At 33.8% G+C, this 51516-nt stretch carries 49 protein-coding genes and 1 pseudogene; 31 read left to right on the top strand and 19 right to left on the bottom strand.

Annotated elements, in window-relative coordinates; all coding sequences use genetic code 11:
• The 19 genes from ACJROP_RS12165 to ACJROP_RS12075 all read left to right on the top strand — a co-directional run.
• A partial coding sequence (locus ACJROP_RS12165) for an SGNH/GDSL hydrolase family protein (protein WP_406535730.1) occupies positions 1–1573 on the top strand: 1573 nt, incomplete at its 5' end.
• A 177-nt stretch (positions 1574–1750) separates the two neighbouring features.
• A complete protein-coding gene (locus ACJROP_RS12160) occupies positions 1751–3064 on the top strand; it encodes a Gfo/Idh/MocA family oxidoreductase (protein ID WP_406535729.1) in 1314 nt (437 codons plus the stop codon).
• 3 nt (positions 3065–3067) lie between these two features.
• Complete coding sequence (locus tag ACJROP_RS12155) at positions 3068–4138, top strand: pyridoxal-phosphate-dependent aminotransferase family protein (RefSeq protein ID WP_406535728.1); 1071 nt, start codon at positions 3068–3070, stop codon at positions 4136–4138.
• A 21-nt stretch (positions 4139–4159) separates the two neighbouring features.
• A complete protein-coding gene (locus tag ACJROP_RS12150) occupies positions 4160–5818 on the top strand; it encodes a phosphorylcholine transferase LicD (protein ID WP_406535731.1) in 1659 nt (552 codons plus the stop codon).
• Complete coding sequence (locus tag ACJROP_RS12145; RefSeq protein ID WP_406535727.1) at positions 5808–7010, top strand: hypothetical protein; 1203 nt, start codon at positions 5808–5810, stop codon at positions 7008–7010. The genes ACJROP_RS12150 and ACJROP_RS12145 overlap by 11 nt, the downstream gene beginning before the upstream one ends.
• Before the next feature lie 27 nt (positions 7011–7037).
• The gene (locus ACJROP_RS12140; RefSeq protein ID WP_406535726.1) at positions 7038–8690 is read left to right on the top strand and encodes a phosphorylcholine transferase LicD; all 1653 of its coding nucleotides are present in this window, start codon (positions 7038–7040) and stop codon (positions 8688–8690) included.
• A complete protein-coding gene (locus ACJROP_RS12135) occupies positions 8687–9826 on the top strand; it encodes a hypothetical protein (protein ID WP_406535725.1) in 1140 nt (379 codons plus the stop codon). Before ACJROP_RS12140 ends, ACJROP_RS12135 begins: the two co-directional genes overlap by 4 nt.
• A 28-nt stretch (positions 9827–9854) precedes the next feature.
• Positions 9855–11489, top strand: coding sequence for a LicD family protein (locus ACJROP_RS12130; RefSeq protein ID WP_406535724.1), 1635 nt, complete (start codon positions 9855–9857; stop codon positions 11487–11489).
• The gene (locus ACJROP_RS12125) at positions 11483–12655 is read left to right on the top strand and encodes a hypothetical protein (RefSeq protein ID WP_406535723.1); all 1173 of its coding nucleotides are present in this window, start codon (positions 11483–11485) and stop codon (positions 12653–12655) included. Before ACJROP_RS12130 ends, ACJROP_RS12125 begins: the two co-directional genes overlap by 7 nt.
• Positions 12656–12684: 29 nt before the next feature.
• Positions 12685–13476 carry a GNAT family N-acetyltransferase gene (locus tag ACJROP_RS12120; RefSeq protein WP_406535722.1) on the top strand — a complete coding sequence of 264 codons (792 nt, stop codon included), beginning with the start codon at positions 12685–12687 and terminating at the stop codon, positions 13474–13476.
• A gap of 38 nt (positions 13477–13514) precedes the next feature.
• Positions 13515–15914: a CDP-glycerol glycerophosphotransferase family protein gene (locus ACJROP_RS12115; RefSeq protein ID WP_406535721.1), complete on the top strand. Its 2400-nt coding sequence runs from the start codon at positions 13515–13517 to the stop codon at positions 15912–15914.
• A 46-nt stretch (positions 15915–15960) separates the two neighbouring features.
• Entirely contained in the window at positions 15961–16386 is a 426-nt protein-coding gene (locus tag ACJROP_RS12110) for a universal stress protein (RefSeq protein WP_406535720.1), read from the top strand.
• A gap of 21 nt (positions 16387–16407) precedes the next feature.
• On the top strand, positions 16408–16809 hold the full coding sequence (locus ACJROP_RS12105) for a hypothetical protein (protein WP_406535719.1): 402 nt from the start codon (positions 16408–16410) through the stop codon (positions 16807–16809).
• Positions 16810–17133: 324 nt separating this feature from the next.
• Positions 17134–18837 carry a CDP-glycerol glycerophosphotransferase family protein gene (locus ACJROP_RS12100; RefSeq protein WP_406535718.1) on the top strand — a complete coding sequence of 568 codons (1704 nt, stop codon included), beginning with the start codon at positions 17134–17136 and terminating at the stop codon, positions 18835–18837.
• A gap of 193 nt (positions 18838–19030) precedes the next feature.
• The gene (locus ACJROP_RS12095) at positions 19031–19864 is read left to right on the top strand and encodes an amino acid ABC transporter substrate-binding protein (RefSeq protein WP_406535717.1); all 834 of its coding nucleotides are present in this window, start codon (positions 19031–19033) and stop codon (positions 19862–19864) included.
• Between the two features lie 30 nt (positions 19865–19894).
• Positions 19895–20545 carry an amino acid ABC transporter permease gene (locus tag ACJROP_RS12090; protein ID WP_406535716.1) on the top strand — a complete coding sequence of 217 codons (651 nt, stop codon included), beginning with the start codon at positions 19895–19897 and terminating at the stop codon, positions 20543–20545.
• Positions 20546–20557: 12 nt separating this feature from the next.
• On the top strand, positions 20558–21241 hold the full coding sequence (locus ACJROP_RS12085; RefSeq protein ID WP_406535715.1) for an amino acid ABC transporter ATP-binding protein: 684 nt from the start codon (positions 20558–20560) through the stop codon (positions 21239–21241).
• A gap of 90 nt (positions 21242–21331) precedes the next feature.
• On the top strand, positions 21332–22735 hold the full coding sequence (locus tag ACJROP_RS12080) for a hypothetical protein (RefSeq protein WP_406535714.1): 1404 nt from the start codon (positions 21332–21334) through the stop codon (positions 22733–22735).
• A gap of 32 nt (positions 22736–22767) precedes the next feature.
• Complete coding sequence (locus tag ACJROP_RS12075; RefSeq protein ID WP_406535713.1) at positions 22768–23754, top strand: glycosyltransferase family 2 protein; 987 nt, start codon at positions 22768–22770, stop codon at positions 23752–23754.
• Here the strand turns inward: ACJROP_RS12075 and ACJROP_RS12070 are convergent.
• Complete coding sequence (locus ACJROP_RS12070) at positions 23715–24593, bottom strand: hypothetical protein (protein ID WP_406535712.1); 879 nt, start codon at positions 24591–24593, stop codon at positions 23715–23717. The genes ACJROP_RS12075 and ACJROP_RS12070 overlap by 40 nt on opposite strands.
• An 80-nt stretch (positions 24594–24673) precedes the next feature.
• On the opposite strand from ACJROP_RS12070, the gene ACJROP_RS12065 reads away from it, so the two are divergent.
• From ACJROP_RS12065 to ACJROP_RS12050, 4 genes are all read left to right on the top strand, one after another.
• Positions 24674–25123 (top strand): flavodoxin family protein, encoded by a 450-nt coding sequence (locus tag ACJROP_RS12065; RefSeq protein ID WP_406535711.1) that lies wholly within the window; start codon positions 24674–24676, stop codon positions 25121–25123.
• 37 nt (positions 25124–25160) lie between these two features.
• Positions 25161–25604, top strand: coding sequence for a hypothetical protein (locus ACJROP_RS12060; RefSeq protein WP_406535710.1), 444 nt, complete (start codon positions 25161–25163; stop codon positions 25602–25604).
• A gap of 55 nt (positions 25605–25659) precedes the next feature.
• Positions 25660–26358, top strand: coding sequence for a zinc ribbon domain-containing protein (locus ACJROP_RS12055; RefSeq protein WP_406535709.1), 699 nt, complete (start codon positions 25660–25662; stop codon positions 26356–26358).
• A 93-nt stretch (positions 26359–26451) separates the two neighbouring features.
• Positions 26452–27774, top strand: a complete 1323-nt coding sequence (locus tag ACJROP_RS12050) for a UDP-glucose dehydrogenase family protein (protein ID WP_406535708.1) — start codon at positions 26452–26454, stop codon at positions 27772–27774.
• Here the strand turns inward: ACJROP_RS12050 and ACJROP_RS12045 are convergent.
• Entirely contained in the window at positions 27754–28806 is a 1053-nt protein-coding gene (locus ACJROP_RS12045) for an NADH-dependent flavin oxidoreductase (protein ID WP_406535707.1), read from the bottom strand. The genes ACJROP_RS12050 and ACJROP_RS12045 overlap by 21 nt on opposite strands.
• 68 nt (positions 28807–28874) lie before the next feature.
• Here ACJROP_RS12045 and ACJROP_RS12040 point away from each other — a divergent pair, with 68 nt between their 5' ends.
• Positions 28875–29429, top strand: a complete 555-nt coding sequence (locus ACJROP_RS12040) for a manganese efflux pump MntP family protein (protein WP_406535706.1) — start codon at positions 28875–28877, stop codon at positions 29427–29429.
• A 677-nt stretch (positions 29430–30106) separates the two neighbouring features.
• Here the strand turns inward: ACJROP_RS12040 and ACJROP_RS12035 are convergent.
• From ACJROP_RS12035 to ACJROP_RS12025, 3 genes are all read right to left on the bottom strand, one after another.
• Positions 30107–31099: a hypothetical protein gene (locus tag ACJROP_RS12035; RefSeq protein WP_406535705.1), complete on the bottom strand. Its 993-nt coding sequence runs from the start codon at positions 31097–31099 to the stop codon at positions 30107–30109.
• Between the two features lie 81 nt (positions 31100–31180).
• Positions 31181–32263 carry a tyrosine-type recombinase/integrase gene (locus ACJROP_RS12030; RefSeq protein ID WP_406535704.1) on the bottom strand — a complete coding sequence of 361 codons (1083 nt, stop codon included), beginning with the start codon at positions 32261–32263 and terminating at the stop codon, positions 31181–31183.
• Positions 32264–32711: 448 nt separating this feature from the next.
• Complete coding sequence (locus ACJROP_RS12025) at positions 32712–33551, bottom strand: Bro-N domain-containing protein (protein WP_406535703.1); 840 nt, start codon at positions 33549–33551, stop codon at positions 32712–32714.
• Between the two features lie 977 nt (positions 33552–34528).
• Here ACJROP_RS12025 and cas2 point away from each other — a divergent pair.
• From cas2 to ACJROP_RS12010, 3 genes are all read left to right on the top strand, one after another.
• Positions 34529–34804 (top strand): CRISPR-associated endonuclease Cas2, encoded by a 276-nt coding sequence (gene cas2 / locus ACJROP_RS12020; RefSeq protein WP_406535702.1) that lies wholly within the window; start codon positions 34529–34531, stop codon positions 34802–34804.
• 1 nt (position 34805) lies between these two features.
• Positions 34806–35801, top strand: coding sequence for a CRISPR-associated endonuclease Cas1 (cas1, locus tag ACJROP_RS12015; RefSeq protein ID WP_406535701.1), 996 nt, complete (start codon positions 34806–34808; stop codon positions 35799–35801).
• Between the two features lie 542 nt (positions 35802–36343).
• Positions 36344–37147 (top strand): DUF4013 domain-containing protein, encoded by an 804-nt coding sequence (locus tag ACJROP_RS12010; protein WP_406535700.1) that lies wholly within the window; start codon positions 36344–36346, stop codon positions 37145–37147.
• A 116-nt stretch (positions 37148–37263) separates the two neighbouring features.
• On the opposite strand, the gene ACJROP_RS12005 is transcribed toward ACJROP_RS12010, so the two are convergent.
• The 3 genes from ACJROP_RS12005 to surE (ACJROP_RS11995) all read right to left on the bottom strand — a co-directional run bounded on the left by ACJROP_RS12005 (position 37264) and on the right by surE (ACJROP_RS11995) (position 38957).
• Positions 37264–37434 (bottom strand): hypothetical protein, encoded by a 171-nt coding sequence (locus ACJROP_RS12005; RefSeq protein WP_406535699.1) that lies wholly within the window; start codon positions 37432–37434, stop codon positions 37264–37266.
• Complete coding sequence (locus ACJROP_RS12000) at positions 37431–37877, bottom strand: hypothetical protein (protein WP_406535698.1); 447 nt, start codon at positions 37875–37877, stop codon at positions 37431–37433. Before ACJROP_RS12000 ends, ACJROP_RS12005 begins: the two co-directional genes overlap by 4 nt.
• A gap of 579 nt (positions 37878–38456) precedes the next feature.
• The gene (surE, locus tag ACJROP_RS11995) at positions 38457–38957 is read right to left on the bottom strand and encodes a 5'/3'-nucleotidase SurE (protein WP_406535697.1); all 501 of its coding nucleotides are present in this window, start codon (positions 38955–38957) and stop codon (positions 38457–38459) included.
• Between the two features lie 188 nt (positions 38958–39145).
• Here surE (ACJROP_RS11995) and ACJROP_RS11990 point away from each other — a divergent pair, with 188 nt between their 5' ends.
• The gene (locus ACJROP_RS11990) at positions 39146–40534 is read left to right on the top strand and encodes an MFS transporter (RefSeq protein ID WP_406535696.1); all 1389 of its coding nucleotides are present in this window, start codon (positions 39146–39148) and stop codon (positions 40532–40534) included.
• A gap of 2 nt (positions 40535–40536) precedes the next feature.
• Here ACJROP_RS11990 and ACJROP_RS11985 read toward each other — a convergent pair whose 3' ends face one another.
• Genes ACJROP_RS11985 through ACJROP_RS11975 form a run of 3 tightly spaced genes read right to left on the bottom strand, consistent with a single transcriptional unit; the run spans position 40537 to position 42566 of the window.
• A complete protein-coding gene (locus ACJROP_RS11985; RefSeq protein ID WP_406535695.1) occupies positions 40537–40851 on the bottom strand; it encodes a TfoX/Sxy family protein in 315 nt (104 codons plus the stop codon).
• Positions 40852–40891: 40 nt separating this feature from the next.
• Positions 40892–41707 carry a 5'/3'-nucleotidase SurE gene (gene surE, locus ACJROP_RS11980; RefSeq protein ID WP_406535694.1) on the bottom strand — a complete coding sequence of 272 codons (816 nt, stop codon included), beginning with the start codon at positions 41705–41707 and terminating at the stop codon, positions 40892–40894.
• A 13-nt stretch (positions 41708–41720) separates the two neighbouring features.
• Entirely contained in the window at positions 41721–42566 is an 846-nt protein-coding gene (locus tag ACJROP_RS11975; protein WP_406535693.1) for a pyridoxamine kinase, read from the bottom strand.
• 259 nt (positions 42567–42825) lie between these two features.
• Here ACJROP_RS11975 and ACJROP_RS11970 point away from each other — a divergent pair.
• Positions 42826–44192, top strand: a pseudogene (locus tag ACJROP_RS11970) (MATE family efflux transporter).
• On the opposite strand, the gene ACJROP_RS11965 reads toward ACJROP_RS11970, so the two are convergent.
• From ACJROP_RS11965 to ACJROP_RS11950, 4 genes are all read right to left on the bottom strand, one after another.
• The gene (locus ACJROP_RS11965) at positions 44169–45269 is read right to left on the bottom strand and encodes a radical SAM protein (RefSeq protein WP_406535692.1); all 1101 of its coding nucleotides are present in this window, start codon (positions 45267–45269) and stop codon (positions 44169–44171) included. The pseudogene ACJROP_RS11970 and the gene ACJROP_RS11965 overlap by 24 nt on opposite strands.
• Entirely contained in the window at positions 45266–45895 is a 630-nt protein-coding gene (locus ACJROP_RS11960) for a TetR/AcrR family transcriptional regulator (protein ID WP_406535691.1), read from the bottom strand. Before ACJROP_RS11960 ends, ACJROP_RS11965 begins: the two co-directional genes overlap by 4 nt.
• A gap of 68 nt (positions 45896–45963) precedes the next feature.
• Positions 45964–46743 (bottom strand): hypothetical protein, encoded by a 780-nt coding sequence (locus ACJROP_RS11955; RefSeq protein ID WP_406535690.1) that lies wholly within the window; start codon positions 46741–46743, stop codon positions 45964–45966.
• A gap of 57 nt (positions 46744–46800) precedes the next feature.
• Complete coding sequence (locus ACJROP_RS11950) at positions 46801–47460, bottom strand: class I SAM-dependent methyltransferase (protein WP_406535689.1); 660 nt, start codon at positions 47458–47460, stop codon at positions 46801–46803.
• A gap of 61 nt (positions 47461–47521) precedes the next feature.
• On the opposite strand from ACJROP_RS11950, the gene ACJROP_RS11945 reads away from it, so the two are divergent.
• Both ACJROP_RS11945 and ACJROP_RS11940 read left to right on the top strand, forming a co-directional pair.
• Positions 47522–48010, top strand: coding sequence for a hypothetical protein (locus tag ACJROP_RS11945; protein ID WP_406535688.1), 489 nt, complete (start codon positions 47522–47524; stop codon positions 48008–48010).
• A 78-nt stretch (positions 48011–48088) separates the two neighbouring features.
• Entirely contained in the window at positions 48089–49048 is a 960-nt protein-coding gene (locus ACJROP_RS11940) for a PLP-dependent cysteine synthase family protein (protein ID WP_406535687.1), read from the top strand.
• A gap of 73 nt (positions 49049–49121) precedes the next feature.
• Here ACJROP_RS11940 and ACJROP_RS11935 read toward each other — a convergent pair whose 3' ends face one another.
• Genes ACJROP_RS11935 through ACJROP_RS11920 form a run of 4 tightly spaced genes read right to left on the bottom strand, consistent with a single transcriptional unit; the run spans position 49122 to position 51393 of the window.
• Complete coding sequence (locus ACJROP_RS11935; protein WP_406535686.1) at positions 49122–49280, bottom strand: hypothetical protein; 159 nt, start codon at positions 49278–49280, stop codon at positions 49122–49124.
• Complete coding sequence (locus tag ACJROP_RS11930; protein WP_406535685.1) at positions 49274–49567, bottom strand: GNAT family N-acetyltransferase; 294 nt, start codon at positions 49565–49567, stop codon at positions 49274–49276. Before ACJROP_RS11930 ends, ACJROP_RS11935 begins: the two co-directional genes overlap by 7 nt.
• A gap of 20 nt (positions 49568–49587) precedes the next feature.
• Positions 49588–49923, bottom strand: a complete 336-nt coding sequence (locus ACJROP_RS11925; protein WP_406535684.1) for a hypothetical protein — start codon at positions 49921–49923, stop codon at positions 49588–49590.
• Positions 49924–49938: 15 nt separating this feature from the next.
• Positions 49939–51393 carry a dihydrolipoyl dehydrogenase family protein gene (locus ACJROP_RS11920; protein ID WP_406535683.1) on the bottom strand — a complete coding sequence of 485 codons (1455 nt, stop codon included), beginning with the start codon at positions 51391–51393 and terminating at the stop codon, positions 49939–49941.
• Between the last annotated feature and the right edge of the window lie 123 nt (positions 51394–51516).

Below are 51516 nucleotides of genomic sequence, written 5' to 3'. Positions count from 1 at the left end.
TTTGCTTTCAACAGTCAAGGCCGATTCTACATTCACAACATTCACTGATCAGGTGGATAATGAAACTGCATACACTTATTCCGTTAGGGAAATAATGGTGAAAAATAAGGACAATGTATTGGGTCCATATGACAAGGCGGGTCTAAAATTACTGAAGTCCCCTAATGTCAGCGTAGATTTCCAGAATCTTAAAGCGAAAATCAGCTGGGATAAGGTAGAAGGCGCAACAAAGTACATAATATTCAGAAAGGTTGGCCGTGATGCCCAATTCAAATCAATCGCCAGTGTTAGCAGCAGTAAATTGAGTTATACTGATTTCTATTACAAGTCAGCAGACCAATTAAAAGATGTTCTCAATAGTAAAACTTTCGCAGATCCAAGTTTCAATTCCCTGTTTTATACAGTTCGCGCAAGCTTTGCAAAAACCGTTTATAGCGTGAATAAGATTAGTTATGGCTTGTACCAAATCGATGGAGATTTCCATTTGGAAGCTCCAAGCATTGTTTCCCTTAAGAATAATCAAATCAAATGGGGTAGAGTTCCGAATGCTGAAGGATATATGGTTCTGAAAAGGAATGCCACTGATGACGAGTGGGAAGTTATTGGCCAGGTGGGGCAGAAAGGTTCCACAGCCATTTCAATGAGCCTAAATAATATTGACAATAATTCCTATTATTCCGTAAAAGCATATTCCACTAAAAACGGAAAAGTGGTTTACAGTGATTTTGATAAAGGATTCAGCCTTATGAATTACTCAGCCGATAATTCAAAATACAGAATCTTATATTTCGGAGACAGTATTACATACGGTTCTCCTTATAAGTCAGATTCAAGCAGACATATCTTTTCCATTCCATATAGGGTGGGAGAGTTGCTAGGATGCGTTTACTATAACCCTTCAATTCCAGGTTCCACCTATCATGATTTGGGACAGAAAAATGGAAAGAACATTGAAAACACTAATTATTACAGATATCGTATTTGCAGGGAGGTCGTAGACCAAATAGCTATCGGTGAACTTCCAGGCAATTATAAGGATCTTGATACTGCTTATAATAGTGAACATGAATCAAATACAAACATTTCAGATTATAATATTGTCGTTTTGGCGGCAGGAACCAATGATTATCTTGACAACTCTAAATTAGGTTCTGAAAACAGTACTGACACCAAAACTTTCAATGGTGCATTCAACCATATTATGACTAAAATTGAAGAGGCAAGTAATGTACGTGTTGCTAGAGGCGATGACCCGATTAAGGTTGTCTTTGTCGATTTATACTATTCAGATCGTACATACAATTATAAAGAGTTGAATAATAGGGATGTAACACCAAATCAAATAGGTTATACATTGACAGATTATCAAAATGAAATTAATAAGCAGTACAAAAATTGGAGTTCCCACGAAAATTTAACATTATACAAATTCAATACAAGGGATTATAATATAGTTAATCAAGAGAACTGTCCATATACTGCATCTGATAATTTGCATTTCACCAAATATGCCTATGGACAATATGGTAATGCGTTTGCAGGTTTTCTTAATGAATATGTTTTCACAGATTAGCATTAAAAGATGATGTTTGCGATGTAGATTTTCTACATCATTTTTTATTTTTTTTAAATTAGTTTTAAATCATATCCTTAGCACTATTTTAAAAGATATCTTATTTTATGATAACTATTAATAGTTTAATAAATATACATTATATTATTATATACTATACATTCAATGGGGATAATGATGAAGAAGGTTATTACGTATGGAACATTTGATTTATTCCATAAAGGACATTTTAACATATTAAAAAGGGCTAAGATGTATGGTGATTACCTGATTGTGGGTGTCACCGGTGAAAATTATGATATTGGTCGTGGAAAATTGAATGTCCATGATTCACTTGCAACAAGAATCGAAAATGTTCAAAAGACTGGTTTTGCAGATGAAATAATTGTAGAGGAATATCTCGGACAAAAAATTGGAGACATAATTAAATATGATGTCGATTCTTTTGTAATTGGGGATGATTGGAAAGGGAAATTCGATCATTTATCCAGATATTGTAATATGATTTATCTTGAGAGGACCAAAGGCATCTCAAGCACTCAAATCCGCGAAGAAACGTTTGACCAATATGACATAGGTATCGTCTGTGATTTTGTCGATGATAATCAGATTGTCAAGGAATCAAAATTGGTCAATGGATTTGAAGTCAAAAGCGTTTATTGTGAAGATGAAAAGGTTAAACATGAATTCCAGGACAAATACCATTTGGAAAATTCATGTGATGAATATTCAGAATTATTGGAATCATCAGACATTATTTATGTCCGCTGCGATATCTCCAAAAGATTCAATTATATCTATAAGGCATTGAATGCAGGAAAACATGTTATCTACGATCCTCCAGCAACATTCAATTCAAATGAACTGGAAGAGTTAATGGAACTGGCTGAACAGAAAAATGTAATTTTGATGGAAAACATCAAGATGGTGCATATTTATGTATTCAATCAACTGTTATGGATGACACAAGGCGGATTGATTGGGGATATATTAAGCTTTAACTGTGCAATTTCCAAAATTGACATAACCCGCCCTAATCTGTTTTATGACTTGAGCGTTTACACATTGTTGCCTATGTTGAAAATTATGGGTCAGGATTATGAAAAATCAGATTTCATTGTTAAAAAAGATGGAGAGGATATTGAATTCGCATCCATGAACTTTGTTTATCCTAATGGAAGGTCAATCATTAATGTCGGAAATAAAATACGTGTTGATAATCAACTGGAAATCATCGGAACTGAAGGAACCATTAGAATGAAAGGTGAATGGTGGGGAAGCAGAAACTTTGAAATCCATTATCCGGATTCCAAAGAAGTGCAAATGTACAATACAAACTTTGAAGGAAACGGATTCAAGTATCTGTTGCGTGAATTGTCTACAATGTTGGACAATAATCGTATTGATACTAGAAGCATATTTAAGGATGAATCATTAAAAATCGTTGAGATTTTAGAAGAGGTTAAAAAAATTGAAAATAAGGGAGATTGAATTATGAGTCATTTATTTACTATCGGACCGGTTGAAATGTATCCGGAAACATTGGAAATCGGCGGAAAACAAGTACCCTATTTTAGAAACGATGAATTTTCTAACGTAGTATTCTCTGTTAATGAAGGATTAAAAAGATTATTGTTTAATGAAGATGGTGAAATTGTTTTGCTGACCTCATCAGGAACAGGCGCTATGGAAGCGACAATAATGAATTGCTTTACTAAAGAGGATAACCTGATTGTTATTGATGGGGGTTCATTCGGCCATCGCTTTACCCAAATATGTGATGTTCATGAAATCCCATATGAAGCCGTCAATGTTGCTTTTGGCGAAACATTGACTAGGGAAATGATTGAAGAAAAATTAGGCAATGATAAATTCACAGGTTTGCTTGTTAATTTGGACGAAACATCAAACGGCCAGTTATATGACATAAAGATGTTGTCTGATGTCTGTAAAGAGAATGATTTGATTTTCGTCGTTGATGCAATTAGTGCATTTTTAGCCGATGAGGTGAATATGGATAAATATGCCATTGATGCTGTCATTTTAAGTTCTCAAAAGGCTTTATCATTGGCTCCAGGATTGTCAATTGTGGCTTTAAGTGAAAGAATGCTAAAAAGAGTGGAAGTTATAGACTCCAAATCAATCTATTTCGATTTTAAAGATCATTTAAAAAATGCTGAACGTGGCCAGACCCCGTTCACTCCTGCCGTGAGAATCATTATTGAGCTTGAGGACATGGTTAAACGTCTTGAGGAAAAAGGCGTGGACAACATTATTAAAGAGACAAATGAGATTGCCACCTACTTTAGAAAAAGGGTTAAGGAAATAGGATTGGACTATCCGTCATATCCATTGTCCAATGCAGTTACACCAATAATTTTCCCGGATAACAATGCCGATGTGGTATATAAGGAATTGATAAAGGATTATGGTTTTGTAGTTAATCCAAGTGGTGGAGACTTTGCCAAATCAATGTTCCGTGTTTCCCATGTTGGAAATCAATCCATTGAATGTTGTGAAGCATTGATTCGTGCTATTTCAGAAACACTTAAAAAATTAGAATAGGGGAGAGGCTAATTGAGTAATATGAATTCCATACAGGAAAATTTATTTCAATTACTTGTTGAATTTGATGAAATCTGTAGAAGGTATGACATTGATTACCTTTTGGCAGCCGGCGCTTCATTAGGGGCTGTTAGAAATCGTTGCTTCATGCCATGGGATGATGATATAGATTTGTACATCACTAGGGATAATTGGAATAAATTGAGGCATGTTCTGGAAACGGAAAAAGATGTCCTTCCTGAAGGCCGTTCCTTTGTATATAAGGAAAATACTCCATATTATTCAAATCCTTTACCAAGATATATTGACGATACTACAACCACATTGTATAGGAATCAGGCGTTGGCCGGAAAGGCTTGCGGACAACATTTAGAGTTATTTATTTTTGATCCAATCCCTAGCGGCGAAAAGGAAAAACAGGAATACCTTGATTTGCTGCATGTCTATACTGAATTGCTTTCACCTTATTTTATAGTGCATAAGAATGCCACTTATGAAGATTGGGATAGGCATTACAGCCTATATAAAAAATATTGCGATAGGATTGATAAGGAAGGCGAAGAGAAGGTAATCAAGGAACTTGAGGATTGGCTTCAGCAATTCTCCATTGATGAATGCGATGAGTATTGCATGCGATGGGGAATAAAGGAATACATTTATGATAAGGAACTGTTCGAGTTAGGCCAAATGGGAATGTTTGAAGGTAAGGAATTCCCAATTGGAATACATCCCGAAGGCATCCTCAGAGTTGCTTATGGTGATAGCTGGATGTATGTTCCCGAATATGATGAACAGATTGTTCACGGCGGAATTAAGGATAGTGAAATCTCCTTTAAAGAATATACTGACAGATATCTTCCTAAAATTAATCGCGATTCTGCTTTTGAAAAGTTCAAGATTAACAAACGCAATAATGCAAGTTTATATGATGTACGTCAAAAGGTGCAGATGTTGATTGCAAAAGAGAAAGTTTTGGTCGGATGCATGCATTTCAAATATAATCTTGAAGAAAAAGAAGATGAATTGCGTTCACTGTTAGAGGACGGAAAATATATGGAATTGTCCGAAAAATTCAAAGAGTATTCCTCTCTTCAATCAATGGGAGAAGTACAAAAATTCAAGATTACAGTCCCTATTACTGATAGGAATCTTGCAACATTCTCATTAAATCTGCTAAGATTAGGGAAATATTATGATATCAATAAATTTTTAAATATTCGCAAATTGGATGATGCTCCGCTCACTGAAGAGTTAGAGGATATTGAAAGTGAAGTGGAGTTCTGTAGGGAGCTGTCCATAGCCAGATATGATGAAAAGGATTCGCAGTTAGTTCAAGAGATAGTTGATAAATATGATGGTATTTATCCGGATTTATTGGATATATATAGAGCAAAATTATGGATTAAAGAGCTTAATGCCAAATCCAGCGAAGATTATGAAGACATTGACAAGTTCTGTGATGAAATTTTAGATTCATATCCATTTGATGGGGAAGTGATGGCAATACAGGCAAAAGCCAAATCCGAATTGGGCCAAACTGAGCAATCTTTAGAGCTTTATGAAAAGGCTGTCGTGAATACAAGAAACGGATTGATATGGCAGAAGGTTGAAGATGAATGCGGCATTAGCCGTATTGAAATGGAACGTGAACTGATTGAGGGGGAAAATAATGAAATCTAAACATGATATCCAATTGGAATTGCTTCAAGAGATTGATGAAATCTGTTCTGAAAATGATTTGAAGTATATTTTTGTTGGAAATAATGCTTTCAACGCTTATGTTAACCATACAATAAGAAATAATTTTGCCCATGTTTCCGTTGCAATGACATTAGGGGATATCAACCGCTTCTGCGATATTGTTGAAAAGCAGAATGACCCTAACCGTTATGTTGAGGGAATGTTCAACAATCCGAAATATGTTCGATTATATGTATCTTATGGAAATGAAAATACAACAGATTATCACATGATTAGTTTAGATAACAATTTGCATCATGGAATCAACGTTCGTATTTATCCAATCATCAAATCCTTTGACCTTGATGGAAATAAAATTGAGGTAATGGATTCTAGGATATCCAAGGAATATAAGCTTCGTAAGTTTTTAAATAAAAAGGTCGTGAACAAAAAATACACACCAATAAGATTGGGCATTTCCCTGGCGGATACTGTTTATGATGTTTCAGGTTTTAGAAAGAAATATCCTGAAAAAATCTTTGATAATATATTCATTGATAAATGGGAAGATATTCAAAAATACTCAAAAGTGCAGATTGGTAAAAATATTATCAATACTCGATATTTCAAGGAGATCACCAAATGTCAAGTAGATAATTTGGAATTAAATTATCCTAAAGATACTAAAAACTATTTCAAGCAAATTTATGGTAGGGATATTGAGGATGTTAATGTTGTGCTTAAATCTGAACGTATAAATGCTATTGTCGATACTGAAATAAGCTATAAAACCATTCTTAGTGAAACAAAAGACTTATTGGATGAAATCAGGTCCACTCACGAAGAATTGGTTTGGGGCAGATTCAAGGTACGCAAAGAAAAGGAGTGTGTTGATAGAGTCTGGAATTTAGTTCAAATGACTAGCGCTCAAATATACTATATTGATTTCTTTGAAGAAAAAATTGATTACTTATTGAGTTTGGATTTAAATGATGAAGCTCAATTTGAAGAAATGGAAATTGTTTTAAATCCAGTCATTAGAAGATTAGAAATGTATGCTAATCGGGGCATGACATTTTCAATTGATGAAAAAACAGATTCATTGATTAGAAAATTCTTATTGTTGAACGGTAATGAAAATTTAATTGATAGAATGGATGAAATTAAAAAACATGAGTATTTCGTGGAGTAAATTTTATTTGGGATAATAGGTGAATTTATGAACTTTCGGCAAAAAAATCTATTGAATTTATTGAATGAATTTGATGAAATTAGTAAGAAATATGATATCGATTATTTTATTGCTGCAGGTACGGCATTAGGTGCAATAAGGCATGGCGGTTTCTTACCTTGGGACGATGACATGGACATATATCTCACTAGAGACAACTGGAATAAATTAAAAGAAGTAATTGAATCCGGTGAAATCGATATTCCGGAAATGCGCACCTTTGCTTATCATGAAAATACTAAATATTACCGAAATGCCATTCCACGTTACATTAATCAAGAAACATCAGCTCTTTTTAAATCACAGGCATTGGCCGGTAAATCTCTAGGCCAGCACCTTGAATTTTTGATTTTGGATCCGATGCCCGCAGGTGAGGATAAAGAAAAGGAATATATTGATTTATTTAGGGTATATGCTGAATTATTATCTCCATTTTTTACAATCTGCAGAGATTTGTCCATTGATGAATGGAACAAGCATTTTGAATTATACAACAAATATTTTGAGAAAGCCAATATTGTAGGGGATGAAGAGGTCCTTAAAGAATTAGGCGATGAACTTCAGAATTACCCGACAGAAGAATGTGAACGTTATTGCATGCGTTGGGGAGACTTAATCTACACTTATCCTAAAGAATACATTGAAAATCATAGGTTTTCAACATTTGAAGGTAAACAGATTCCGGTCAGCCAATATGTGGAGACAATGATGAGAATTGCATATGGCGATGACTGGATGTATGTGCCTGAAATTAAAAATCAAATCGATCACCCTCATCTTGAAGACTACACAACATCCTGTCTCGAATACTCCAAACGTTATATACCTAAAGTCAATAGGGAAGAGGTTTTAAAAAGGTACAGGCATCTCAAATACACTAATCTTTGCTCATTTGCTAAAACCAAAAGAATTGAAATGCTGAATGCAAAAATCAATGTTAATTCAAAATCCAAAATAATATCCAAATCATTGGAGGGTAAAGAAGAATATTTATCAGATTTATTGGAAACTAAGGATTATGAAGCAATTGTATCAGAATTTGATGAGTATATGGGACTGCAATTAAGATATGATGTTAAAAAATATGACATATTTGTTCCAATCTCTGATAGGAATCTTGAGATACTGTTAACATGCCTGGTTGAAAAAGGTGAATATTATAAGGTTGACAGGTATTTAAATATCCGCAAAAAGCATGATGAAAACTTATCCGACGGATTGGCTAATGTCGAGAATTTAGTAAAATGCTGTAGGGAGTTATCCATTGCACGCTACGATAAGAAAGATGAGAAATTGGTTCAATCCTTAATTGATAAGTATGACTCACGATACCCTGATTTACTGGATATCCATAGAGCAAAATTATGGATTAGGGAACTCAATGCAAAGTCCGGCGAAGATTACAAGGACATTGATAAATCATGCGATGAAATATTGAAAATGTATCCATTTGATGGAGAGATAATGGCAATACAAGCAAAAGCGAAAGCGGAATGCGGTGAAGAGACTGAATCCATAGACCTTTATAACAAAGCAATTAATAATACAAGAAATGGTTTAATATGGAGAAAAGTCGAAGAGGAAACTGGAATTAGCCGTTATAAAATGGAATATGATTTTATCGAGGAGGCTGAAGAATGATTAGTGAAAAGGATATTCAATTGGAATTATTGAAAGAGATAGATGATATCTGCATTAAAAATAATCTAGATTATATTCTATTGGGGACCAATGGATTAAATGCATTTGTTAATCATTCTATTAAAAACGGACCAATCTCCGTTTCAGTAGCTATGACCTCCGGAGATGTTGAGCGTTTTTGCGACATTGTTGAAAAGCAAAACAATCCAAACCGCTATGCGGAAAGAATTATTACTGAAAGAAAAAACAATCCTTGGTATATAAATTATGGAAATGAGAATACTGCTTATTTCAATATATTGGATTTGAATAGTAAAGATCATCATGGAATCAATGTTGAAGTGTATCCAATTAGAGGATTGAAACTCAACAAAAAAGCTAAAGACAAACCTGCAAAGCCTAAAGAAACGGGCAAACTCAACAAGCTTCTTAACAGGTTTTTAAAATCCAATAAGGAAAAAAACGAAGTTAAAAAAACACCAACCGACAAGACTTACATTGACAGGTGGCAAGACATTCAGGATTTCACAACAGTTAAAATTATTAATACAAAAATCAAGGCCAAGACATTAAAGGAAATTGGCAGATATGAAGTTGATAAATTGCAGTTGGCCCTTCCAAAAGATGCATCCAAATTTTTCAGGGAGATTTTTGGGGCTAATTTCAAGGACCGTAAGATTAAACCAACTAATATTGGGTACCGTTATATTCTGAATCCGGAAATGGGCTATCAACAGATAATTGAGGAATCTAAAGATTTGATTATGGAGTCCAATTCTCTAAATGAGGAAGTCAAATTAAAATCAGCCGAAGCCGATGATGATAGGGTGGTGCTTAATAATTTATGGAACTTGATTTTGATGACCAATAAGCAAATTGAGTTTACAAAGTACTTTGATGAAAATATAGAACGTTTATTATCTTTTGATTTATCTGACAAAAAGGAATTTGACTTGGTTTATAAGGAATTAAAACCTGTAATTTCGGCATTGCGAAAGTATGCGAAATTGGGAATGACATTTGATATTAATCCTGAAACCGATAGTCTTATTGAAAGGGTATTGATAATGAAAGGTAATGAGAAATTGGTTGATGAAATCAAAACTCTTAAGGATAAGGAATTTTTCATTGAATAAGGACATATTCATACGTACGGGGATAAATATGAATGAGATACAAAGGGGATTATTTGAGTTATTAGTGGAAATTGATGAAATATGTAAAGCGAATGATATTGAATATTATTTGGCAGGCGGTGCTGCTTTAGGCGCTTTAAGGTGTGGCGGTTTTTTGCCGTGGGATGATGATATTGATTTGTTCATCACCAGAAAGAATTGGCGCAAATTATATGACCTGATTAATGATAATGATGATATACTGCCGGATGATAGAGATTTGGTATGTATGGAAGATTCAGAGCTTTACAGAAACCCTATTGCCAGATATGTGGATACATCAACAACAGTCATTCATGCAGCACAATCAATTGCCAGTGAATCCTGCGGACAGCAAGTGGAATTTTTCATATTGGACCCCATCCCTAATGAAGAAAATGAACGTAAAGAGTATTTAAAGCATATGAAAGCATTTTTAGAGCTGGTTTCCCCTAATTTCCTTACATCTAAATTCATTCCTTTATCTAAATACGGCGATCATAGGGATTTGGTTTTAAGTTACTATAAGGAAATTGAGGAACAGGGATATTCCGCTGTCATAGACAGATTATATGAAAAATATTATAATTATCCTCAGGAAAAAGCTGACCTGTTTTACTTGTCATGGGGTGAGGATTACCTATTTTATAAAACTGAATGGTTTTCACAGGAACGCCTTATAGAGTTTGAAGGCAAAACATTTCCTGTCCCTAATGGACTGGAACATTTATACAGAGTCGAATTCGGTGATGACTGGGTATATGTTCCGGATAAAAGCAATCAAATGTTTCATAATCCATTAATTAAGGATTTGAATCGTTCATTTGAAGAATATTCTGACATATATCTTAATTTTATAAATCAAAGAAAAATGATTAAAATTTATGAAGAGATTAAAAAGATTTATTTAAACATCAGAATTCCCACATTAAAAAATTCTCTTGAAAGGTTTAAAATAAGAGGGGTTATAGCTACAGAGGAACTATACAAAAAAATTGAATTCAATAATTATGACCTTGAAAAACTGTTAAATGATGGTGAATATGAATTATTAGATGAACTATTTGACGATTACTATACCGTTCAATTAAAGAAGAACTGCAGATTATTCAATTTATTCATTGATCTTGATGAGGAAGTACTTAAGGTAGCTATTGTAAATAAGATTAAACAGGGCAGGTATTTCACTGCTTTGACAATTCTAAACATCATGGAAAATAATATGGATTTGGGTGAAGACTTCGGATTTTATAAGCAGGTCTGCGACTACTGTAAAGATTTGTCAGTTAATATTTATGATGAAAAGGATTTTGACAAGGCAGCAGATATATTAAATGGAGCTAACGATTATTGTAACTCTTTGATTGATACTTATAGGGCTAAATTATTGGTAAAATTGCATAATTCAAATTCTGATGAAGACTATAAACAGGTTATAGCTGAAGGCAATGACATGTTGATTGATTTTCCAGAGGACGGGGAGATTTTAGCCAGTATTGCAGAAGCATATTATCATTTAGGTGATGATAAAAAAGCTCATGATATCTATAGTGATGCAGTAAATCACACTCGAAATGGTTTTGTTTGGAGAGATGCAAAACAATATGTTGGTATTGATAAGATGATGGAGGAAAATCAATGTTAACTAGAAAAGAGATTCAAATGGATTTGCTCAATAAATTAAATGAGTTGTGTGATAAGGCTAATGTCAAGTATGCATTGCACAGTCAAGCTGCTTATTTAGCATATTTTGATGAGCCAATTGAGTTTATTGAATCATTTGAAGTCATTATGTGTCAGGGAGATGCTGAAAAGATTGCAGACATCTTGGATGATGATAAATATTATTTTGAAGATTTCAGAGTCAATCCAAAATTTGATAGGCATTACATGATGTTTGGATACAGGGATTCACTAGATTTGAAACTCACTGATATTAATTTTGAGACAGAAAGGCACATAGAAAACAATTGTGTAAGGATAACCATATACTTCATCGAACATCAGGTTCCAAAAGGGCATGCCAAAAAACTCAAATCCCGTAATGATTTATGGAAATTAAGACATATGAATGTCAATAGCTCTCAGCTATGGCGCAAGAAATATCAAAAGAAATTAATTAACCTGGCATGCTTTTTAATTGGAAACAAAAGGATAAATAAACGCAGATATGAATATAAAAAACTGAATTATGCAATAGATACTTGGGATAACATCAAAAATTACCCATTTGTGAGATTTTCCGGTAAAAAGTTAAAGTCCAGCTTGTTAAATGAGGTAGTTCCTACAAAATTAGAGGGCATTCCATCGTATATACTTAAAGATTTTGAACCATACTTCAAGATTTTCTATGGTGGTTCATGGAAAGACAAAAAATGGGGAATGTATGACGGATTTAAAAGCAGTACCCTTAGCTGGGAAGAATTCTCAAATAATCCTAAAATCAAGGAATGTCTAGATGAAATTCAAAGGAATAATGAGATTATGTATTTTGATAACATAAGATTAAAGAATTATCAGAAGACCACCAATAAAATCTCAAGACATGTGCTTCAAAGTGAAAATGTTGTAATTACACGTGAAAAATATGCAGAACTAAAGGATGAAATCATTAAGGCACATGAAGAAAATGATGTTGAAAAGTTAGGAATTTTATTGAATCCATTGATTGAATCAATGAAAGAGTCTCTCAATTTAAACTATTCCTATTCGGTTGATGAAGACATTGATAGAATATTGGATGAATACTTAAGGAAAAACAAGAATAAAAGATTAGCCAATAAAATTAAGAAGTTTAAAGCTGATATTTAATAAAATTAAATAAAATATGGAGTGATTAAATGATAGTGGAATGTACAAACGACAATATAGAAACTGTATTTGATTATATCGGGCAGGACTATGGTAAATGCCTATATATCTTCATTGATTTAAAGAAATATGGTTTGGATGACGAAAATTTTAATGTCTGGATTCAATATGATGATGATAAGATTTGCGCTATAATCAGCGAATATTATGGTGGAGTCCAGATTTACAGCAAATCTGAGGATTTAATCATTGAGGAAATTGTCGAATTCATTAAACAAAAAGATACAAAAGTGCTATTTTCAATCAAACCGATTATAGATAAAATAAAAGAATATCTTCCGGATTATGAACAAGAAACCGGAATTGTCGGTGAATTGGAAGAATTAATTTTTGAACCTGATCTCAAGGCATATTCAGCGCCCGTTGAAGAATTGGAAGAGATAGTCAGGATAGTCTCTGAAGATGAGGGCATCGGAAAGCCATATGGATTTGATTCACTGTACTCCCAATATTATGAAAGAAAAACCACTGATTTCGGACGTAATTTCGTATTGCGCGACGATGATAATGAAATCATCTGTCATGCCGGCACATATGCCGAACTTCCGGAATTAGCAGTTATCGGCGGTGTGATTACATCAATACCTTATAGGGGAAAAGGTTTTTCCAAAGGAACATTATCTGCTCTTTGCAGCCAGTTAAAATCTGAAAACAAACGTATCTTTTCATATTACTATATACCTTCTGCAACAAAAATGCACACATCTGTTGGATTTAAACAGATTGAAGAATGGTCAAAATTATCAAAAATAGAACAGTAACTGCTCATTTGAGTTTTTAATCAAAATAATCGATTATTATGTCGTTTAAACTAAAAATTAAAAATCGAATAGAAACTACAAAATATTCATTGATCAATAGCTTAATCTATTATAATTATTATCATAAGGATATTGATGAAAAATTGGTGTATGTCGAGTCCAGAAGCGGCAAGGATTTTACAGGAAATGTTTTTAAAATTGTAGAGGAATTGTCAACAGGAAAATATGGCGATTTCAAAATAGTCGTTTTTGCAAAAAAGAATATTCATTCTAAAATTAAAGAATTGCAAAAGAATTATTCCCTTAAGATTGATAGGATTATTTCAGACCGTACCAATGCCACAATGATTATGGAAAAATCGAAATATATCATTACTGATTCCGTTTTATACCATAAATATATCAAACGTCCGAATCAAATTGTTTTAAATACATGGCATGGAACTCCTCAAAAGGCAATTGGAGTCAATAGTTCAAATAAGCATATGATTGCAAGTGTTCAGCAAACTTTATTTGCATGCGATTATCTCCTGATGCCTAATGAATATGCAAAGGATAAGATATTATCTGCTTATATGATGGAAAAAACTTATTCTGGCAAAATTCTGTACGGAGGATATCCTAGAAATGGCGTTTTTTTCAATGAAGTGGAAAAAGAAAAATTAAAGGATAAGTTAGGTTTAAATAATAAGCAAATAATTGCATATATGCCTACCTATAAGAGATTATCATTGTTTAGAGACAAAAATCATAGAAAACAGGTTTTTGAAGAAATATTAAAAGAGATTGATGACAATTTGGATGATAATCAGTTAGTACTGGTTAAGCTGCACAATGCAAACAGTAATGTAAACATAGACTTTAATAGATTCAAGCGTGTTAAATCATTTCCTAAGGGATATGAAACATATGACGTTTTGAATCTGGCGGATATTTTAATCACAGATTATTCCAGCTTATTGTTTGATTTTGCAAATTCAAGGCGTAAAATTGTTTTATTCAATCATGATGAAGAGATATATTCAAGAAAAAATAAGATTTATATTCCGCTTTCACAGTTGCCGTTTCCAAAAGCGGGCAGTGTTTGCGATCTGATTTGCCAAATCAATTCGCCTAAGGATTATGACGATAGTGAATTTTTAGAAAAATTCTGTTACTTGGATAACATCAATGCCTGTGAGGATTTATGCAAGCATGTATTTAATGAGGAAAAGACATTAAAAGAGGAAATAATCGACAATCCTAAAAAGAATACCCTGATATTTGCAGGAGGATTGAGAAAGAACGGGATTACTTCATCATTGATTAATCTGTTGTCTTATGTTGATGCCCAAGAGCATGACTATTTCATATCATATAGGTCATGGAGTAGCTACATTAACAGGTATTTCTCAGACATTTTTAAGGCAATTCCCGAAGATGTCGAATTGGCACCATTAAGAACAAAAATCAACCCTACTTTTAGAGAACAGATTGCCCTTGAAAGGTATATCAATAGAGGTAATGATGCATCATGCCCTAAAATTGTTGAAAACTTATTTAAAAGGGAATTTAAAAGATTATATTCGGATTTTACATTTGATAACATAATACATTTCACAGGCTATGGCGTTAATGAGATATTGCTGTTTTCGGCCACAGATTCGAATAAGTCAATCTGGGCTCATGGAAACATGAACAAGGAAATAGAGATGGGCAAAAATAATGGGACCGTTTTAAAGAATGCTTATAATTCATATGACAATGTTGTTGTAGTTTCCGAGGAATCCGTTGACGATATCTATAAGATATCCGGCAGGAAAGACAACATCCGCCTGATACATAATTTTAACAATTACAAAAAGATCATTGAAGACTCCCAGGAGGATGTGGAGTTCCAGAATGAAACATTGGTTCTCTGCTCAAACCCTGATGGAATCAATGGAGTTTTAAATGGTCCGGGTAAAAAATTCATAACAATCGGCAGGTTTTCAGAAGAGAAAAATCATGATTTGCTGATTGACGCATTCAACGAATTCTGTTTGAAATATCCCGATACCCAACTTATCATCATCGGTGGGCATGGGCCGGAGTACTTCAAAACAAGACGTCGTGCTGAAAAAAGCGAATTTGGACATAACATTACAATTATCAGGTCCGTTTTCAATCCAATGCCAATATTGAAAAAATGCGATTTGTTCATATTGCCGTCTAAACGCGAAGGTTGGCCTATGACCCTTATGGAGGCAAATTCTCTTAAAGTTCCAATTATCGCAAGCGACATGCCAACAACCCAATGGCTAAAGAAATACGGAGCATACCTATTTGAAAATGATATTGATGGCATTGTAAAGGGAATGAACGAATATATGGATGGAAATGTCAAAGACATTCAGATAGATTATGATGAATATAACAATAATGCTTTAAAGGAATTCCTAGAAATTATTGATGACTAACATATTAATAAAGGAAATCATATAAATATAATTTAAAGGTGTTTACATGTATAAGAAAATTTTGCTCCCAACTGATGGATCCGGTTATGCGGACCAGGAAATTGACAGAGTAACTAAATTGATTGCTGAAGATGGAGAAATAATTATTCTATCCGTTGCAGGCAAATTGACTTCAAGCGCTTTTCAAAGCAGAACACAGGTTAGAAAGGTAAATAAGGGAATGTTGGAAGAGGCAAAGTCAATTGTTGCTGAAATGAAGGAAAAATTCCCAGAAGGATATAATATTAAGACTGTCGTTAAAACTGGTTTTCCTGCTGAAACAATTAATCAGGTTGCTGAAGAAGAAGGCGTCGAGTTAATTGTGATTTCATCTTCAGGTAAAAGCGGACTACACAAGTTCATCATTGGCAGTGTAGCTGAAAAAGTTTTAAAAACCGCCGAAATCGATGTGTTGTTGGTTCATAATAACTGATTATGAAGGGAGAGTGCTTTAATGGATATGGATATCAAAAAAATAGCCCTTATAGCTATTATTGCAATTATAGTTCTGGCCATTCTAGCTGTTGGATATATTTCCATGAATACTGCCAATACTAGAGTTTCAATTACCTGCAATGACACTATAAAAAACGGCGACTACATTTATGTCCAGCTCAAGGACGACTACAGAAACGTTATTCCCGACCAGGTAATCGACTTGAAAATCTTAGATGATTCCGGATGGGCACATAAATACAATATCACTACAGATGAATTGGGCCGTGGATATATTCAAGTTCTTGGATTGGAAAATGGAAATTACACCGTCCATGCCAATTTCAATGGAACATTGTTTTTAAAGGAATCACATAATAATTTAGCTTTCGCAGTAGATGATGGATATTCATATTATTAGATTATTCATCCTTTTTATCTAATCGTGCAAGAATACCATGACTTCTTTAAGTAGTGGATGAATTGCACAAAATGGAGGGCAGATTATTCTCAAATGCTCTCTGAAAATCTTTAAATAACAAACTAAATATATTAATAAATGGCAATAGAAAGTTTAATTCAAAATTTTTCAACGAAAACCAAGTTAAAAAAATAAATTAAACTATAAAAGCCTTAACCTTCGGGACGAGGGGGATAGCACGGTAATTCTACACTCAAAAGAGCGTACAGCCCGTGAAGTAAGAATCCTCAACTTCTATAAGTTGAGGTAGTTCAATGGGATATAATGGGCTTTAAGGATAAATTTAAGAATTTAAAGGAATGTAAGATTAATTCAACTATCTATGATGCATATTACAATCAGGACATAGATGATAAAATCATTTATGTCGAATCCAGAAACGGTTATGATTTTACAGGAAATATCTTCAGGATTGTTGAAGAACTCTCCACAGGATCCTATGGGGATTTTAAGATATATGTTTTTGCACATAGCCATGTAAAGCCTAAGATTCAAGAATTTAAGAAAAATTACAACTTAAATATATATAAAATCATTGATTCGCAAGACAAAGCCTGTGAAATATTGCATAAAGCAAAATATGTCTTTACAGATTCAGGAATTAGATACAAATACGTTAAAAAACCAGGGCAGATATTTGTAAATACATGGCATGGAACAATATTGAAGCTGATGGGTATTGATAATTCCTATGAAAGACTTTCAATGGGAATCATTCAGCGTTCACTTCTTTTTTCAGACTACCTTATTTTTCCAAGCGATTACTTAAGGGATAGACTGCTAAGTTCATTCATGCTTGAAAATGTTTATCCCGGAAAAATATTGCTTGAAGGATATCCTAGAAACAGTGTCTTTTTGGATGAGGGAAAAAGAGATGAATTCAAGCAGAAATTTAACTTGGAAAATCATGAAATCTTCATTTATATGCCGACTTTTAAGGGTTTAGTGGATAACAGAAAAGATGAAAAGCAAAAGAATGATGTAAATAGATTCTTAAAGGAAATTGATGAAAACTTAAAGGATAATCAAATCCTGTTTGCCAAACTGCATCCATATAATACTCAGGAAATCGATTTTTCCAAATTCGTCCATATCAAAGCATTCCCTAATGGCTTTGAGATATATGACATTGTTAATATGGCGGATTGTTTAATTACTGATTATTCAAGCGTATTCTTTGATTTTGCAAATACAAAACGCAAAATCATCATCTTCAACTACGATGAGGAAGAGTATTTGGCAGACCGTGGATTTTATTTCCCTCTATCCGAGTTGCCTTTTCCTAAAGTTCAAACAGTAAAAGACCTGATTATCGAAATGAACGCACTTAAGGATTATGATGATGAAGAATTCATTGAGAAATTCTGCCAATATGAACGCATTGATGCAGTTAAATATATATGTGAGACTATTTTTAAAGGCAAAGACTGCTGCAGATATGAAATTATTGAAAATAAGAAGCCTAATATCCTGCTTTATGCAGGTGATTTCTCAAATGACGCTAGCGTCAAATCATTAAATAGCTTTATTGAAAATGTAGACTGCGACAGATATAACATATTCATTTCATTTTGTCAGTGGATGGATAACATTAAGGAAAATAACGAAGATATTTTTGACAGCATTCCTCAAGGAATCGGATTTATGCCGTTCAGTTATAACATAATGCCTACTGTCAAGGAAAAACTGAAATACAATCAACTGATCAGCAAAGGCAATGAAAAGGATTATACCAATTTATTGAAGGATTTCTTTAAAAGATCATTCGATTTGCAGTATGGCGGTTTGGAATTTGATTTGATAATCAGTTTCGATGCCGGTGACTTGAATCAGGCATTGATATTCGATAATGCATGTGATAAGTTCTATCTGTTTTCTAAGGACAGTTCAAAGGTTGCAAACCTGGTAGGTAACGACAAGATTATCACAGATTTCGATTCCCTGATGGATATTATTGATGATATCTAATTTTTTTTTTTAAACCGATAAGCAGGATGCATCACAAAATATAGTTTTCATTCAAATTTTTAATAAGAATCATATTGTTTTTTAATACAAATTTCAAAATTAAAGATAAATACATAAATATATAAAAAAATAAAAGTTATAATTAGTAGAAAATATTCTACAAAAAATATAGTTATAACTATTGGTGTTTTTTATGAATAAAAAGATAGGTTTTATTTTAGCTTTAGTAGTAATCTCTTTAGTAGCGATGTCTACTGTAAGCGCTGGTTTATTTGACTTTATGGGTGGTGACGATGCTAACGCAACCGCTAACGATGAAGACACCTTCATTGTAGGTTTCGATGCAGAATTCCCTCCTTACGGATATAAAGACGACAGTGGAAACTATGTTGGTTTCGACTTAGATTTAGCAAAAGAAGTTTGTGAAAGAAACAATTGGACATTCCAAGCTCAACCAATAGACTGGGATGCTAAAGATGCAGAATTAGACTCAGGTTCTATCGACTGTATTTGGAACGGATTTACCATCAACGGTAGGGAAGACGATTACACCTGGACTGACGCATACATCGACAACAAACAAGTCATCGTTGTAAAATCTGATTCTGGAATATCTTCCTTAGAAGATTTAGCTGGTAAAACTGTAGAAACCCAAAAAGATTCCTCAGCATTAGCTTCACTTCAAGGAGATAACAAAACTTTAGCAGACACCTTTGAAGCATTAACCGAAGTTGCTGACTATAACACTGCATTCATGGATTTAGAATCCGGTGCATGTGACGCTGTTGCTATCGATATTGGTGTAGCACAATACCAAATCTCATCTAAAGACAACCCTGATGATTACACTATCTTAGATGATTACATCTCATCCGAACAATACGGTGTAGGATTCAAACTTGGAAACGATGCATTAAAAGACCAAGTACAAACTACTTTAGATGAAATGTTTGAAGACGGAACCGTTGCTGAAATCGCTCAAAACTATAGTGATTCCGGTGTTCCTGGATCTTTAATCACAAAATAAACTAATTAGTTAAGAGGGAGAATTAGTTATATGATTTTAAGTAATGTAATTTCACAATTACTTGGGGGGATGGTTACCTCAATTGAAATATTCTTACTTACATTACTCTTCTCTCTTCCTTTAGGTTTAGCTATTGCCGCAGGAAGAATGAGTAACATCAAACCGATTAGATGGTTGATGAAGATTTATATTTCAATCATGAGAGGCACACCGTTAATGTTACAGCTGATTGTTGTGTTCTTTGCGCCGTATTATGTATTTGGACTTACACTTTCACCTGACTACAGATTCATTGCAGTCATTATCGCATTTACAATTAACTATGCGGCTTATTTTGCGGAAATCTACAGAGGTGGAATAGAGGCCATTCCGAAGGGACAATATGAGGCGGCACAGGTTTTAGGTTACAGCAAGCTAGAAACATTCTTTATAATTATAATGCCTCAAGTATTTAAGATAATTCTTCCTTCAGTAACTAATGAAGTAATTACTCTTGTAAAAGATACTTCTCTTTCATTTGTAATTGCAATTCCGGAAATGTTTACAGTGGCCAAGCAGATTGCAGCGGCAGATGCATCAATTGCGGCATTGCTCGTAGCGGGTGTATTCTATTATGTATTCAATATTCTAGTTGCATTCTTCATGGAAAACTTGGAAAACAGATTAAGTTATTATGATTAGAGGGGTATTAAAATGAGTTTGCTTGAAATAAAAAATCTTAAAAAAAGCTTTGGAGACAATGTTGTTCTAAAGGATATCTCACTTAAGGTTGAAAAGGGTGAAGTATTGTCAATTATCGGACCGTCCGGTTCAGGAAAATCAACATTGCTCAGATGCATCACCGACCTTGAAGAGGAAGACAGCGGTGAAATCAATTTTGACGGAACTTTCGGACTGGTTTTCCAGAATTTCAATCTGTTTCCGCATCATTCAGTAATGAAAAACATTACCAATGCCCCTTTAAAAGTTCAAAAAAGGGATAAGGATGAAGTTCGCAAACATGCTTTGGAGCTTCTCAAGAAAATGGGCCTGGAAGATAAGGAAAACGCATATCCATGTGAACTGTCAGGGGGCCAACAACAAAGAGTATCCATTGCAAGGGCTCTGGCGATGAATCCTGACATATTGTTCTTTGATGAACCTACCTCAGCACTTGACCCTGAGCTAACAGGCGAAATCCTGACTGTAATCAAGCAGCTGGCTGCTGAACACATGACCATGGTTATTGTAACCCACGAGATGAATTTTGCCAAAAACGTTTCAGATACCATCATATTCATGGATGGCGGTGTGATTGTTGAAGAAGGCAGTCCTGAAGAGGTATTTTCATCCGACAATCAAAGAATGAAAGAGTTCTTAGGAAAATTCAACGATTGAATCTAAGATTTAATCCTTCTTTTTTTATTTGATTTTAGAAATTTATTTTAATAATAATTCATATAATCATTACTATATTTGGTGATTATAGTGAGTGAATCTGATAAATTAGTTATTTCTTTTAAATTTCCACCTGATAACGATGTAAGTGGAATTGTTGTTGCTAAAAGAATTATCACTGATAATTCAAAAGTTGATGTATTATTAAACCATGTCGATAATGATTTTCTGGATTTTGTAAATCTTGATAATTTTATAAATGAAAGATTTGAAGTGTCAGTTGATGCAAAACGAGATTCTGTCGATTGCATATTTGATTTTATCAATCAAGGTATGGATATAATTGATAAAAAGGACTACAAAGAAATCTATAGTCGTTCATGGTATATGTCCAATCATTATTTGGCGCTTGAATACAAATTCAGCCATCCGGATGTTTTCTGGACTGCCGAGTTTTCAGATCCTGTTTTGAGGAATATGCAGGGAAGAATCAAAAATTATAAATCAGCAGTTCTTGACAATCAGGAATATATCGACAGACTAAATCAGAACATTAGAATGCTCAATTTTAAGGAACTGGACAATCCGGCCAATACATTCCACATTGCCGAGTATTTGACATTTTTATTTGCAGATAAGATCATATTTACAAACGTAAACCAAAGGGAAATGATGCTTGAATCCTACGATGATGATGTAAAGCAATTGGTCATTGATAAGTCACAGATAATACCCCATCCGACATTGGATAAATCATACTATCATCAAAAGGAAAGCGATATTGATTTGGACAAAGGGGATATCAATATTGCCTACTTTGGAACAACTTACTATATATTAAGGCATTTTGAACCGTTATTCTATGCGTTTGAATCGCTGAATCACAAATACAAGGATAAAATCAAGTTCTACATATTCATAGACTCTGCTGATTTCCTGAAGATCTTAATTGATGAGCTTGAGTTTAAGGACAATATCATTATACAGAAGCTGCTGAATTATATTGAATTTTTAAATGCAACTACAAAATTCGACATATTGCTTGTCAATGATACGATAACCGAAAACAGATTCAACGTAAATCCATATCTGCCTTCAAAGCTGGCAGACTGTAAAGGGTCTTCAAAGGACATCTGGGCGATTTATGAAACGGGCAGTACCCTATCAAAAGAGGATGTCAAATACAGGTCATCAATGGGCGATTTCAAGCAATCAAAAGAGGTTCTTGTTCAAATCTTAAGTGATTACGGTTATGATGATGAAGATTCAAGCTTTGATGAAAACTTTTATGAAAAAAGAATAACCGATTTAAATAGGATTGTCAGAAAGGAATTTGACGCAAAAAACAGGCTTGAAAAAAGGAATTCAAAATTGAAAAGAGACATTAAAAGGCTTAAGGCCGAAAATAAAAGGCTTAAGGATAAAAATGAAGAAATCTTATCTTCAAATTCCTGGAAAATCACCAAGCCGCTTAGGGATCTTAGAAATAAATAACTTTATATTAATGCAGATTTAAATTTAAGTTCATGGTAAAAGTTTCAGTAATTCTCACTGCCTTTAACGAAGAGAAATTTATCGGGAAAGCTATCGAAAGTATCTTAAATCAGACATTCGATGATTTGGAGTTGATTGTCGTAAATGACGGATCGACTGATGGCACATCAGATATCATAAATGGCTTTGATGATGAAAGGATAAAACTTATCAGTCATGAGAATTCCGGGCCAGGAGCAAGCAGAAACAGGGCCCTGAAGGAGGTTCGGGGCGAGTATGTAATGTATCTTGACGGCGATGACTGGTACAGTGAAGATGCAATTGAAATAGCTTATAGGGAAGCTAAAAGCAAGGATACTGATTTTACATTTTATCAGATGATAAACTATGACGATAAAAGCGGCAAGATTTATGAAAACGACTGGTTTAACCTAAACATATTCGATGAAAGCTTTGAGGATAGGGTCTTTAAGGCTTGCGATTATGACGGCTCCATTTTTGACATGTCAGTAGGGGTGTGTCAGAAGATATATAACACTTCTTTTTTAAGGCGCATTGATGCGAAGTTTCCGGAAGGGATATTCTTTGAGGATATGCCGTTTTTTTATTATGTTCTGCTAAAGGCAGACAGGATTTCAATCATAAAAAGGCATCTTTATTATAGGAGGAAGCATGACGCATCAATTACTCATGTGGTTGACGAGAAGTTCCTTGATACCGTTCCGGCAGGACAGGAATTAATGAGAATTTTTATTGAAAATGGATGGTATGATGCATACAAATTTGATTTGCTTGCCTATAAAATCAATGGTCCTCGATTTGCTTTAAGAGACATTGAAGAAAACTATAAGGTTCCACTTTATGAGTTGATTAAAAAGGACTATCTTTCAATTAAATCAAGCAAATATTATCAGGACTTTTTGGATAACTTGGGCCCCGTCAAGAAAAAGTTCTTCCTAGATATAATTAAGTCAAAAGATTATGATGATTTCATGACATTGAACCAGGCAAAGTCCTGACCGGCATACAAGCTGATTAAAATGCATGTAATTGAGATTATAATATATATCAAAAGGACATCAAATGGACTGAATATCAAAAAGAATATGAATCCGATTAATTCAAGTAATATAAAGACTCCTTTTTTGTTTGAAATATCGCTGTAAGACAATATGCCCAATGCAATCGGGGTAAATATAATGGCTAAAATATACCAGATGCAGTCAGCCAATGGTGTCAATGCAACTACATCAAAGTTAAAAAGGTAAATGTATAGGTACATTTCCAAGACAGTCAGGAAAAATCCCTGGACTCCTCCGGCAATGGCCTGGGCCAATGTATGCTTGTTTAAGGTAACACGTGACCAGATCAATATCGGATATAGTATTGCAAATAGCGCTCCGATTGGTCCTAAAAGCAATATCAATGCACCAACAGGACCTGATAGGCCAGTGGTGTGAACGCTGATTTTCCATTTTGAGGTAATCAAAAGCACAACTCCTGTATTTACGCAGTAGCATAAAAGCAGTGCGGTCAGGAAATGGTCAGCCCCAACAAACAGTGAAACCAAAAATCCAATAAAATAAGAAATTATCCCAACGATTAATGGAGTAAAGCGGTCTTCCCGATTGGAAATGTCGCTGTCAGTATCAAGTTTCTTAACCCAATAGAGTATGATTGCCATAGGCAGGATTGATGCAAAAATAAGTGAAATCAGCTCCAAAACAATGAATTTGGATAGATTAAATGCTCCGTTTTCAAATGATAATATTAAACAGATTATTAAAAATAATGGAATGCAAATGATTGGCGGATTGGTAAATGTAGATATTGCTTTAGCTATTTTTAATTTTTCCATGTAGATACTATATTATTTGTTTAATATAATCTTAATTGTTAAGCAGACATTAATATACTATTAATGTACAATAGTAATCTATGAAATCATTAGTTGTATATTTTTCAAGAACAAACATTACAAAAAGACTGGCAGAGGATATTGCAGGCCAACTTGATTGTGATATTGAAGAAATCAAATCAAAAGTAAACTATAACGGCAAATTAGGATATGCACGCGGAATCAAAGATGGCGCATCAGGCAAAATCATCGAATTGGAACCGCAAAAGTACAACCCCGAAGATTATGATGTGGTCTATATTGGAGCGCCTGTGTGGGCAAGCAAAGCGGCCAACCCTATAATTTCATATCTTAATCAAAACGAAGGCAGATTCAGCAATGTCAAATTTTTCCTGACAGCTGGAAGCAGCGGTTTTGATTCAAGCTTTAAGCAAATGGAAGAAAATTCAGTTAAACCTCTTAAAACACTCGCTCTTACAACAAGAAATGTTAAAAAAGATGAATACGATTTGACTTCATTTTTAGAATGAAATAGTTATTTATACTATCTTTAACTAAATATCAAACATGGAATTTATTCTAAACAATAAGAAATATTCAATCTTAAATCATGAGCTGTTCATAAACTATTTGATGGTTGATAACTATTTCAGGCATCATTATTCAAAATATGATTATGATATCAGATTTGATTTTGTCACACCAATCTTAAACAAGGATAAAGTCGAATTTGAAGATATATTGGAAGGTACAGAAGTCCTTGAGGAACTGATTGACAGACAGGAAATCACTTTCCCTCCAGCCGGCGTTAGCATTGACCAGATAAGCAGCGATGAATTCAACATTTCCTATCAGGATTTAACTTTTAATAATGTTCGCATTGGCGAGGCAATACCATTATTGATAACTTTAAATTCTCTTGTAACATACAAACCAATCGTCACACTTGACCAAATTAAAGAGGAACTCGATAATTTCATTGAAAAATTCAGGTCTTATAATAATATTTAATATTGTGAATAACATATTATTAAATAACTATTATATTTTAAGGTGATATTTAAAAATGAATTGTCCAAATTGTAATAGCGAAAATAACGATTCAGCAAAGTTTTGTAAAAAATGCGGAACACCGCTTAAAAAGAAAACCATTACTCATCAAAGCATGATTGATTCAATCAGTGATGAGAAATCATCAAAGGATAATACTACAAAATACATTATCATTGCTTTAATAATTGTTGCAGTTGTTCTTGCAGGAATATTCGCATACATTGGTTTTGGAAATAATTCCACTGCGGATTCCCAGAATCAAGTTCAAAGCAGCAATAATGCCTCCGTATCTGAGGTCAACAACACTCCAGCAGAAAATTCACAACCTGCTCAAACTGCAGAACCGGCCCAGACTACACAAACCACTCAGGTAGCTTCGAATCCATCACAAGACATGACCATATATGGAGGGTCATTCTCAACAGGCAGCGGCTTGTCAGATAAGACATATGCAAGCATTTATGTCGGACCGGAGCATGCCGGAGAAAATGTAAAGATACAGATTAAATATTCCAGGGATGGATCTAGCCTGAATAATGGAAATATGGTTCCGAAAACTGTTGACTCATCAGGTTACATCAATGTAAAAAGTGCTGATGCATATAAGTATTATCCGGATTTTGCAACCATTAACATTTATGATACCTCAGGAAATCTCTTGGATACTCAAAGCGTATCCCTAAGCCCTGAGAGCGGTACTCAATCCTTTTAATTGAGTACTTTTTTATTCTTTTTTGTAATATAAACTATTTAAACATGAAATTATAAATTAATATAATATTGTATTTTATATTTAGGTGAATTTATGAATATTACTGTAATTGGAACTGGTTATGTCGGTCTTGTAACAGGCGCTTGTTTTTCTAAAATGGGAAACAAGGTATATTGTGTAGATATTGTTGAAGAGAAGATTGAAGGGTTAAAAAATAATATCATGCCTATTTTCGAACCCCAACTAGAGGATATTGTAAAAACATCACAGGAACGTGGTGATTTGATATTTACAACAGATATTAAAGAAGCGCTCGACAATACTGAAATTATTTTTATAGCTGTTGGAACACCAATGGCCGATGATGGCAGCGCAAATCTTGATTATATATTCTCTGCTGCTGATGATATAGCAAAAAACCTTACACATGATTCTATTGTTGTTATCAAATCCACAGTTCCTGTGGGTACAGGATTTAAGGTAAGGGATGAAATCCAATCAATATTGGATGAAAGAAATTCATCTGTAAAAATTGATATTGTTTCAAACCCGGAATTCTTAAAGGAAGGAACAGCTGTTGAGGACTGTCTGCATCCGGATCGTATTGTTATTGGAGCTGAAAATGATGATGTATTTGATATAATGAAAGACTTGTATTCTTCATTTGTCCTAAATCATGAAAGATTCATATTGATGGATGTCAAATCATCTGAAATGACAAAATATGTTGCCAATGCAATGCTTGCTACCAAAATATCATTCATGAATGAAATTGCAAATATCTGTGAAGTTACAGGCGCTAATGTGCAAAGCGTAAGACTGGGAATCGGATCGGATAAAAGAATTGGCTATGACTTTATTTATGCAGGCTGCGGATATGGGGGAAGCTGCTTCCCAAAGGATGTTCAGGCATTGATAAACACTGCAAAATCTAATGGTTACGAACCGAAAATAATTTCCAATGTTGAACTTGTAAACAAAAGACAGAAAATGGTTCTTGTAGACAAGGTCGTTAAAAGATTCGGCGAAGACTTGACAGGTTTTACATTTGCAGTCTGGGGCCTTGCATTCAAGCCATATACTGATGATGTTCGTGAGGCCACTTCACTTGTTGTAATAAGTGAACTGATTAAAAGAGGCGCCAAAATTAAGGCATATGATTCACATGCAATAGAGGAATTCAAAAATGCAATTGATGATGAATATATGGATTCAATAGAATTTGCACAAAGCAGATATGATGTCATTGAAGGCAGCGATGCTTTGATATTGATTACTGAATGGAAAGAGTTCAGAAGCCCTGATTTTGATTTGCTCTCTGAAAAACTTAACCATAAGGTAATTTTCGATGGAAGAAACATTTACAATAAAAAGATAGAAAATATCGGATTTGAATTATTCCAAATCGGTTGTTAAGTTCGTTTCTACATTCAATATAGGAGCCCTATTTATAAAGCAGGTGGATGTTTTTTTCCAGTAGCAATTGTTGCATGTCTTGCATTTGCTTGCTCCATCACCTTCCAGCTGCCAATCTACCAAAAAGCTGGGATCGGCTACAAAAGGCCTCTGCATGGAAATGAACTCTATTTTTGAATTATTCAGTATATCGTTTATCTGTTTTTGGCTGGTTGAGCCTCCACCTAAAATAACTGGAATGTTGATATTGTCCATAATCCTTTCAGTTGCTTCAATTAAAGGGTTTTCCTCCTTGTTTTCACGTGTGAAGAATTGCGGTGAACGTGGACGGGTAATCTGAATTGAATCGACTCCATATTTTTCAAGCAATTTAGCCACTTCAATTGTCTCATCCAGGGTCATTCCGTTGGTAGTTCCATCAAATGCATTTAAACGGCAATTTATATGCAGGCTTGTGTTGTCTTTGATAACTTTGATTATCTCTAAAACGATTCTTAAGCGGTTAAAAGTGCTCCCGCCATATTTGTCATTTCTTGTATTGAAATTCGGATTGATGAATCTGGATAAGAAGTAATAGTTTCCAAGACCTATTTGGATGCCATCAAAACCGGCATAATCAATTTTTTGAGCGGCAATTACCATATCAGTCTGGATTTTGCGAATGTCTTCAATTGATAAGTCTTCAACACGCATATTTTGCTCGGTACGTTTATTGTATTGCACAAAACCCACTTGGGCAAAAATGGGAACATCATATACATGAACAAGGTCAGTCAAATCTTTTGCTTCACGTACAAATTGATTATACTGCATTGTATGTGAATATTTTGAAAAAACATCTCTAGGGTAAAGGGAAATCAATTCTGTTATTATTAAGCCGACACCGCTGGCTGCGATGTTTTCGTATCTGTTGTATATCTCAGGTGTAAAATTTCCTGATTTTTCCCTTTCAGATTCCCACAAGCCGGTTCTTACAATTCTGCTGTTTAATCTTAAATCACCAAAACGACAAAAATCAAATAAGTCTTTCATAGTTAATATTAATGTCAAAATAATATAAAAATATACTATAAATAAAATAATTTACATATTATTGTATAATGTCATTTAATATTATTTCAATTTTTTTGGTTGCGGTTGCTCTTGCTATGGATGCCTTCAGCGTATCAATGACAAAGGGTTTTACGCAAAAGGATTTGAAAAATTCACAGATTCTATATTATGGGCTGTTTTTTGGAGGTTTTCAAGCCTTAATGCCAATTTTAGGATACTTCTGCGGCAATGTCATTGCATCAATTGTTGAAGCTCTTGCATCAATCATTGGATTCATTCTGCTTTTGCTTATAGGATTTAACATGATACGTGAAAGCCTATCTTCTGATGATGATGAGATATCTGATGAGTTCTCATTCAGGGAAGTCACATTGCTTGCCATTGCAACAAGCATTGATGCATTTGCAGTTGGAATCACAATTGCACTTTTAAAGGATCCTATATTGATTTCATCAGCGATTATCGGTATTGTTGCATTTGCTTTCAGCATTGCAGGAATCTTTATTGGAAGAAAAATAGGAGATTATGTTGGGGATAAGTTCCAGATTTTAGGTGGAGTCATCCTTATTTTGATAGGTTTCAAAATACTTTTGGGATTTTAATATGCTCCAAATTAAGAAAATGTCATATTTATCCTAGTTGATATAGGTGGGTCAATTAAGATAGGTCATATTATAATTTTTTTGATTTTTTTTAACCTGATATTAATTATTAAATTTTATGAATTTTATAAAATTTAATAAATTTTATTAATTTTTTGAATATATGGGCTCTAATTAAGTCAAATAATGTTATACATAGCTAAATTATTTAATTAATTCTTATTATATTATTTATTCATTAAAATAATTTTATATATTATTTAAAATAAGTTAAAAAGGCTTGTACGCCTTTATTTTTACTTAAAATTGCGTTAGTGTAATATTACCATAGTCGGCATAGTATTTCCGTATATTATCCTTAAATATGTATTAATAGATAAATATATAAAATTAGTCAAATATATACTATAACCATTATAACCATAAATACTTATTTACAGTAAGTAATGATATATGTATAATATATAAAATATGTAATTAAATACAATCCATAAATATGGATAGTATATATCTACCATATTTCTGTATATACAGAATATAGTTTTTATACATATTTTACCACTACTTCTCAAGTAATATTAAGAAAATAGCATAAATTAACATTGCCATATATATCAAGCTATTGATATATAGTATTTTCTTTAAATTTCTACATTTTTTATTAAATTTAATAAATTTTATCTGAAAATTTTAGATTTAATAAATCTTATAAGTTTGCTTATTATGAAATACAGGAATGCAACGAAAATTACAAATGCAACAATAATGGATAGAATTATAGTCTTGTATGTATTTGAATCTTCATTTATGAATGTTACAGAACCTATTTGCTTATAATTAGGGGCAATTGGAATATCTGCAGCTTTAGTTAATGTATTATTGAAATAGACATCATCTATGCATTTTTTATAATCCTCGCCTAACATGGATCCGTCTTCATTGGATACATAAATATCGGTTTTATTGTACAGTTCATCTGTTTTAAAGTCATATGTAATGATTTCTCTTCTATCAAGACCATACATATCAGATTGAGCCAGTTCATTTATTAATTTGACTTTATCTGTAGTATTGAGTGAAAAATTGTTTCCTCTTGAAAATGAATAGTCATTCGGAAGTGAAATATAGCGTCCAGGCTCTAATTTTCCTGTTTTTAATTTACTGACTGTTGCAAAACCGTAATTTCCATTAGGTGCCTTAATAAGGACATGTCCACGACCAAACGGCTTGTTAATTTCTTGAATTTCTTTTAGGCCTTCCTCAGAGATGGTGTAATCATCAGAAATCATTTTTGCAGTAATGTTTTCACATTTTTCATTCTCGATTCCATCGTCAATGCCGCCTAATCCGATTACCCAGCCGTCACTGGTTACGATTACATGATTGAAGTATCCCCCATCGGTCTTATATTGTTTAATTACTGAATGGCCATGCCAATCAGTCTGTTCAATGAAAATATCGGCTGTAACATTGGAATCACGCCTATAACAAAAAACAGTATCATTTCCTTCCAATTGCAAAACGATTGAACAGCAACCGAATTCATCAGTTGCATTGGAAATAACTGATGAATCATCGATATTTTGATTATTAAATGTAGCATATACACTACATATTGAAATAAAAATTATAAAAATACTTAATGCAATAAATTTCCTATTTAAATTCATATAAACCCTTAATTAACTTGATATAATTATATTTAGGTTAATATACTATTTAAATTCATTTATTTGCATTAAGTAATTGAATTAGTTATTAAATCTTCTGGAATTGAGTCTTAATTTCTGTTTCATTTGCTCACGGTCAATGTGGATGTACTTATCGGTTGTCTGTGAGTTGGAATGACCTGCAATTGACTGAACCTCAGCAACAGTAAGGATTTCAGCATAATGGGACAGTGCAGTGTGCCTTAGAATGTGAACACTGACATTTTTACTGTAGTTTACAGGACAATCTATCCCTTCGCTTTCAATTCTTCTGTCACATTCACGTGCATGCTTTTTGATGATGTCCTGAACTCCGCGCTTGCCTATTCTATTGCCTTTGATATTGGTGAACAGCTCTTCACGTGTAACTTCCTCTGCCGCTTTGTTTCGCTGAATCACGGGACGATATATATTGTGGGTGTTTTTCCTGAGCTTTGTGATGCGATCCATCATCATATCATTCAGACTGAGCAATGTATCATAGGTAATGAATGTAGTACGGTCTTTCAATTCACCTTTAGTTGTCTCTGCACGTAGATTGACATCAATAAACTCATCAGAATCCTGTGGTATGACATAAAAGCCGTTTTCATCAATAGGAACTTGAATATCATCCTTGTTTAACAGGACAAGTTCTTTCAGCCTCATGCCTGAATCGATGAAAGTCCTGCAAATCGCATAATCTCTCTTGTTTCCGCTCTGTTGGATTGTATCTAAAAAGAAATTGGATTGCGGCCAAGTCAAAGAGATTTTTTCAATTCTTTTTTTGGCAGTTTCTGGATCTTCTGCTTTTACTTCAATGATATCCTTCATTTTGATGGTTTCATGCTGGATTTCTTCCTGGACATCTTCAGAGTTGATGAATTCCAAAATGTTCATCATATATGTTTTTACAGTGGTCCTCTTGTTTCCACGCTGTTTTAAACAGTATCTACGGTAATGTCTCAATTGCTTTTTGACATTATCGCTGTTTAATTCATCAATTCCTTCCTGTTCCAGGTATTCAATGAATTTGGATATATTGAATGTCTGTTTTTCGATAGTTTCTTGAGTTAAGTTTTTTACCTCTTGCTTTTCTTCCAAATATTCATCTAGGTAGTCCGTTAGCTCATCGACTGCAATCATAAGCTTTTCGCCTCCTAAATTTCTTTACTCAAACCCTTGTTATACTATTGAATTCTTTAGTATATAAATACTTCGTATCTTTTCATTTTTACTGTATATTATTACATAAAATATACGTTCTTTTTATATATAAAATTTGGATAATTTGGAAATTTGTCGGGAAATGTTGAAAGTGTAGTAGAACATATACATCACGTGGTTGAAATATGGTGATTTCGTCAATTTTTGATTTTTGAGGATAATTTTTGAAAAATTTTTGAATCTTAAATTTTCTGAAAATCTACCCATGTTAAAAAAATTTTACAATGTTTTTAAGTAATATAATTTTATATATTTGTAATATTATGATACTCCTGTAATCCCAAATTATATATTTGTTGAATTTCTATTCAATCCCACATGGCCATCACATAATTAATTTAAAAAAATATTAAATCGTATTGTTATCTCAATCATCAAATTTTTCATCTAATAATTTTGGATTTTTAGCATTTTTAGAGCTGACAATTTTCTTTCCGGTTCTTGCTTCCAATTCTCTTCGGGCATTGCCAGCAATACTGCCCCCATCTATAGCAACATCCTTACTTTCTTCAAAACCTTCCGGATTTTCAACTTTACTAATTTCGGTAGTTGCTAATTCACCAAGCATATTAATAACCAATTCTGCATTGGTCATATTGTCACGCAAGCTTTCTTTTTTCAATCCTTTGACTTTTTTGTGCTGGCCTGTTGTTATTCCAAATGATGCTTTGCTAATTTCATTGGTAAGAATTGCATATTCAAGACCTTCTTCGACACCTGCACGATCCCATTCAGCAGTTAAATCCTTTCTGATTTCCATACTTCTTATTCTTTGGGTAATCCATTCCTCGGAGTAACCCTTTTTGCGGTAAGTACTAATTGCCCTTTCAACAGCAATTTCCGGATCTGCAATTTCATCAATTCTCTCAGAACCCACTTGAGCTAACCATTGCTTGAATGGTTCTGCATTTGGTGAAGGTATTGATTGTATGATACGAAAAATTTGTTTTTTGGATGCTACATCTGTTTTGTACATTTTACCATCTTTATATGATGGCAATTTCAGTTGGTTACAAATTGTAACCAACTCAACACCTTCATCTTTTAATCTTTTTTTTAATACTTTCCAATAATTTCCAGGATTTTTACTCTGACTAAGTACACCTACAACATCTATTACTGAAAAATAATATTCTTCTGTCTCTTCATCCCAAATATACCTGATTTTTTGGTTTTGAAATAACATTACGCTTGTTTCATTATCCATTTATTAACACCTTTTCCTAATTTTTAATTTATTAAATTTTATATTTAAATCTTGCAAATCTTTTTATAATACCTAAATCAATCCCCAGTTCTTCTGAAATCCTTTCGATTAAATTCAATTCACCTCGAATACCTCCAATCGACGGCCCTTTTTTATTCCCCGCATGTAAATGTCATTTATCTCCTGATATTTTTCTTGTATTATTTGATTGTTTTTTCAACAAAGCTTTTCTTTTGAAACATGATTCCATTAGATCATTGTTTAAATAAATCATGTCTTAATTTCCCTTGGCCAACAGTGATATTTCCTTTTTAAGATGCTCGTTTTCTTCAGAAATTTCATTAACATGGATAAGGAATTCCAAATCAACTAATCCATCATATTCCTTACCTGTGACAGTGTCAATAATCTTTTTAACGGAGATTATCTCTTGAAATCTACCGTCTATTTTTGGAGCATCAACAATGCCAATGATGTCTTCAAGGGTTACTTAACTGTTTTTATCCATAACCATCCTCCATTCTTCCTTTGTTTTAATCAATAAGGATTGTTTATTTGAATTGGTTGAATCGATTATATTAATAGTTGCTTTGCATCCATCCAATTCTTCTCCTTAAGATATCTCTCAATGCGCATAAATGGTCTTTACATCTGTTTTGAATATTCCTGCCATTTTTCCTGTGTTTTCCACATCACACTATTATTGGTATCAACATAGATTTCAATATATGGCTCCCATTTCACAGATATAAAATTTTATTTTCTCATATAATATTCATCTAATATGAATTTAAATGAATTAAATAACATATTAATTACTAATTCATATTTTTATCATCTTATTTAAAGTTTACTCCATTGTAATAACTTTAAAAAATTGTTATGACTGTAAATAATTGTTTTGAAAAAAACATAGTATTAATAGTTATCATTTCTAAGAATAATACTTTATCTGAACTATTAATATAAATAAATTCATGTATATGATAGTCAGCTTTGATTGCAAATTCAAAACAAACCAAGAAAAGATTGAAAGAATCCTTCAGCATTTTGGACTTAGAAAGATTCAAAGTTCATTATATGTAGGAGAACTGGAGAATAATGAACGTGAGACGTTAGTGAAAAGTATTGATGAAATCATCAAGGAAAAAGATAGTGTTTTGATAATTCCAATTTGCCAAAATTGCTATTTGAAAAAAGAGAATTGTGGAAAGGAAATAAAATTCAATAGCGATTTATATAGGGTGTATTGAGATGAAACTAATAATTGACGGATACAACAAGTCCATCCATAAGAAAGACAACCAGATTGTCATACATGAAAAGGATGAAATCATTGATTCCATCAAGGCAAGCACAGTAACTGACATTACCGTTATAGGAAAAGGATATGTGACCTTTGATGTGTTGAATTTGATGGCAGAAAACAACATTAAACTGATTGCTATCAGTCCACGAGGCCAACTGACCTATACATTGGAATCTCCAGATTGGCACAATGTTGCCCTTAAAAAGGAGCAATACAAATTAAGCGAAAACAAGTTAGGCCTTAGGATTTCAAAGGAACTGATCATTTCAAAAATGAAAAATCAGAAAGCGACATTAACAACATTAAATAAGAATAAACAGCTGAAAAGAGTATTCAATCACAGGTCAAAAATCGATGAATGCATCAGGCAACTTTCAGAACTGAATTTTAAGGGAAACAATGAAGATATTAGAATGAGGATAATGGGCCTGGAGGGAAAGGCATCAAACGAATACTGGTCTGGAGTCAAATATTTCATTCCTCGTGAAATCGGATTTGATTCCCGCACAAAAAAGCCAACAGATTTAATGAATTCAATGCTGAATTACGGATATGCAATACTTGCAAGTGAAATAACAAAAAGCATTCTTGTAAACGGCTTGGATCCATACTGCGGCTTTCTGCACTTTGATATGGACGGACGAACCAGTCTGACATTTGATTTGATAGAGCCGTTCAGACAGCAGATTGTAGACAAGACCGTGATTGGTTTGGTTAATAAAAAACGAATTACAGTTGAGGATTTGGATAGGCGAAACAATACAATTAAACTTGAAGCAAGAAAATTGATTGTTGAAAAGATATTGAGCAAAATATACTCAACAATAACCTATGATGATGAAGCTGTCAGTTATTCGGATTTGATTCAAAAGCAAAGTGAGGATTTGGTTCGGATGTTGCTGGATGGTGAAAAATTCAATGGATTTTACCTTCGATGGTGAGGAAAACTAGGGGGTTTTTTGGCCTGAAAATTCATGTCCTCAAAATTGGTGAAAATAACCCCCGAAGTTGGCCTTGGATTCAGATATTTTGAGGAAAACACTCTCATATTTTGGGGGTGAAAATGATGTCCTCACAAAGTTTTTTAATGGAGAAATATGAAAGAGTTAAATAAGTATTTAAAGGAAAAATTTATAGTGTTTGAAGTGAATGTTTTCATTGTAAATATTCAAAACCCTTTGCACTCTAGAATGTATCCTTGCTTATAGGGAGGGATAAGCTTAAACTAACAGGATATCATTGATTCCAACCAAAAAGAAAATAACCTATCACCATTTAACTTTTCATTTGATCTAATGCCGAAGTCATCAAAAATATTCTTCAGATAAAAATGATTCTATCAAAAGCTTTTTAAGTAATTAAAAATAATACTGATATAGAATTTTATTCTCTTAAAGGAATGTTTAAAATACAAAATTCAAAAACATTAATAACATTATAAATGAAGAGTTTAATCAAAAAAATACAATATTAGGGGAGTTTTATGATGGACTTAAAAAAGCTAGTTTCAAATTCCTTCAAATTTCCATTTAGAAATATTAAAAAATTGCCGATAATTTTCCTGTTTTTCATTCTGATTGCCATCATTCCAATCGGCTTGATATCAGATAATGATTATATCGTATCCATTGGAGTAATTGCATTTTTCTTGTTTATATTGCTTGTGCCGGGATATTTCTTATCAATCGTCAAGCTGGGTTCAAGCCAATCAGCAATGATGCCGTCTTTCAATCTGGTGAATAACATATATGATTCCATAAGAGTAGTATTCCTAAGAATAGTCTACATGATTGTTCCGGCTGCAGTATTTCTGCTTGCTTTAAAAACATTTGGTCCTTCAAGCAGGGAGTTAATTCTTAACTTCAGAGTACATGAGTTTTTAGCAACTGTTGGACTATTGTTGTTGGTAATTTTTATTGTATACATCATATTTGAATGTTTATTGTTCTTTGCAAAAGCCAGATTAGCTTACTTTAATAGCTTACAGGAAGCATTAAGGATCAATAAAGTAATAGAGGACATCAGAAGAATTGGTATTGTTACCATAATCAAATGGCTAATCGTGATGGCAATACTGTTGAATGTCGTTACTTTTGTTTCATCATTTGTAATAGCGATTCCCTATGTAGGTTTATTAATTTATATCTGTATCGTTATTCCGATACTCGAAAGCATAGCTAATTACTCCCTGGGACTGTTGTATTCAAATATAATTCAAGGTTATGATGATGCTGATCTTATGAATTTGAAGAGAATCGAATCCGTTGAGTATAAACAAATTAAATAAGAAATAATCTGTATTTACTAAATTACATTATAAAAAAAACAATATTTGAGGATTGTGATGTCTAAGATAGTTTCAACAAAAGATCCTAAAAAAAATCGCAAAAAACCATGTTGGCGCTATGAATGGCATTTCTTTTCTTCCTCTTTTTTTGCAAATTCCTCGAAATTATCCTTGTTTACTTCTATTATTTCTTCACCAACTTTCCCATCTTCCATGAAAGCAATTTTAAACATATGTCCCTGTTCTAAAAAAAATCTGATGAACTCCAATGGCGGTATTGCGCTCATTTTTTCACCTCAAATAATTTTTTAATGTTCAGGCATTCTGTGATGTCTAAAATGTAATAGCCATCCTTTTTAAGTGATATAACATCATATTCCCTAGACAGCCTATCCATTAATGATATATAGCAGAAGTATTCTCTTGATGACTTATTCACTGATCTCGGTATATTGAATTTGAATTCGTAACTGAAAAGTGAGGGAATTAGAGAAAATGAATTTAACCTGATTCTTCTTGTAAGGGGATTCTGATTAATGTTGAAAAATTCGTTGAGTAATCTTTCCAATGATTCCATCAATTCCTTTTTCTCGTCACATAACTCCTTTAATGTATCTACTGTGTTTTCCCAGTCACTGCAAAGCAGTTCTGAGTCAAATGCAGTCACTAACATTTCATTAATCCTGATCAAGTCCCTAATCATTAATTCAATATCATCAATACTGGACATTAAATTCACCACATGAATGCTTGAATTTTAATTATCTCTATTGTATTCATTCTATTTAAGTTTAACTCAATTGTAATGGCTTTAAAAAATTGTTGTGATACTGAAAAATTGTTTTGAAAAATACAAAGTATTTATAGTTATCTTTTTGAAAAATAAAACTTACTCTGATGAATAATATTAATAAATTCATCTATATATGCTACCCCGCTTTGAGTGCAGATTCGAGACAAACCATGACAATATTGAAAAGGTCCTTCAGCATTTTGGACTCAGAAAGATTCAATGTTCATTATATGCAGGGAAACTGGAAAATAATGAACACGAAATGTTATAGAAAGCATTAATAAGGGATGGTAGCATCTTGAAAATGCTGATTTGTCAAAATTTCATTGAGTTGTATATTTTCAATACGCATATTCAAAAGCTGTTTTAAGGGACTAGTTTCACAGCAGATATACAAAACTTATCAAATTTTCAATTAATTATATTTTTTTATAGTTCAATCAATCAAAGTACATATGAAAAATAACTCATTAACATTAAAGCAATTCAAATGTATGAAAGAGTCTATTTTTATATTTAAATGATTATTCTTAAAACCAAATCATGCAGAACCTTCTTTGTCAATGTGAAATCATAGTCCATGTACCATTTGCCATTCTCGTCCTGCTTATACGATGTTTTAGGATCAATAAACAAAGAGACTGCAATGGCGGGAATGCCTAGGCTGACGGCTTCAAGAGCAGCGCAAACGGTACCTGAAGTGGTAATGTCGCAGCTTATATTGACGCCTGTGTTGATTCCGGTTATAACCAAATCGGGTTTTTCGTCCATTACATAGTCAACACCCACTATCACCGAATCCGCAGGGCTTCCTGAAACGGAAAATGCCGGGCTTCCGTCTTCAAGCTCACATGAAATCAGTTTCAAATGTTTAAACAATGTTATTCGACGTCCGACACTGCTGTTGTTCCTATCTGGGGCCACAACGGTAACATCAGCCAAATCCTCGACTGCCTGTTTTGCAGCCAATATTCCTGGTGCAAATACTCCATCATCATTAGATATTAAAATATTCATATTGTCAAAACCTTAAATATCCTATAATTAATATCTTTAATCTTTTAGTTAAAAAATTATCTCATCTGATTTCCAACTGCTAAAACATCTAAAAAGTATTATATAATACAATCTATTATAATTAAACATAGAAATTAATTACTTAATGTAATGTATTTAAGACTTTAACTGAATATTATAAAGATACTATGCAAAATAAAACTTTAGATACCAGAACAAGAAATTTAATACTTTTCTTATTTTTAATTGGCGTATTCATGGGTTCCCTTGATACTGGAATTATAGGCCCAGTCCTGCCTTCAATTGAGCAGAGCTTTCATTTGACCAGCCGGGAATCAAGCTGGATATTTACCTTGTTTGTAATTACCTTCATGATTGGTTCTCCCGTAATGGCCAAATTTTCAGACTTCTACGGCCGAAAAAAGATTTTTATTTTAGATGTAATCCTGTTTGGAATTGGATCATGCCTAATTGCATTTTCATTCAATATAGAATCAATATTTCTGGGAAGAATAATACAAGGATTTGGCTGCGGCGGAATATTTCCTGTAGCCGGTGCGTTCGTTGGTGATGCTTTTCCACTCGAAGAACGGGGAAAGGCTTTAGGTATTCTTGGAAGTGTTTTTGGTATTTCAGCCATTGGAGGACCGCTGGTTGGAGCCCTTCTAATCCCATATGGCTGGAACTGGTGCTTTACAATAAACATCCCAATCAGCATATTTTTAGTGATATTTGCATGGCATATCCTTCCTGAAGCGGAAAATCACAGAAAACTAAAAATAGACTATCTAGGAATTATAATACTGAGCTTGCTTGCGATATTTTTAGCGTATGGATTAAATCAAATCGATTCAAGCAATTTCATTAACAGTCTATTGTCTTTAAATGTCGCTCCATTTTTAGTAATGTTCATTGTTCTAATCCCTATTTTCTTCATGATAGAAAAAAGAGCAGAAGAATCCATTGTGCCTATACATATGCTCAAAAACCAAGAGATAACAATTGCTTGCATTGAAACATTATGCTATGGAATAATCTATTCTTCAGCAATATTCATCCCATCTCTGGTGATTCTTTCAATGGGATTAAGCGAACAATTGGCAAGCTTGATGCTGATTCCAATTTTGGGAGCCAATGCAGTTGCTGCACCGATTTTAGGTAAAATACTGGATTCAACAGGTTCACGTAAGCTTATGGCAATCGGAACTTTAATTATGGCTTTCGGTTTAATTGCCATTGCAGTGTATCCTGATAATTTCATTTTATTCCTGATTGCAGGCTGTTTGATTGGTGTCGGTATGGTGACAATTATCGGTGCTCCTTTAAGGTATATTGTTTTATGTGAAGCAAAGCCTACAGAAAGGGGAGCGGGCCAGGCAATTGTCAATATGCTATCAAGCGCCGGTCAATTGATTGGCGGTGCACTCATCGGCGGGATAATTGCATCATTTTCAGGTATATTCGGTTATAAAATCAGTTTGATTTTGGCAGCAATAGTTGCGCTTATTGCATTCCTATTTACCTTAAAATTAAAAGGACGTGACGAGCAGTTAGCAACCATGATATCAAATCAATAATATTATTTGCGTTTTTTTGGAGCCGGAAGCTCTTCATACATGGCTTCCAAAAGTTCCCTTAAGAAATCTCTGTTGTCTAAATCATCAACAAGCAGCATTTCCTTTGCTCCTTCATAGGGCAATTCCATATTTGCATAGGGCATCATCGCAATTGCTGATTTGACGGGCTTTACGAGAAAGCGGTCATCATAGATGCCGCCAATAATTTTTCCCTGATAGTAAAGGATATATTCTCCCATCATTGCCCTATATGATATGTCATCCAAATCAGACAGCTGCTCCAGCACATATTCCAAATATTCTTTACTTGAACCCATATGAAATTCCTCTTTTGCTTGTATATGTAATCAAATAATTTCACCAGTCTTTTAGTTCTTTACAGGTCATATTAACGTTAAGAGGGGTTAAGCTAGGGCATTTGTCAACAAGCAATGCATATCCGTCACTGCCATCCTCATATTCTCTAATCAGATCTGATGTAATCATTATCAAATCATCGCTTTTCTGATGTTCATCCAATGGATATTTGAAAATCTCTTCATATTCTTCGTTAGTATTGTCAATGACTTGCTTTTCAAGCATCTTGTGTGATAGGTTGGTAATTTTGACCTCTTCGGATTCATAGGTTGACGGTACATTCAAGTTGAATAAATCAACGCCCTGCGGAAATCCCTTATCCATTATCTTTAAAACAAGGTCATGCAAAACTTTCTTTGCCAATGTAAAATCATAATCAATGTACCATTCTCCGTTGTCATCCTGTACATAAGAGGTTATTGGATCTATTAAAAGCGAAACTGCTATTGCAGGAATGCCCAGGCTGACCGCTTCCAGGGCAGCGCAGACAGTACCTGAAGTGGTGATGTCGCAGCTGATGTTGACGCCTGAATTGATTCCAACAATGACCAAATCAGGCTTTTCGTCCATGACATATTTGGCACCTACAATTACGCAATCTGCAGGACTTCCTGAAACGGAATATGCCCTGCTTTTATCTTCTAATTCACAGGCATTTAATTCCAAATGTTTAAATAATGTCAAGCGACGCCCGACACTGCTGTTGTTCTTGTCCGGCGCTACAACTGTAACATCGGCCAAATCCTCAACTGCCTGTTTTGCGGCCAGTATTCCAGGAGCAAAAACCCCGTCATCGTTAGAAATCAAAATTTTCATATCAATCTCACATCTAATTTGAATCCAATAATTCTTTTAAATCTAAAATAACCTGTTCGAATTTGACCCCATATTTGTGGTTTTCATCACCGACAGTCTTTTCGATTGCCATTTTAGTGAATTCACCAGCTATTTTAGCGGCAGAAGTAGGAGCTTTGCCGACCATGGTTGATCCGACAAATGCTGAAGCGAATACATCCCCAGTTCCATGGGATACATAGTCAATCTTGTCATTGTATACGATTTCACAGGTTGATTTCTGTTTGTCCAAAACAATCATTCCAAGTTTGCCTTCTTCATTTGTATCTCCTTTTAGGATAACATATCTTTTTGTGAATGCTGCAAGTTCGTTTGCCATTTCAAGCATTTCTTCTCTTGTGAATTCCTCTTTCCAAGGTTTGTGCAATATGAAACAGGCCTCGGTGGTGTTCGGAAGAATATAATCTCCCAATTTACAAAGTTCGCCCATCTTATCTGCAAATTCCTGGTCAAAACCGTTGTAGAATTCACCATGGTCCGCCATAGCAGGGTCTACAAATACAAGTCCTTCATCCTTTAATCTTGAATCAATAATATCTTTAATGTAATCCAATTGTTCAATTGAAGCAATAAAACCAGTATATATTGCATCAAAGTCTATTCCTTCTTTTTCCCAGTGTTTTCTTATTTCCGGAAGATCTTCTGTCAAGTCTCTTACAGTGAAATCTGTAAATCCTGCAGTATGTGTGGATAAGACTGCAGACGGAAGGATTGCGGTTTCTATTCCAAAAGCAGAAACTATTGGTAGAGCAACTGTTATTGAGCATTGACCAAAACATGAAATGTCTTGTATTGTTAAGATTTTTGTAGTATCATTCATATTATTCAACCAAATTTTTTTAATTTCTATTATATTTTTTAGTTTAATCCTAATTATACTTTTATTATATTTTCCAAAAATAGAAAGTTAAAGCATTAAATTAAGAAATAATACATAAAAATATGTATTAATAATTTATAGCACGTGTTATATAAAGCTTTGTAGTATCTAAATGTACATTCATTTTATATTAATTTAATTAAAATAGTATACAATGAATGAATAAATTTACACGTCAAACAGATAACCGAGGAGAATTATGGAAAGCAATAAGAATGTAGAACTGATGAGGGGAGAACCCGAAACAGCAATAAAGAAATTATCCATTCCGATAATAATATCCATGCTTCTGACAGCATCATATAACATTATAGACGGAATATGGATAGTCGGCATAGGACCTGATGCAATTGCGGGAATAGGTTTTATAAATCCGATATTCATGATTCTTGTTGGAGTGAGCTTTGGTCTTGGAGCGGGTGCAACAAGCAGCATCAGCCGTTTTGTTGGAGCCAGAAATCATGAAGGAGCAAATGCATCGGCCATCCACTCGATTGTAATTCTAGCCATTGCTTCCGTTCTTTTAACAGCAATATTGTTGGCCGTACAGAAGCCATTGCTGGTTCTTTTTGGAGCAAGCGGTGCTGCTCTAAATGAAGGTCTGAAATATGGGACTCCTTTGTTTTTAGGTTTGTTCGGTTTCATGTTTGCCAATGGAGCAAGCGGAATATTGCGCGGTGAAGGGGACATGAAAAGGGCGATGTATGCCATGATTGTCTCTGTAGGATTGAATACGATTCTTGATCCTATATTCATTTACATTCTGAATTTCGGTTCTGCTGGCGCTGCAATAGCTACAGTGATATCCTCTTTAGTCTCAACAATTCTGATAATGTACTGGATTTTAATCAAAAAGGATACATATGTCGATGTAAACTTAAAAGAGTTTCAATATGACTCAAAGATTGCTTTTGATATCCTAAAAGTAGGAATTCCCGCTTCAATGGATATGATTCTTTTAAGCGTAGCATTGAGCATGTATCTGATATTCATTTCAATACTCGGTGGGGATTATGGTGTGGCAGTTTTCTCATCTGGTCAGAGATTATACTTCTTTGCAATAATGCCTCTAAGTGCAATCGGAACTGCAATAACTGCAGTTTCCGGAAGTGCATTCGGTGCAAAAAATGGAGATTACCTCTCAAGAAGCCATATCTACGGATCAAAATCAGCATTTTATTCGGGATATTTGTATTGATTATATTTTTAGTATTTGCAACACCATTAGCTACAATGTTTGCTTATACTGCAGAAACCTCACATTTGATTCCTGGAATCGTCAGCTTCCTCCAGGTTGCAACATTATGCCTTCCACTAACCGGTGCGGGTATGGCATCAAGCTATTTCTATCAGGGAATCGGAAAAGGAACAATCAGCCTTGCCTGGACAGTAATTCGTGAAATCATATGTACTAATGCATTGATTTATGTATTCGGAATCGTTCTTGGATGGGGATTGATTGGTGTTTGGGCAGGCCTTGCAGTCGGAAGGGCACTTGCAGGTGGGCTTAACTTCCTGTTTGCAAGATACACAGTTAAAAGATTAGTCGAAAGATTCGCCCAATAGCCTTTCAACCTTTTCCTTATTCTCAAACAATACGCAACCTCCTTCATGGTCATCCATGAGTATTCCTCCATCCCTTAATGATTTGAATAGTTTTGAGTTTAAGGCATCAATGAGAGATGTGTCCCTTACATTAATATCAGAATATGGAGAAGCCGGACAAGGCTCTGCACCTCCATGAGAGTTGATATGGAAAAATCCTCTTCCGGCTGCCAAACATCCTCCGGATGTCTTTTCATCACCTGGAAATGACAGGAATAACATGTCAGAATACTCTTCACGCAAATGATTAATTTCATTTATCAATAATTCCCTTTCTTCATCAGTTGGTGCAATGTCAACTGTTTTTTCATCAACTGGAACATATTCTATGAAAAATACCACTTTGCATCCGAAATCATGCAGCTGATCAATGAATTCCTTTGAAACCAATGAATCCAAATTTCCTTTTGTAAACGTAAGTGAAGCTCCAAAGGCAATGTTGTTTTTCTTCATCACTTCCATTGATTCTAGCAATTGATTATAAACTCCTTCTCCCCTTCTTGAATCAGTGACTTTTTCATTACCTTCAATTGATAGAATAGGAACAAGATTCCTGTTGTCATCAAACAACTTCAGATAATCATCATTCAACAGGGTCCCGTTAGTGAATATTGGAAATAGTATTTCAGGATAATTGCTGGCCTTATTAATGACATCCTGTCTAATCATTGGCTCTCCTCCGGCAAGAACAATGAAACTTATGCCAATCTCTTTGGCCTGTCTAAATATGTCTTCCCATTCGTCATCTGTAAGCTGATTTAAAGGAACCTCATCACTGCATGCATCGTTGGCCCTTGAATAGCAGCCGGTACAGTGAAGGTTGCAGCTGCTGGTAATGCTTGCTATCAAAAACACAGGAATATTCTGGCCTTCTTCACTAAACTTTTGCCTTATTTTTGTTGCCTTTTTTGCATATTTTGAAAATTTAAGCAAAAACAAGCTTTCTTTGGGATTTTTCAGGGATGCACGCATGGCATCCTTTATGATATTTTCAACCCCATTTGCAAGATAATCCTGAATATTGAAACTTTCGCTCATTGTTTCACCTTCACACAATCCAAGAGAAATTTAGCATGTTCTTCTGCCTCTTTAAAGAAATTATCTAGGGTATCCTCTGGAATATCATCATATTTTGCACTGATTTCTAACAGCAGATATATTGGAAAGCTGTAGTATTCCTTAGCCAATAGATTAGGATTGCAGTCATTTCTTATAATCCCTTTCTCTTTTAGGATTGTGAAAAATCCTATCCAGAACTCCAATGGCTTTACAAGTATCTCATTTTGGAAAAAGAGTCTTATGTTGTCATTATAATGCATCTGAATAAATATCAATTTCCATATTTTCAGGTTTCTTTCTTGTGACAGCATAGCTTTTATGGCTTCGGATCCTTTATGATAGAACAGTTCCGGGTTTTCAAGCAATATTTCATTGTCTTCGGTTAAAATCAAATCTTTACTGTTCAGGAGCTCATCATATTTGAAAATGTTTTCGAAGTATTCGAATATGTCCATCAATATGGCTTCCTTTGATGAATAATGACTATAAATTGAACTTTTCTTAATTCCTACTTCTTCTGCAATTTCTCTAAGTGAAACAGAGTCATATCCTTTTTTAGAAAATAAATCAAGTGACACATCAAATATCTTTTCTTTAGTATTCATATTCCTACCTACCGTTCGTTAGGTATAATATTTATCTAATGATATATAAACTTAACTAATGAAAAAAATCATTCATCATTATTCTTCTTAATCATCTCTTCCAATTCATCAAATCTATGATTAAAGTGCCTAATCAAAATAGCAGCAGTTAGAGTTGCAGTACCGACACCGGAGAGTATATAACCTCCCCAAACTAAGAATAAAGAATTGATTTTTCCAGGAATAGAAGATCCTAAAACCGCATATCCATTACTTGTAAATGCATTTGAAACCATGACGAGTGCATCTAAAGGATTAACAGCTTCGTCCATTTGAGTAATTATAAAGCTAACGAAAACTAATGCAAACAATAGAATTATGGTAATTCCCAAACCGTTAGACTCAGTATATTCCATAAATTTATCATAATATACTTTTATAAAGTAAAGGAATATCGGAACATGAATCAAATCCATAATTCCTACAAGACTATTATGGAACATCACATATGTTAAAGAGCCATATGGAACTAATAAAAAGATTAAAATTTTATTCTTTAAAGAACTTTTATCCAATGTAATTGCAAGATATAGTGAAATGGCAAGGTCAAATATTACAAAATAAGTTAAATCTTCATTAATGAAAACAAGAGAATACAAGATATTCATGAAGAAAAGTGCCATCATTATGAGGTAAAATATCTGTCTTAATGTATGAAGCTCATCTTCAGGGAAATATTCACTAGGATTTAATAGCCTATGCGGATTATTCTTTATTTTATTATAAACATAACCAAAAATAGCCATTAAAATCAGGAAAACAACAATTTCAGCTACAAATTCCAGAATCCTCATATAACTTAAATCCACTTTCAAACACCTATTATTATTTTTTAAAATTCAATATATTAATATTTAGCTAAAAAATTATTTTTCTGCAATGACACAAATCCAATCTGCATCATCGCCTGTAAACGAGTCCTTTGACTCTTTAACATGACTTAAAATGTTTTTAAAACCGGATTTTTGCAAAGAATCCTCCAATTCATATTGGGAATATATATTCATATCCAATAATTCGATAATATGTTTTTGGCGTTTATCATATTTCTTTGGCAGTGCTTCATTAGCAATAAAGATGATTCCATCATCCTTTAAGACCCTATGTATCTCCTTCAAGTCATTAACGAAATCCGGCCAGAAATAAACGGTTTCAAAGGCAGTGACAATATCAAAAGTGTCACTTTCAAAAGGCAAATTGGAAACTGAACCTTGGATAATCTCGCATCTGCCTTCATCAATAGCTAATTTGTTTAACTCAACTGATCTTTCAACTGCCAGCTTGGAGTAATCAAGACCGAATACCTTATTTTCAGTCATTTTTAGAAATCTTTCAACATTCACTCCCCCGCCGCAACCTATATCCAGGATAAGATCATCTTTAGATATATCTAAATGCCCTAAACTCCACTGTGCTAGGGCTTCATGATTTTCATTCATATTATCTATAAGCTTATCGCCCAATTCCCCTTCAGGTTTGCGTGCATTGAGCAACAGTTCATCATCCATATAATTTTCATTAGCCATTTTCTAATTTCCCGCATTAAATCATTAATATATATGTTCTATGAAGTAATAAATATTAATTATGTATGTTAGAAAAGCAAAATTTGATGATTTAACTACTATTATGAATATTTACGGAATTGCACAGGATTTCATGATAGAATCCGGTAACCCTGACCAATGGGGACATTCATATCCAACAGAAGACTTGATCAAAGACGATATTTCAAACGAAGTCAGCTATTTGATATGTGATGATGACGGGCCTCATGGGGTATTTGCACTATTCGCAGGGGAAGAACCTACATACAAATATATCGAAAACGGAAATTGGTTAAATGATGATGCATATGTAACCATTCACAGAATTGCAAGTGATGGGCAAGCTCATGGAATATTCAAATGCGCTATAAAATACTGCAAGGAAATATCAGACAACATAAGAATAGACACCCATGAAAGCAATATAATTATGCAAAAGCAAATTGAAAAGAATGGCTTTCAAAAATGCGGCATAATTTATGTCGCTGACGGCAGTCCAAGAATCGCTTATCAGTGGACAAAAAAGTGAATTAATTATTTTTAAAAAGTATTTTATAATTTAAATACATATATAATAATGTTATATTATTGAATTGGATTGAATATTATGAATATCGAAAAGTTAGTTGGCAATACACCAATGATTAAAATTGATTATGAATATGAAGGAAAAACAGGAAGTATTTACACTAAATTAGAATTTTACAACTATTCAGGAAGTATTAAAGACAGAATTGCTTTATATATTATCCAAAAAGAAAAGGAAAATGGCAAATTAAGTGAAGGCCAACCGATTATAGAAGTTACAAGCGGAAATACAGGAATCGCCTTTGCAGCTATTGGCGCTCTTTTCGGCCATGAAGTTCACATTTTTATGCCAGATTGGGTATCTCTTGAGAGAAGAAAACTCATTGAAATGTATGGCGCTCAAGTTCACCTTGTATCCAGGGAAGAAGGAGGATTCAAAAAGGCTCTTGAGCTTGTAGAAGAATTTGCAAATGAAACCGGTGCATACAGACCACTCCAATTTGATAATGAATTAAACACTGAAGCCCAATATGTAACAACCGGTCAAGAAATCATTGATGAACTTCCTGAAGTAAATGCTTTCGTTTCAGGCATAGGAACCGGTGGTACACTTATGGGAATAGGAAAAAGGCTAAAAGATTATAACCCTGATTCCAAAGTATTTGCCCTGGAACCATCTACATTATCTATTCTTAAAATGGGAATGGAAGAAGGAGATCATCTAATTGAAGGAATTGGTGATGACTTTATTCCAGGAATAGTCGATGAAACTTTAATCGATGACATTGTTCTGATTCATGACTGTGATGCCATCAATATGTCTAAAAGATTGGCTAAAGAATTAGGTTTGGGTATCGGCATTTCCAGTGGAGCAAACTTCCTGGCAAGCGTTATAATGGACAATGATGATTTAACAATTGCTACAGTTTTTCCAGATGATAATAAAAAATACATAACCACAAAATTATCAGAAGAAATTGATGACAATCCTGAGTTAATTTCAAATAAAATAAAGCTTCTTGATTTTGAAGTTATTTAATTATTTTTCCAAAAAAAAGATACGAAAACAGTGAATTATTAAAATTTCACTGTCATTTTTTTCTTTAATAAAATTAAAACTCTTTTTTCATGCAGATTACTGCATTGTTGTCCTTAAATTGGCCAAATTTATCAGTCAATTTGTAATTCAATTTTTCATATAGATTAATAGCAGCCCAATTGTTTTTTCCAGTTACGATATATGAATATTTAAAATTATCCTCAATTACCAATTTTCCAATTCGCAGATAATGTTATATGCAATCCCCTTTTTGCGATGCTCTTTTTTAACGAAAACTCTTTTGAATTCAACTGAATCCACATCAAAAACCCTATAACTGGCACAGGCTATTGGACTATCTCCATCAAGAGCCAATATGACAACATGATGATCTTTAAACTCATTGTAATTTTCATATTTTGACAATTCATCTCCAATGCGTTCAAAATATCCTTTGTCCAACTCATCTACCAGTTTTAGGAATCTTTCATCTTTTTCATCAGTAAAGACAGTTTCCATATTATCATGAGAAATTTTGTCTATGAATTAATCAGATTGCCTAACTCATTAAGATTAATCTCAATGAATTCTTTATATTCTGGATTGGCTAAAATTTTATACTGTTTTTTACCGCTGTGTTCATATGCTTCATTCATTAAAACCTGTAACTCATCAGTATCAGTATCTAAAAGTATATTCAATTTTTCTTTATCATTTTCATCTAATCCATCAACAAAAGATTGAACTTTTGACTTAAACTTTAAAACCAAATTGGTATTCTTTTTAGCGAACCTTTCAAGCAAAAACGGTGGTGCTAATGTAAAAAATTTCTCGTATTTTTCAACATCCTCATATGTTAGTTTTTCTTCACTCACTTAAATCACCTCAATTTATTTAGAAAAATCATAATGAATCTTATGTAATTTATACAGACATACCGAACTGCTAGATGGGAATGTATAAATCATATAATCCAATTCTTCCAAAGTAATTTTTTGATTAATAATAAATGCGAACATGTTTGCAACGTTTTCTGCATCAGCGGCATATATTTCGGCACCGACAATCTGCAAATCCTTATCGACAATCACCTTTGCCTCTGCGTTAAAGTCATTTTTAAGTACAACAGAATAGGATCTGCCGTATCGTATAGTGTGAACATCATATTCATCGCTTTTCTCAGCAATATAAGCCGGAACACCGATTGTGGCTATTCTTGGTATGGTATATGCAACTGCAGGAATGGCAGGATAGGTTATCTCATCAGCTTCACCCAACAATTCCTTTGCAAGGTATTTGGATTCGTGTATCGCAACGGTTACGAGCTTTGCAATTCCAGTATCAGCAACATCACCTGCAGCGTAAATGTTAGGCACTTCTGTCTGCAGATGCCCGTTTACCTTAATACCTTTATTAGTGTATGTCAAGCCTACATTTTCAAGACCAATGTCTTCTACATTTGCAGTCCTACCCATTGCAGCAACAACATAATCCCCAGTCAGACTAAGTCCACTTAAACAATTGACTGTGAATCCATTTTCATAAGCCTTATTGTCCTTTTTGGATTCCGGATCTTTTAAATCCTCATCAGTGTTCAATCCTTGAAGTGCGCTGAATATCTTCTCTTCAGGATTTTCGATTTCTACATTATTGATGACTTCCTTAACTTGCTCATTGAAATGGAATCGGATGCCTTTTCCCTTTAAAAGTTCAATGACTCTATTAACGTAAGGCTGGTGGAAATATTTTAAGGCCATATTTCCTCTAATGATTACATCAGCTTCAAGGCCAGCTTCAGCAAGAATTGCCGCAATTTCCATTCCTACAAAACCGGCACCGATGATAATTGCATGTTTTGGAAGCTCATCTATATCCAAAAAGTCATTGCTGTCATGCAGGAATTCCTTTCCTTTAATGTCCGGAATGACAGGCTTTAAGCCAGTGGTGATTACAATCTTATCTGTAGTGAAGCATTTGTCACCCACTTTAACAGTGTGTTCATCAACAATGACTCCTTTTCCATGAGCGACATCCAAATCATATTCATCAAATTTGCCATCCAAAAATAGAGACATACCGGCAATGCGCTGTCTTTTATATTTGACTAATGCTGGCCAGTCTACTTCAATATTTCCAGATTTTCCCATTCCTTCATAATTATTGAACAATGCCTTTATTTCATAAGGGGCATCGAGTATCGCTTTTGTGTTGCATCCTCTGTTTGCGCATGCTCCACCATATAAGCTTTCTTCAATGATTAAAATTTTAAGGCCAGCTTTCCTTAAAAATCGGCCACCTTGCCATGCGGCATTTCCACTACCAATATATATTACATCATAATCCATAATTAACCACTAAATTTACTATTTGTTCATGTATTATTTGAACTACCTCAACTTGTAGAAGTTGAGGATTCTTACTTCACGGGCTGTATGCTCTTTTGAGCATAGGATTACCGTGCTATCCCC

The organism is Methanobrevibacter sp. (genome assembly GCF_045220775.1).
Lineage (GTDB): Archaea > Methanobacteriota > Methanobacteria > Methanobacteriales > Methanobacteriaceae > Methanocatella.
The sequence above is the reverse complement of the archived record's forward strand: the minus strand, read 5'-3'. Positions and strand labels throughout refer to the sequence as shown.

What these genes read in the sequence shown, in the direction of transcription:
- ACJROP_RS12160 (WP_406535729.1), top strand. Translation starts at nt 1,751, where the DNA reads ATGAAGAAGGTTATTACGTATGGAACATTTGATTTATTCCATAAAGGA.
- ACJROP_RS12155 (WP_406535728.1), top strand. Translation starts at nt 3,068, where the DNA reads ATGAGTCATTTATTTACTATCGGACCGGTTGAAATGTATCCGGAAACA.
- ACJROP_RS12150 (WP_406535731.1), top strand. Translation starts at nt 4,160, where the DNA reads ATGAATTCCATACAGGAAAATTTATTTCAATTACTTGTTGAATTTGAT.
- ACJROP_RS12145 (WP_406535727.1), top strand. Translation starts at nt 5,808, where the DNA reads ATGAAATCTAAACATGATATCCAATTGGAATTGCTTCAAGAGATTGAT.
- ACJROP_RS12140 (WP_406535726.1), top strand. Translation starts at nt 7,038, where the DNA reads ATGAACTTTCGGCAAAAAAATCTATTGAATTTATTGAATGAATTTGAT.
- ACJROP_RS12135 (WP_406535725.1), top strand. Translation starts at nt 8,687, where the DNA reads ATGATTAGTGAAAAGGATATTCAATTGGAATTATTGAAAGAGATAGAT.
- ACJROP_RS12130 (WP_406535724.1), top strand. Translation starts at nt 9,855, where the DNA reads ATGAATGAGATACAAAGGGGATTATTTGAGTTATTAGTGGAAATTGAT.
- ACJROP_RS12125 (WP_406535723.1), top strand. Translation starts at nt 11,483, where the DNA reads ATGTTAACTAGAAAAGAGATTCAAATGGATTTGCTCAATAAATTAAAT.
- ACJROP_RS12120 (WP_406535722.1), top strand. Translation starts at nt 12,685, where the DNA reads ATGATAGTGGAATGTACAAACGACAATATAGAAACTGTATTTGATTAT.
- ACJROP_RS12115 (WP_406535721.1), top strand. Translation starts at nt 13,515, where the DNA reads ATGTCGTTTAAACTAAAAATTAAAAATCGAATAGAAACTACAAAATAT.
- ACJROP_RS12110 (WP_406535720.1), top strand. Translation starts at nt 15,961, where the DNA reads ATGTATAAGAAAATTTTGCTCCCAACTGATGGATCCGGTTATGCGGAC.
- ACJROP_RS12105 (WP_406535719.1), top strand. Translation starts at nt 16,408, where the DNA reads ATGGATATGGATATCAAAAAAATAGCCCTTATAGCTATTATTGCAATT.
- ACJROP_RS12100 (WP_406535718.1), top strand. Translation starts at nt 17,134, where the DNA reads ATGGGCTTTAAGGATAAATTTAAGAATTTAAAGGAATGTAAGATTAAT.
- ACJROP_RS12095 (WP_406535717.1), top strand. Translation starts at nt 19,031, where the DNA reads ATGAATAAAAAGATAGGTTTTATTTTAGCTTTAGTAGTAATCTCTTTA.
- ACJROP_RS12090 (WP_406535716.1), top strand. Translation starts at nt 19,895, where the DNA reads ATGATTTTAAGTAATGTAATTTCACAATTACTTGGGGGGATGGTTACC.
- ACJROP_RS12085 (WP_406535715.1), top strand. Translation starts at nt 20,558, where the DNA reads ATGAGTTTGCTTGAAATAAAAAATCTTAAAAAAAGCTTTGGAGACAAT.
- ACJROP_RS12075 (WP_406535713.1), top strand. Translation starts at nt 22,768, where the DNA reads ATGGTAAAAGTTTCAGTAATTCTCACTGCCTTTAACGAAGAGAAATTT.
- ACJROP_RS12070 (WP_406535712.1), bottom strand. Translation starts at nt 24,593, where the DNA reads ATGGAAAAATTAAAAATAGCTAAAGCAATATCTACATTTACCAATCCG.
- ACJROP_RS12065 (WP_406535711.1), top strand. Translation starts at nt 24,674, where the DNA reads ATGAAATCATTAGTTGTATATTTTTCAAGAACAAACATTACAAAAAGA.
- ACJROP_RS12060 (WP_406535710.1), top strand. Translation starts at nt 25,161, where the DNA reads ATGGAATTTATTCTAAACAATAAGAAATATTCAATCTTAAATCATGAG.
- ACJROP_RS12055 (WP_406535709.1), top strand. Translation starts at nt 25,660, where the DNA reads ATGAATTGTCCAAATTGTAATAGCGAAAATAACGATTCAGCAAAGTTT.
- ACJROP_RS12050 (WP_406535708.1), top strand. Translation starts at nt 26,452, where the DNA reads ATGAATATTACTGTAATTGGAACTGGTTATGTCGGTCTTGTAACAGGC.
- ACJROP_RS12045 (WP_406535707.1), bottom strand. Translation starts at nt 28,806, where the DNA reads ATGAAAGACTTATTTGATTTTTGTCGTTTTGGTGATTTAAGATTAAAC.
- ACJROP_RS12040 (WP_406535706.1), top strand. Translation starts at nt 28,875, where the DNA reads ATGTCATTTAATATTATTTCAATTTTTTTGGTTGCGGTTGCTCTTGCT.
- ACJROP_RS12035 (WP_406535705.1), bottom strand. Translation starts at nt 31,099, where the DNA reads ATGAATTTAAATAGGAAATTTATTGCATTAAGTATTTTTATAATTTTT.
- ACJROP_RS12030 (WP_406535704.1), bottom strand. Translation starts at nt 32,263, where the DNA reads ATGATTGCAGTCGATGAGCTAACGGACTACCTAGATGAATATTTGGAA.
- ACJROP_RS12025 (WP_406535703.1), bottom strand. Translation starts at nt 33,551, where the DNA reads ATGGATAATGAAACAAGCGTAATGTTATTTCAAAACCAAAAAATCAGG.
- cas2 (WP_406535702.1), top strand. Translation starts at nt 34,529, where the DNA reads ATGTATATGATAGTCAGCTTTGATTGCAAATTCAAAACAAACCAAGAA.
- cas1 (WP_406535701.1), top strand. Translation starts at nt 34,806, where the DNA reads ATGAAACTAATAATTGACGGATACAACAAGTCCATCCATAAGAAAGAC.
- ACJROP_RS12010 (WP_406535700.1), top strand. Translation starts at nt 36,344, where the DNA reads ATGATGGACTTAAAAAAGCTAGTTTCAAATTCCTTCAAATTTCCATTT.
- ACJROP_RS12005 (WP_406535699.1), bottom strand. Translation starts at nt 37,434, where the DNA reads ATGAGCGCAATACCGCCATTGGAGTTCATCAGATTTTTTTTAGAACAG.
- ACJROP_RS12000 (WP_406535698.1), bottom strand. Translation starts at nt 37,877, where the DNA reads ATGTCCAGTATTGATGATATTGAATTAATGATTAGGGACTTGATCAGG.
- surE (WP_406535697.1), bottom strand. Translation starts at nt 38,957, where the DNA reads ATGAATATTTTAATATCTAATGATGATGGAGTATTTGCACCAGGAATA.
- ACJROP_RS11990 (WP_406535696.1), top strand. Translation starts at nt 39,146, where the DNA reads ATGCAAAATAAAACTTTAGATACCAGAACAAGAAATTTAATACTTTTC.
- ACJROP_RS11985 (WP_406535695.1), bottom strand. Translation starts at nt 40,851, where the DNA reads ATGGGTTCAAGTAAAGAATATTTGGAATATGTGCTGGAGCAGCTGTCT.
- surE (WP_406535694.1), bottom strand. Translation starts at nt 41,707, where the DNA reads ATGAAAATTTTGATTTCTAACGATGACGGGGTTTTTGCTCCTGGAATA.
- ACJROP_RS11975 (WP_406535693.1), bottom strand. Translation starts at nt 42,566, where the DNA reads ATGAATGATACTACAAAAATCTTAACAATACAAGACATTTCATGTTTT.
- ACJROP_RS11965 (WP_406535692.1), bottom strand. Translation starts at nt 45,269, where the DNA reads ATGAGCGAAAGTTTCAATATTCAGGATTATCTTGCAAATGGGGTTGAA.
- ACJROP_RS11960 (WP_406535691.1), bottom strand. Translation starts at nt 45,895, where the DNA reads ATGAATACTAAAGAAAAGATATTTGATGTGTCACTTGATTTATTTTCT.
- ACJROP_RS11950 (WP_406535689.1), bottom strand. Translation starts at nt 47,460, where the DNA reads ATGGCTAATGAAAATTATATGGATGATGAACTGTTGCTCAATGCACGC.
- ACJROP_RS11945 (WP_406535688.1), top strand. Translation starts at nt 47,522, where the DNA reads ATGTATGTTAGAAAAGCAAAATTTGATGATTTAACTACTATTATGAAT.
- ACJROP_RS11940 (WP_406535687.1), top strand. Translation starts at nt 48,089, where the DNA reads ATGAATATCGAAAAGTTAGTTGGCAATACACCAATGATTAAAATTGAT.
- ACJROP_RS11930 (WP_406535685.1), bottom strand. Translation starts at nt 49,567, where the DNA reads ATGGAAACTGTCTTTACTGATGAAAAAGATGAAAGATTCCTAAAACTG.
- ACJROP_RS11920 (WP_406535683.1), bottom strand. Translation starts at nt 51,393, where the DNA reads ATGGATTATGATGTAATATATATTGGTAGTGGAAATGCCGCATGGCAA.